Origin of the sequence: Phaeobacter italicus, assembly GCF_001258055.1 — a bacterium.
GTDB classification, from domain to species: domain Bacteria; phylum Pseudomonadota; class Alphaproteobacteria; order Rhodobacterales; family Rhodobacteraceae; genus Phaeobacter; species Phaeobacter italicus.
This window is the reverse complement of sequence record NZ_CVRM01000033.1, coordinates 226,299-279,528: the sequence shown is the minus strand read 5'-3', so window position 1 is coordinate 279,528 and position 53,230 is coordinate 226,299. Positions and strand designations below refer to the sequence as shown.

General features: G+C 60.1%; 46 protein-coding genes and 1 riboswitch (1 of these 47 running past the window's edge). Of the genes, 22 read left to right on the top strand and 24 right to left on the bottom strand.

Annotation, left to right across the window (positions count from 1 at the left end; all coding sequences use genetic code 11):
* Positions 1-278: 278 nt before the first annotated feature.
* The gene (locus NIT7645_RS16220; RefSeq protein WP_131724151.1) at positions 279-1,340 is read right to left on the bottom strand and encodes a hypothetical protein; all 1,062 of its coding nucleotides are present in this window, start codon (positions 1,338-1,340) and stop codon (positions 279-281) included.
* 701 nt (positions 1,341-2,041) lie between these two features.
* Here NIT7645_RS16220 and NIT7645_RS16215 point away from each other — a divergent pair.
* The gene (locus NIT7645_RS16215) at positions 2,042-2,842 is read left to right on the top strand and encodes a class I SAM-dependent methyltransferase (RefSeq protein ID WP_050687516.1); all 801 of its coding nucleotides are present in this window, start codon (positions 2,042-2,044) and stop codon (positions 2,840-2,842) included.
* Between the two features lie 640 nt (positions 2,843-3,482).
* Here NIT7645_RS16215 and NIT7645_RS16210 read toward each other — a convergent pair.
* The 5 genes from NIT7645_RS16210 to NIT7645_RS16190 are packed head-to-tail and all read right to left on the bottom strand — an operon-like array spanning position 3,483 to position 7,518.
* On the bottom strand, positions 3,483-3,974 hold the full coding sequence (locus NIT7645_RS16210; RefSeq protein WP_008562390.1) for a hypothetical protein: 492 nt from the start codon (positions 3,972-3,974) through the stop codon (positions 3,483-3,485).
* Between the two features lie 3 nt (positions 3,975-3,977).
* Positions 3,978-4,727: an ABC transporter ATP-binding protein gene (locus NIT7645_RS16205; protein ID WP_046211202.1), complete on the bottom strand. Its 750-nt coding sequence runs from the start codon at positions 4,725-4,727 to the stop codon at positions 3,978-3,980.
* Entirely contained in the window at positions 4,724-5,563 is an 840-nt protein-coding gene (locus tag NIT7645_RS16200; protein WP_050687514.1) for an ABC transporter ATP-binding protein, read from the bottom strand. Before NIT7645_RS16200 ends, NIT7645_RS16205 begins: the two co-directional genes overlap by 4 nt.
* A complete protein-coding gene (locus tag NIT7645_RS16195) occupies positions 5,560-6,465 on the bottom strand; it encodes an ABC transporter permease (RefSeq protein ID WP_008559450.1) in 906 nt (301 codons plus the stop codon). Before NIT7645_RS16195 ends, NIT7645_RS16200 begins: the two co-directional genes overlap by 4 nt.
* A gap of 9 nt (positions 6,466-6,474) precedes the next feature.
* On the bottom strand, positions 6,475-7,518 hold the full coding sequence (locus NIT7645_RS16190) for an ABC transporter permease (RefSeq protein ID WP_050687533.1): 1,044 nt from the start codon (positions 7,516-7,518) through the stop codon (positions 6,475-6,477).
* Between the two features lie 246 nt (positions 7,519-7,764).
* On the opposite strand from NIT7645_RS16190, the gene NIT7645_RS16185 reads away from it, so the two are divergent.
* From NIT7645_RS16185 to NIT7645_RS16175, 3 genes are all read left to right on the top strand, one after another.
* Positions 7,765-8,379 carry a helix-turn-helix domain-containing protein gene (locus tag NIT7645_RS16185; RefSeq protein ID WP_008558894.1) on the top strand — a complete coding sequence of 205 codons (615 nt, stop codon included), beginning with the start codon at positions 7,765-7,767 and terminating at the stop codon, positions 8,377-8,379.
* A gap of 41 nt (positions 8,380-8,420) precedes the next feature.
* Positions 8,421-10,010, top strand: a complete 1,590-nt coding sequence (locus NIT7645_RS16180) for an ABC transporter substrate-binding protein (RefSeq protein ID WP_050687512.1) — start codon at positions 8,421-8,423, stop codon at positions 10,008-10,010.
* A 90-nt stretch (positions 10,011-10,100) separates the two neighbouring features.
* Positions 10,101-11,207, top strand: coding sequence for a M24 family metallopeptidase (locus tag NIT7645_RS16175; protein ID WP_008561155.1), 1,107 nt, complete (start codon positions 10,101-10,103; stop codon positions 11,205-11,207).
* A 74-nt stretch (positions 11,208-11,281) separates the two neighbouring features.
* Here the strand turns inward: NIT7645_RS16175 and NIT7645_RS16170 are convergent, their stop codons facing one another.
* The 4 genes from NIT7645_RS16170 to NIT7645_RS16155 all read right to left on the bottom strand — a co-directional run bounded on the left by NIT7645_RS16170 (position 11,282) and on the right by NIT7645_RS16155 (position 15,529).
* Entirely contained in the window at positions 11,282-12,334 is a 1,053-nt protein-coding gene (locus tag NIT7645_RS16170) for a FecCD family ABC transporter permease (RefSeq protein ID WP_008561919.1), read from the bottom strand.
* Between the two features lie 27 nt (positions 12,335-12,361).
* Entirely contained in the window at positions 12,362-13,297 is a 936-nt protein-coding gene (locus tag NIT7645_RS16165) for an ABC transporter substrate-binding protein (RefSeq protein WP_008559782.1), read from the bottom strand.
* Positions 13,294-14,109, bottom strand: a complete 816-nt coding sequence (locus NIT7645_RS16160; RefSeq protein ID WP_008561666.1) for an ABC transporter ATP-binding protein — start codon at positions 14,107-14,109, stop codon at positions 13,294-13,296. The genes NIT7645_RS16165 and NIT7645_RS16160 overlap by 4 nt, the downstream gene beginning before the upstream one ends.
* Before the next feature lie 244 nt (positions 14,110-14,353).
* Positions 14,354-14,567, bottom strand: a riboswitch (cobalamin riboswitch).
* Positions 14,568-14,617: 50 nt separating this feature from the next.
* Entirely contained in the window at positions 14,618-15,529 is a 912-nt protein-coding gene (locus tag NIT7645_RS16155) for a sulfotransferase domain-containing protein (RefSeq protein ID WP_008561447.1), read from the bottom strand.
* Positions 15,530-15,794: 265 nt separating this feature from the next.
* Between NIT7645_RS16155 and NIT7645_RS19350 the strand changes: the two genes are divergently transcribed.
* On the top strand, positions 15,795-22,064 hold the full coding sequence (locus tag NIT7645_RS19350; RefSeq protein WP_082204891.1) for a DUF4347 domain-containing protein: 6,270 nt from the start codon (positions 15,795-15,797) through the stop codon (positions 22,062-22,064).
* Positions 22,065-22,127: 63 nt separating this feature from the next.
* Here NIT7645_RS19350 and NIT7645_RS16140 read toward each other — a convergent pair whose 3' ends face one another.
* The 4 genes from NIT7645_RS16140 to NIT7645_RS16125 form a co-directional block, all read right to left on the bottom strand.
* Positions 22,128-22,730: an acyl-homoserine-lactone synthase gene (locus NIT7645_RS16140; protein WP_008561147.1), complete on the bottom strand. Its 603-nt coding sequence runs from the start codon at positions 22,728-22,730 to the stop codon at positions 22,128-22,130.
* Between the two features lie 173 nt (positions 22,731-22,903).
* Entirely contained in the window at positions 22,904-24,649 is a 1,746-nt protein-coding gene (locus tag NIT7645_RS16135) for an ATP-binding protein (protein ID WP_008561902.1), read from the bottom strand.
* Between the two features lie 256 nt (positions 24,650-24,905).
* Complete coding sequence (locus tag NIT7645_RS16130; protein WP_008560985.1) at positions 24,906-27,557, bottom strand: PAS domain-containing hybrid sensor histidine kinase/response regulator; 2,652 nt, start codon at positions 27,555-27,557, stop codon at positions 24,906-24,908.
* A gap of 26 nt (positions 27,558-27,583) precedes the next feature.
* On the bottom strand, positions 27,584-28,099 hold the full coding sequence (locus NIT7645_RS16125) for a putative pterin-binding protein (protein WP_037302234.1): 516 nt from the start codon (positions 28,097-28,099) through the stop codon (positions 27,584-27,586).
* Positions 28,100-28,418: 319 nt separating this feature from the next.
* Here NIT7645_RS16125 and NIT7645_RS16120 point away from each other — a divergent pair, with 319 nt between their 5' ends.
* From NIT7645_RS16120 to NIT7645_RS16105, 4 genes are all read left to right on the top strand, one after another.
* The gene (locus tag NIT7645_RS16120; RefSeq protein ID WP_008562408.1) at positions 28,419-29,033 is read left to right on the top strand and encodes a response regulator transcription factor; all 615 of its coding nucleotides are present in this window, start codon (positions 28,419-28,421) and stop codon (positions 29,031-29,033) included.
* 158 nt (positions 29,034-29,191) lie between these two features.
* Positions 29,192-29,869: a Crp/Fnr family transcriptional regulator gene (locus NIT7645_RS16115; protein ID WP_008561748.1), complete on the top strand. Its 678-nt coding sequence runs from the start codon at positions 29,192-29,194 to the stop codon at positions 29,867-29,869.
* A 146-nt stretch (positions 29,870-30,015) separates the two neighbouring features.
* Positions 30,016-30,228, top strand: coding sequence for a YgaP family membrane protein (locus NIT7645_RS16110; protein ID WP_008561988.1), 213 nt, complete (start codon positions 30,016-30,018; stop codon positions 30,226-30,228).
* Positions 30,229-30,320: 92 nt separating this feature from the next.
* Positions 30,321-32,117, top strand: a complete 1,797-nt coding sequence (locus tag NIT7645_RS16105; RefSeq protein WP_008558810.1) for a SulP family inorganic anion transporter — start codon at positions 30,321-30,323, stop codon at positions 32,115-32,117.
* A 32-nt stretch (positions 32,118-32,149) separates the two neighbouring features.
* Here NIT7645_RS16105 and NIT7645_RS16100 read toward each other — a convergent pair whose 3' ends face one another.
* A complete protein-coding gene (locus NIT7645_RS16100) occupies positions 32,150-32,932 on the bottom strand; it encodes a hypothetical protein (RefSeq protein ID WP_050687510.1) in 783 nt (260 codons plus the stop codon).
* A gap of 223 nt (positions 32,933-33,155) precedes the next feature.
* On the opposite strand from NIT7645_RS16100, the gene NIT7645_RS16095 reads away from it, so the two are divergent.
* The 3 genes from NIT7645_RS16095 (at position 33,156) to NIT7645_RS16090 (ending at position 34,247) form a co-directional block, all read left to right on the top strand.
* Positions 33,156-33,485: a TfoX/Sxy family protein gene (locus NIT7645_RS16095; RefSeq protein WP_008562643.1), complete on the top strand. Its 330-nt coding sequence runs from the start codon at positions 33,156-33,158 to the stop codon at positions 33,483-33,485.
* A 68-nt stretch (positions 33,486-33,553) separates the two neighbouring features.
* Positions 33,554-33,724: a YqaE/Pmp3 family membrane protein gene (locus NIT7645_RS19345; RefSeq protein WP_008561339.1), complete on the top strand. Its 171-nt coding sequence runs from the start codon at positions 33,554-33,556 to the stop codon at positions 33,722-33,724.
* Positions 33,717-34,247 (top strand): DUF4112 domain-containing protein, encoded by a 531-nt coding sequence (locus NIT7645_RS16090; protein WP_008558933.1) that lies wholly within the window; start codon positions 33,717-33,719, stop codon positions 34,245-34,247. The genes NIT7645_RS19345 and NIT7645_RS16090 overlap by 8 nt, the downstream gene beginning before the upstream one ends.
* A gap of 66 nt (positions 34,248-34,313) precedes the next feature.
* Here the strand turns inward: NIT7645_RS16090 and ndk are convergent, their stop codons facing one another.
* A complete protein-coding gene (gene ndk / locus NIT7645_RS16085; protein ID WP_008563265.1) occupies positions 34,314-34,736 on the bottom strand; it encodes a nucleoside-diphosphate kinase in 423 nt (140 codons plus the stop codon).
* A gap of 136 nt (positions 34,737-34,872) precedes the next feature.
* The gene (locus NIT7645_RS16080; protein WP_008559746.1) at positions 34,873-36,075 is read right to left on the bottom strand and encodes a multidrug effflux MFS transporter; all 1,203 of its coding nucleotides are present in this window, start codon (positions 36,073-36,075) and stop codon (positions 34,873-34,875) included.
* Between the two features lie 139 nt (positions 36,076-36,214).
* Here NIT7645_RS16080 and NIT7645_RS16075 point away from each other — a divergent pair, with 139 nt between their 5' ends.
* The 3 genes from NIT7645_RS16075 to NIT7645_RS16065 all read left to right on the top strand — a co-directional run bounded on the left by NIT7645_RS16075 (position 36,215) and on the right by NIT7645_RS16065 (position 39,370).
* Positions 36,215-38,071: an ABC-F family ATP-binding cassette domain-containing protein gene (locus NIT7645_RS16075; RefSeq protein WP_008560200.1), complete on the top strand. Its 1,857-nt coding sequence runs from the start codon at positions 36,215-36,217 to the stop codon at positions 38,069-38,071.
* Entirely contained in the window at positions 38,068-38,688 is a 621-nt protein-coding gene (locus NIT7645_RS16070; protein WP_008562061.1) for a MarC family protein, read from the top strand. The genes NIT7645_RS16075 and NIT7645_RS16070 overlap by 4 nt, the downstream gene beginning before the upstream one ends.
* Positions 38,689-38,788: 100 nt before the next feature.
* A complete protein-coding gene (locus tag NIT7645_RS16065) occupies positions 38,789-39,370 on the top strand; it encodes a retropepsin-like aspartic protease family protein (protein WP_008562417.1) in 582 nt (193 codons plus the stop codon).
* Between the two features lie 68 nt (positions 39,371-39,438).
* Here the strand turns inward: NIT7645_RS16065 and NIT7645_RS16060 are convergent, their stop codons facing one another.
* Positions 39,439-39,903: a DNA polymerase III subunit chi gene (locus tag NIT7645_RS16060; RefSeq protein ID WP_008562701.1), complete on the bottom strand. Its 465-nt coding sequence runs from the start codon at positions 39,901-39,903 to the stop codon at positions 39,439-39,441.
* A gap of 8 nt (positions 39,904-39,911) precedes the next feature.
* Positions 39,912-41,387, bottom strand: coding sequence for a leucyl aminopeptidase (locus NIT7645_RS16055; RefSeq protein ID WP_008562224.1), 1,476 nt, complete (start codon positions 41,385-41,387; stop codon positions 39,912-39,914).
* Positions 41,388-41,660: 273 nt separating this feature from the next.
* Between NIT7645_RS16055 and lptF the strand changes: the two genes are divergently transcribed.
* From lptF to rsmA, 6 genes are all read left to right on the top strand, one after another.
* Positions 41,661-42,827 (top strand): LPS export ABC transporter permease LptF, encoded by a 1,167-nt coding sequence (gene lptF, locus NIT7645_RS16050; RefSeq protein WP_008562726.1) that lies wholly within the window; start codon positions 41,661-41,663, stop codon positions 42,825-42,827.
* Positions 42,824-43,927, top strand: a complete 1,104-nt coding sequence (lptG, locus tag NIT7645_RS16045; RefSeq protein WP_008563035.1) for an LPS export ABC transporter permease LptG — start codon at positions 42,824-42,826, stop codon at positions 43,925-43,927. The genes lptF and lptG overlap by 4 nt, the downstream gene beginning before the upstream one ends.
* A 1-nt stretch (position 43,928) precedes the next feature.
* Complete coding sequence (locus NIT7645_RS16040; protein WP_050687508.1) at positions 43,929-46,118, top strand: LPS-assembly protein LptD; 2,190 nt, start codon at positions 43,929-43,931, stop codon at positions 46,116-46,118.
* Entirely contained in the window at positions 46,103-47,368 is a 1,266-nt protein-coding gene (locus NIT7645_RS16035) for a peptidylprolyl isomerase (protein ID WP_050687506.1), read from the top strand. Before NIT7645_RS16040 ends, NIT7645_RS16035 begins: the two co-directional genes overlap by 16 nt.
* The gene (pdxA, locus tag NIT7645_RS16030; RefSeq protein WP_008561375.1) at positions 47,365-48,345 is read left to right on the top strand and encodes a 4-hydroxythreonine-4-phosphate dehydrogenase PdxA; all 981 of its coding nucleotides are present in this window, start codon (positions 47,365-47,367) and stop codon (positions 48,343-48,345) included. The genes NIT7645_RS16035 and pdxA overlap by 4 nt, the downstream gene beginning before the upstream one ends.
* Positions 48,346-48,430: 85 nt before the next feature.
* Entirely contained in the window at positions 48,431-49,279 is an 849-nt protein-coding gene (gene rsmA / locus NIT7645_RS16025; protein ID WP_008562432.1) for a 16S rRNA (adenine(1518)-N(6)/adenine(1519)-N(6))-dimethyltransferase RsmA, read from the top strand.
* A gap of 105 nt (positions 49,280-49,384) precedes the next feature.
* Here rsmA and NIT7645_RS16020 read toward each other — a convergent pair whose 3' ends face one another.
* The 3 genes from NIT7645_RS16020 to prfA form a co-directional block, all read right to left on the bottom strand.
* A complete protein-coding gene (locus tag NIT7645_RS16020; protein ID WP_008558746.1) occupies positions 49,385-50,047 on the bottom strand; it encodes a DUF4167 domain-containing protein in 663 nt (220 codons plus the stop codon).
* Between the two features lie 224 nt (positions 50,048-50,271).
* Positions 50,272-51,129 (bottom strand): peptide chain release factor N(5)-glutamine methyltransferase, encoded by an 858-nt coding sequence (gene prmC / locus NIT7645_RS16015; protein WP_008559160.1) that lies wholly within the window; start codon positions 51,127-51,129, stop codon positions 50,272-50,274.
* Complete coding sequence (gene prfA, locus NIT7645_RS16010) at positions 51,126-52,181, bottom strand: peptide chain release factor 1 (RefSeq protein ID WP_008562172.1); 1,056 nt, start codon at positions 52,179-52,181, stop codon at positions 51,126-51,128. Before prfA ends, prmC begins: the two co-directional genes overlap by 4 nt.
* Before the next feature lie 62 nt (positions 52,182-52,243).
* Between prfA and NIT7645_RS16005 the strand changes: the two genes are divergently transcribed.
* The gene (locus tag NIT7645_RS16005; RefSeq protein ID WP_224832955.1) at positions 52,244-52,609 is read left to right on the top strand and encodes a hypothetical protein; all 366 of its coding nucleotides are present in this window, start codon (positions 52,244-52,246) and stop codon (positions 52,607-52,609) included.
* 22 nt (positions 52,610-52,631) lie between these two features.
* On the opposite strand, the gene NIT7645_RS16000 is transcribed toward NIT7645_RS16005, so the two are convergent.
* Together NIT7645_RS16000 and speB are read right to left on the bottom strand one after the other, a co-directional pair.
* On the bottom strand, positions 52,632-53,054 hold the full coding sequence (locus tag NIT7645_RS16000) for a DUF1499 domain-containing protein (RefSeq protein ID WP_037302232.1): 423 nt from the start codon (positions 53,052-53,054) through the stop codon (positions 52,632-52,634).
* 43 nt (positions 53,055-53,097) lie between these two features.
* Positions 53,098-53,230: the 3' portion of an agmatinase gene (gene speB, locus NIT7645_RS15995; protein WP_050687504.1), read on the bottom strand. Its footprint extends 815 nt past the window's final position; the window shows 133 of its 948 coding nt (coding positions 816-948); its start codon lies off the right edge, out of view — the gene reads right to left on this strand; the stop codon is at positions 53,098-53,100.

Genomic DNA, 53,230 nt, shown 5'->3' with positions numbered 1-53,230 from the left:
ATTCTCAGTGACAATTTATAGGGCTACCGGGTCAGTTCTCAGTGACAATCAACACGCCGAGGACCGGTGGAGCGTTACCGACACTTGCATAAGACAGGCCCGCCTGCAGCGGGAACGGGTGATAGAGGTCATCCGGTTCCGGAATGATCTTCGCTTCAGGTAGACCTGGACTGTTGATAAGGGGCTTATTCCAAAGCCTTGAGTGGTGTGCGTACTCGCCCAAGCCATACACGCCCCCCTCAACGATGCATCCAAATGTCTTGGCGGCTGCTGCGAAGTTATCGAAACGCGTCAACAGATACCCATTGATTCATGGGGCAAGGGTCGTTTTCGCGTTTGTAGTTGGAGTTTGGTGTACCAATTCCGGCCTTGCGGTTGACGAAAATTTCGCCGCGCTCGTTTTCAAAAACGGTAATAAAGTAGATGCCTTGCTTGTATTCCCCCAACAAGCCGCCATACCCCATGAATATCTCTAGAGCTCGGTATTCGGCACCTGCCTCTTTAGCTTGGTTTCGCACCCGTTCCGGGTTCTGCGAATGCCTGCCTCGATTGCCCATATCATGGGTTATGTCGGTGACACGGATCACACCCCGTAGGCCTCTGGGTGCCATGCAATAGACAATTTTTTCGCCTAGTTTGAATAGATCTGTTTGAGAGAGTTCGGCCGATGGCTCTCCTGCGCTGAACCCGGAGCCGCCCGAGGCCACGACTTCCCATGTATTGATATTGGCTTGCACGGTTGCTCGACCCAAGTAGCCTTCTGCGGCGGGGTTAGTGAACGCCAACTGGACCGTGCCCCTGTGTTGTTTCGGGTCAACAATCTCGCCCAACGTTGCAACAGCCTGTACGGTGGTTTCCCCATCTTTGACAACATCTTCATATAGCGAGCTAAAGCGCACAGCTATGTCTTTCAGGTTGTATGTGCCAGCCTTCGGAGCGCTTTCATCGGCAACAGGGACGATTAACATCTCGTCGATATGTGTGCTGCCTGATTGCTGATCATTGGTGATTACGGATCCGCCTGGGATAACGGCTTCGTATCCATCCATGGACACTGTCGCGCCTGTTATCAAATCCCTGTCGATTAGCCGTTCTCCAGAGATGATTGGCTGCCCCGGACCACTAAAGTTAACCGTTAGTGACAAAGATTTTGTTGAGCCGGGCTCAAAAATGGCTTCGAAACCAGAGTTATCGACCGAGGGATCAACGGAGGATCTGATTTCATCTATCGACGCGGTCATACGTAGGGAGAACTCTTGCGCCGTGCTGGCAGTTCCGAGCGCCCAAAATAGGGTGGATGCAAATGCTACAACATATTTAGGTGTACTAAAACGATCCAAGGTAACCTCATGATTTGCAATAATAATTACACTCCGATTATCATGATTTTGGTCCAAAGTCGATAGTTGTAACGGATTGAGAGTAACGGCATTAAATCAGACTTTGGTTCATCACGCAGCATTGGTTAAACTGAGGTTCGTTCCAGACTTTCCCCGCACCGTAGGATGTGCCAAAATTAACCCTTTCTGTCACCGGCGGATTCGACCGTTTTTGACACAGCCGACGCGTCCAAAGTTGACGTTCGCACAGCCGCAGCGAAATGGCGCTATGTCCGCTTAGCCGACATCTAAAGGTGTTCGCGGCTGCACGTGCGGCGAAGGGCAGCTTTTCCCTTTGCGCCTGCGGCAGGGAGTGCTCGCCATGCCGCCAGATCCGAAGACTTTGCAAAGGTCGCTATCTGCGCTTCGCTGACGTTTGAGCGAGGCGCAGCATCGGCATGACAGATCGCGGAGCCTGGAATGTCCGCTTCCGGGAAATACTGCGAGATCTTTTGCCTTTGCGGCAGAGTTCCCGCTGCCCCCGGTTCGAATGTCTCGTTTGGGCTGGCTCGAGCCGATCACGGGTAGCCAGGAACGCTGTCACGGCAGACAGCCCGGCGCTGCGTCGCCGCAAGGCGGCAGCGAGCCCAACTGCATGATGCTGCGCCGATCACGAAGGTCTGCTATTATGATTTGATAGGATGAGAAGGAGTGTTTTTTGGATGTCCGATCCCTTTCAGAACGTAGATGCAGCGGGCGAAGAATTCATTGCAGCATTCGCCGACTCGATGGACGCACGACAATCGGATCCCCAAATGGAGAGCATCGTTGCAACGTATCTCTCAAAATTAAGATTTGCGGAAGGTAGCGTCACTGTCGAGGTCGGGGCTGGTGCCGGGGCCGTTACCCGGCGGATCGCAGCCCATGCCGAACCTGAACGGGTCATGGCCTTCGAACCATCCTCTGGCTTTGTCAAAGTGGCAAGAGGCCGAGCAAAGCAGTATGCCAACATCACCTTTGAAGTCGCGGACGGGACCGCATTGCCGCTTGATGACAATTCGGTTTGCAACCTCATTCTTCATACCGTCCTGACCCATGTTGTGGACCCCGCTCCACTTTTGAAAGAGGCGCGGCGTGTCCTGAAAGCTGATGGCAACCTTGTGGTTTGCGATGCGGACTTTTCAAAAGCCAGCCTGAGCAACAGCCCGAACGATCCGCTCAACGCTTGCGCACGCGCCTTCGTCGATGAGTTTGTGACTGACCCTCATATCGTCGCAAAAATGCGTTCTTTGATGATAGCGGCTGATTTCGAAGTGACCGAATTTGATGTTCAAAGTCGAACGATCGCGGATAACGATCAGATGCTGCCGTGGGTCGAAGAAACGGCAAAGCGGATGTTTGACAGGGGGGAGATCGGCCAAGAATTGTTTTCCGGCCTGGTAGCTGAATACAAGCGCCGGGCGATAGCCGGGACACTGTACGGGTATCAGGTTTTCGCCACCGCCATCGCCAAGCCCACATAGTGCGCCTCCAAGCCCCTGATATTTCGGGACCTAGGCTTTGCAAATTGTACAGGGGACATTGGGTCGAAGTCAGTGAAAGGCTACTCCGTCCCGCATCCCGTCCTTTCGATGATGATCGGTGGCTGCACTGGCAGCGAAGGTCAGCTCTTTCCAGTGCTGATGCAGCGTAGGATCGACACTTGGCTGTCAGATCTCGCGACTTTGCAAATTTCGCTATCTGCGCATAGCAGTCGAAAACAGGTGCCCCACCCTCAATTCTCAAGTGGTGGAGCACGAGGCGATAGTCGGTGCCGCAGTCAGTCACAAGCGTTGGACAACTCACGCCAGGCCCCGCAATCCTGTCCGCCCCAACACGGAACTCCAACACCTTGACGAATGCCGTGTAATAACTTGTAATTTAATACTTTTTCAAACCCTCCACCCCATCCATCATGGGTGCCACGCTCAGGCGGGCGGCGCGGGGGATGTTTTGTGTTGATGCTGTGTCAGCCATGTCTGCACCAGGTCCTTGAAACGCGTTGCGCGGATCCCTGCGTCCGGGCGGCGGCCCGGCAAGGATCATGAGGTCGGTCGGCTATCTCGCACAAATCGACCTGAAACGGAACGGCAAAAGATCTGCTGCGGGGAGGCGCGCGCCCTTTCAGCTGCCTGCAAAGGCGAGGACGGTCATGGCTGGCAGGCGCAGGATGTCCTGGGCCAGGGCAACACGCTCGGGTGTGTAATAGCCTTCCTCGTGGAGGATGTTCACCGTGGCAACCATCGACCCCCGCAGAATGACCGGCAGGTTGATGACGGACCCGCAGCCGAGCCGGCCGATCAGGTCTGCGTCGGGAAAGACCGTGTCGATATCGGCAAGGGTATTTGAGACAAATGTCTCGTGGCGGCCATGGACCTGTTCGAACCAGCGGTTCATCTCGATCTCTTTGGTGCCGGTTGTCGGGTAGTTTTGCGGATCATCGGTGTAGGTGCGGCAGGCAAGCATGGCATCCATGTCTGCGGTCATCACGGTAAACAGCTTGGCGCCGACCGTGGCCTTTGTCAGCGCACATAGCGCGTCATAGGCGGCGGTTGCATCCTGCGCCTCTGCCATGGCCTGCTCAAATGCCAGGCGGGCGGGTCGTGTATCAGTCATATCCTAGTCCTTGCGGTCAGGGTTGCCGCCTGATGCGGCGTAAAGGGATTGGGTGTAAGGGTCTTGGAACCGGCCGTCATGCAGCGCGCTGGCCGGGGCAATTTCAACGATACGCCCCTTGTGCATCACTGCCATGCGATCACACATGAAGCTGACGACAGGCAGGTTATGGGTAACCATCAGATAGGTCAGCCCCTGCTCGCGGCGCAGTTTCTTGAGCAGATTGAGGATCTCGGCCTGCACGGACACGTCGAGCGCCGATGTCGGCTCGTCCAGCAGCATGACCTTGGGCTCCAACATCAATGCACGCGCGATTGCGACCCGCTGGCGCTGCCCACCAGAGAGCTGATGCGGATAGCGAAAGCGGAACCGACGGTCGAGCCCCACAGCCGCCAGCATGTCCTCGACCCGCGCATCGCGGTTGGAAATGCCGTGGATCTTCAGTGGCTCACTCAGCACACGGTCGACGGATTTGCGCGGATGCAGCGAGCCATATGGATCCTGAAACACCATCTGGCACCGGCTGGCAAACCCATGATCGACACTATGCCCGCGCGGCTGCCCCAGGACGGTGATCTCTCCCGTCCAGTCGGGGGCAAGCCCGGCGATGGCCTTGAGGATGGTGGATTTTCCTGAGCCGCTTTCACCGACGAGGGCAAAGCTCTCTCCCTCGGCCACATCGAAACTTGCCGCCTCAACCACCTTGGTGGGCCCATATGAAATATCAAGGTTTTTCAGAGAGATCGCTGTCATGTGCCGCTCCATGCGCTGCGGTCGAGAACGGGGAGTTCCTCGCGGGTTTCTTCCATCCTGGGCACCGCCGCCAAGAGGCCGCGGGTATAGGGATGGGTGGCATTGTGCAGCTCGCTTGCGGCGCAGCTTTCGACCACCTGACCTGCATGCATCACCAAAATGTGATCGCAGTAGCGCGCCACCAGATTGAGATCATGAGAGATCAGGATCAGCCCCATGCCCTTGTCGCGCACCAATTCGTCGATCAGGTCCAGCACCTGGGCCTGTACAGAAACATCAAGCGCCGATGTCGGTTCGTCCGCAATCAGCAGATCAGGGCGCGGGATCAACATCATTGCGATCATGATCCGCTGCCCCATGCCGCCCGATACCTCATGCGGATAAAGCGCCATCACCCGCTTGGGATCATTGATGCGAACCGCTTCCAGCATTTGCAGCACCCGCGCCTGAACGTCGCGACGGGCAAGCCGTTCGTGCGTCCGCAGCGCCTCTGCGATCTGTTCGCCAATGGTCATCACAGGGTTCAGCGAGAATTTGGGATCCTGCATGATCATGGAAATCCGCGCCCCGCGCAGATCCCGCATCCGCCGCTCAGACAGGCGGCGCAGATCGATCCCGTCAAAGGTCATCTTGTCCGCGTCCTGCTGGCCGGGTCTGCGCACCAGGCGCAGGATGGCACGGCCGGTCATGGATTTGCCCGATCCGCTTTCTCCGACGATGCCGAGACGTTCGCGTCCAAGGGTGAAGGACAGCCCCTTGACCACCTCAACCCGCCCCTTGGGGGTTGGAAAGCTGACCCGCAGGTTTTCAAGTTCCAGCAAAGGCGATTGGCTCATGATTTGCCTCCCTGTTTGGGGTCCAGCACATCGCGCAGCCCATCCCCCAAGAAACAGAAGCCAAGGGATACCACGATGATGGCAAAACCCGGCATGGTGGCCACCCACCATTGATCAAGGATGAACGCGCGCCCACGCGAGATCATGGCGCCCCATTCCGGCAACGGCGGCTGGGCCCCCAGACCAAGAAAGCCAAGGCCCGCGGCGGTCAGGATGATCCCGGCCATATCCAGTGTGACGCGCACGATCATTGATGAGGTACAAAGCGGCAGCACATGGCCGGTGATGATGCGCGCATGGCTTGCGCCCAGCAGACGCATGGCCGAGATGAATTCGGCGTTGCGAAAGGTCAGCGTCTCGGCCCGTGCGATACGTGCGTAGGCAGGCCAGGAGGTGATTGCGATTGCGATGATTGCATTCTCGATCCCGGGCCCCAGCGCCGCCACAAAGGCCAGCGCAAGGATGAGCTTGGGCATCGACAGGAACACATCCGTGACACCCATCAGAACCTTGTCCGTCCACCCCCCGAAATATCCCGAAACCGCCCCGATCAGCAGGCCAAGTGGCGCCGCGATCACCGCCACCAGCGCAACGATCATCAAGGTGATCCGCGCGCCGTAAATCACACGGCTGAAGATATCGCGCCCCAATTCATCCGTGCCCATCCAGTGGGTCGAGGACGGCGGCAAAAGACGTTGAGACAGGTTCTGACCCAACGGGCTGTGCGGCGCGATCCACGGTGCAAAAACCGCAGCAAAGATCAGGGTCAGCAGGATCACCGCGCCAATCACCGCAAGCGGGTTGCGCATCAACAGGCGTATCATCCTGTAGCCGCGCCCCAGCGACGCCTGCACACGCGATGTGGGAGAGTCGTCAAGCAACCAATCTGTCATCGTGGTCATCGCCCCCTCCTATCGGCTGCGCGGGTCGAGCATGCGATAGAGCACATCCGACAGTTTATTGATGAGAATGAACACCGCACCGATGACCAGCGTCGCCCCGAGGACCGCGTTCATGTCGGCATTGAGCAGCGCAACAGTCAGGTAGTTGCCGATACCTGGCCAGCTGAAGACGGTTTCGATCATCACAGAACCTTCAAGCAGCGCCGCATAAGACAGCCCGATCACCGTGATCAGCGGTACGCGAATAGGCCGGAAGCCATGGGTCCAGATCACTCGCCACTCTGCCACGCCCTTGACGCGGGCAGTCGTAATGTACTCCTGCCCCAGCTGATCAAGCATGAAACTGCGGGTCATGCGGGCGATGTAGGCCAGAGAGAAAAACCCCAAAATGGTGGCAGGCAGGATGAGGTGATCAAGGGCGTTCCAGAACACGTCCCAGTCGCCAGCCAAAGCGGAATCGACCAGCATCAGACCGCTGCGCGGCTCTACCACACCCTCATAAAAGATATCGACACGCCCCGGCCCGGACACCCAGCCAAGGCCCGCGTAAAACACCACCAAACCCACAAGGCCAAGCCAGAAGGCAGGCACGGAATATCCCAGCAGCGCAAAGACCCGGATCAGGTGGTCGATCCATGTGCCCTGCCGAGCAGCAGCCCACACCCCAAGCGGCACCCCCATGCCCACCCCGATGATGATGCCGAGCGTCGCCATTTCCAGCGTCGCGGGAAACACCCGCGCCAGATCTTCGGCGACCGGGCGGTTGGTGGAAACGGAATGCCCAAGGTTGCCCTGAAAGACGTCACCGACATAGGCCAGAAATTGCACCGCAAGCGGACGGTCCAGCCCCATCGCGACGCGGGCGGCATCGTATTGCTCCTGCGTTGCCCGGTCTCCGACCACGGATAATACCGGGTCAATCGGGATGACCCGGCCAATGAAAAACGTGATCGCCATCAGCCCGACAAAGGTCAAAAGCGTGACGATCGCAAACCCTCCCAGCGCGCCAACAGAGCCGCGAAGGGCGGCGGGGGAAGACTGGATCCTGCTCAAGCTCTCTCCCTTTCCGTTTTGGCCAAACAATTGAAAATCAAACGCTTAGCGCGGTTTATCACCAGCGCCGAACCGGCTGGCGGGCGCATCTCTCGGCTTCAGGCATAGAGGAATTTTGATAAGTTGCAAAAAATATTTTTTGCGTCACAAAAATTTTTTTTGTAGCGTGAGACGGAGAGACCCACCCGAACCCCGCCAAAGCCACTACTTTGGCCAGGCTGGGAAATCCAAGAGTAAAGAGCGAGAATGCCACAGGAAAAAACGATCCAGGAGCCCAAGGTCGGACCCACGATTCGCAAGCGCCGCAAGCAGCTGAACATGACGCTTCAGGCGCTTTGTGATGCGTCCGGTGTGTCGGTTGGCTACCTCAGCCAGGTCGAACGCGACAATGCCACCCCGTCCCTTGGCACCCTTGCGCAGATCGCGGCGGCGCTGGAGGTTGGTCTGGATTATTTCATCTCGGCTTCAAAGCCCTCTGACGGGCTGACCCGCGCAGGGTCTCGCCCCCTGTTTGCGCTCGACAATTCCTCGCTGCGCTACGAAGCGCTGGGGGCAGAGTTTCCCGGCTCTGAAATGTCGAGCTACGTGCTGCATATTCCTGCGGGATACACGTCCGAAACCGTGAGCCACGAGGGTGAAGAGATCATCTATGTGCTTGACGGGGAAATCGAGCAGACGCTGGGCGATCAGACATTTCGCATGACGGTTGGGGACTGCCTGCATTATCGCGGCGACACCCCTCACGCCTGGCGCAACCCCACCGACCAGACGGCCCGCATCCTGTGGACGGGCACCCTGACTGTGCTGAACCGCGCGGGCGCAATTGATCTGCCGGAGCTTTCCCAAAAACCCGAGGCGTGACCCGCCCGGCATAACACCATTTCCAACAAGGAGACGATTTGATGAAACATCTGAAGACAGCGCTTTTGGCCAGCGCGATGATGCTGCCAATGGCGGCCCCTGCGGTCTTTGCCAAGAGCCCGGACAACGTGCTGGTTGTTGCCCAGAACATCGACGATATCGTCGCCATCGATCCCGCCCAGGCCTATGAGTTCACCTCGGGCGAGTTGGTGACCAACCTCTATGACCGTCTGGTCCAATATGATGCCGAAGACACCACCGTTCTGGCGCCGGGCCTTGCGTCGGAATGGTCCACGGATGAAGCGGCAAAGACCATCACCTTCACCCTGCGCGATGGGGCGACCTTTGCCTCTGGCAACCAGGTCACGGCAGAGGATGTGGTCTATTCCTTCTCGCGCGTTGTGAAGCTGAACCTGACCCCGGCGTTCATTCTGACCCAGCTTGGCTGGAACGCCGACAATATTGCTGAGATGGTAAAGGCCGATGGCAACACCGTCACCGTCACATATGCAGGTGATTTTTCCCCCGCCTTTGTTCTGAACGTGCTCGCAGCACGGCCCGCCTCTATCGTGGACAGCGTTCTGGTGCGCGAAAACGAAGTTGACGGTGACATGGGCAATGCGTGGCTGAATGCCAATGCAGCGGGCTCTGGCCCCTTTACCCTGAAACGCTATACCGCCGGTCAGATGGTCCGCATGGAAGCCAACCCGACCTATTTCAACGGCGCCCCCGAGGTGGACAGCGTGATCATCCGCCATGTGGCGGAAAGCGCGACCCAGCAGCTGCTGCTGGAACAGGGCGATGTGGATCTTGCCCGCAACATGACGCCCGATCAGATTGCATCGCTCAGCAGCGATGAAATCAAGGTTGAAACCTTCCCGCAGGCGGCGGTCCATTTCCTGTCCTTTAACCAAAAGACAGACAGCCTGACCAACCCGGCGGTTTGGGAAGCCGCGCGGTATCTGGTGGACTACAAAGGCATGACCGAGACCATCATCAAAGGTCAGATGGATGTGCATCAGGCCTTTTGGCCCAAGGGGTTTCCCGGCTCATATGATGAGACGCCATTCTCTTACGATCCGGAAAAAGCCAAAAGCATCCTGACAGAGGCCGGCATCAACAGCCCGATCACCGTGTCGCTTGATGTGATCAACGCCGCCCCCTTCACCGATATGGCGCAATCGCTTCAGGCGAGTTTTGCCGATGCGGGCATCAACTTTGAAATCCTGCCCGGCACCGGCAGCCAGGTCATCACCAAGTACCGCGAGCGCAGCCATGAGGCGATGCTGCTTTATTGGGGTCCGGACTTCATGGATCCGCACTCCAACGCCAAGGCGTTTGCCTATAATTCCGACAATTCGGACGACAGCTATGCCGCGACCACCACATGGCGCAATGCCTGGGCTGTTCCGGCGGAGATGAACGAAAAGACGATGGCGGCCCTGTCAGAGGGCGACGCAGAGACCCGCCTGCAGATGTACCGCGAGTTGCAGCAGGAGGTGCAGGCCAGCTCTCCCATCGTGATCATGTTCCAGGCCGCCTATCAGGTTGCAATGGACAAGGGTGTCACCGGCTATGTGAACGGCGCGACCTCTGATTTCGTGTTCTACCGTCTGGTCGACAAAGACTGATCCGGAACCTGAGCCGGGCTGCCTGCGATGGTGGCCCGGCCTCCCCCTTGACTGAAGCCACTTCCCCTTTTCCAACATCCGGAGCCCTAGATGAGCGCCTATCCCCTCACCGATACCCGCCTGGCCGCGTTGCGCGCCCGCATGGAGCAGACAGGCACCGATCTTGTCGCGCTTGGCCCGTCGAGCCACATGGCCTGGCTCACCGGCGTGCACCCCCACGGCGACGAACGGCCCGTCATGCTGATGGTGAGCGCGGATTACGCGGGATTTCTGATGCCTGCGTTGAATGCCGCCGCGGCGCGCCAGGATACCGATCTGCCCTTTCACTGCTGGAGCGACGATCAGGGCCCGGAGGCTGCGCTGGAAGAGGTTCTGGCGGCATGTGGGGCCACGCGCGCGGATCTGTCGGTGGTTCTGGATGAAACCATGCGCTCGGATTTCTCGCTGCGTCTTCTGGCGGCGCTTGAAACCCCGCGCCATCGTTTTACCGAGGACACTGTCGGCCTGTTGCGCACCCGCAAGGACGATCAGGAGGCCGCTGCCATCAAGGCAGCGCATCTGGCCAATGATACGGCGGTCAAGGCCGCCTTCAACGCCCTGGCCGAAGGTGTGAAGGAGCGCGACATCGTCGAAATCATCAAGGCGGAATATGCCGCCCTCGGCGCGACGCTGGAATTCTGCTCGGTCTGTTTTGGTGCCTCCAGCGCATTTCCGCATCACACCCCCGGCGAGACGCGGCTAGAGCGCGAGATGGCAGTGCTGATAGACACCGGCTGCCGTCTGGATGGCTACCCGTCCGACATGACACGCTGCGGCTATTTCGGCACGCCAACCGGTGCCTACGAAGAGGTCTTTGCCGTGGTGGAACAGGCGGTTCAGGCCGCTCTTGCCGCGGCCAAGCCGGGTGCGCGGGCCAGTGACGTGGACAAGGCCGCGCGCGACGTCATCACAGCCGCAGGTTATGGCGACCGGTTCCTGCACCGCACCGGGCACGGGCTTGGGGTTGATATCCATGAACCCCCTTACATCGCCGCCAATTCGGACCGCGTGCTGGAGGTCGGCAACGTCTTTTCCATTGAGCCCGGCATCTATCTGGATGGCGCATTCGGTGTGCGCCTTGAAGAGATCGTCATTCTGCACGACAGCGGCGCTGAGGTGTTTTCGCAGATGCCGCGAGACATGCAGCGGCTGAGCTGACCCTATCGGGCGGGGCCACGCTGCGGCCCTGCCCTTTGTCATGTCATTGGTTTTTGAAGATGTTTCGCCGCGCCTCAACCCACGCGGCGCAGCAGCCAGATAAAGAACCCACCCCCGACAAAGCCCGTGACAACACCGATGGGCATGTCCTCTGGTGCCATGATCGTGCGGGCGGCAATGTCTGCCCAGATCAGAAACAACGCCCCCAAAAGCGCCGAAAGTGGCAGCACCCGGCGATTATCACCGCCCACCATCAGCCGGGCGATATGGGGGATCATCAGCCCGACAAATCCGATCAGTCCCGAAAATGCGACCATCGTCCCGGTAACGAGCGCGCCCAACACAAAGATCTCCAGTCGGAAGCGGCGCACCGCAATGCCAAGGGTCGCGGCGGTTTCATCCCCAATTGTCATCGCATTGAGATCGGAACTGCGCAGCCAGAACCACAGCCCGCAGGGGATAAGCACCGCTGCCGGGTAGATCAGATGCGACCACTGCGCCAGCCCAAGCCCGCCCAGCATCCAAAAGACGACAGTGTGCGATGCGCGCGGGTCCCCCAGAAAGATCAGGAGGTTGGCCCCTGCCATGATGACAAAGGAAACAGCCACCCCCACCAGGATCAGCCGATCAGCGCTGGTCGCGGCTGCAAATCGGACAACCGCCAGAACCAGAACCGTGGCCCCAAGGGCCCCGACAAACGCCATCAGCGGCACGGTCAAAAGCCCCAGAAACAGGCCCGTGTGCAGCAAAGCAAGGATTGCGCCAAAGGCGGCTCCGGAGGAGATCCCCAAAAGATGGGGATCAGCGATCGGATTGCGGGTGACAGCCTGCAAAGCCGCCCCCACAATCGCAAGCCCTGCCCCCACAAGCGCCGCCAAAAGCGCACGAGGAAAGCGGATATCCCAGACGATGGCAGCGCGCCCCTTGGACCAGCTCGGCTCCACCAACCCCGGTGCAACCGCATCAACCAGCACACCCCAGACCGTGGCCAGCGGGATCGATACCGCCCCGACCGATACAGCGAGACAGATGGACAGCACCAGCACCAAGGTGCCGCAGACACCCCAAGGCAGCGCGGCCCCGCGTCGCCGCATTGCCAGCGGACGGTGTGTTGTGCTGTCACTCATGTCTCAACCCTCCTGAGGGATGCGCTGTCACTGCGGCCAAAAGGCAGCCGCGAGTTTCTTGATCGCCTTGATATTGCGTGGACCCGGCGTGGCCTCGACATATTCAAGCGTGACGAACCGGTCGTTTTTGACTGCGTCGATTTCGGCAAAGGCGGGATTGTTCATCATGAATGCGCGTTTTTCTTCGGCGGTGACATTGCCGTAGTTCACGATGACCACGATTTCCGGGTTGCGCTCCACGACCTCTTCCCAGGTCACGGTTGCCCAGCTCTTTTCAAAGTCGTCCATGATGTTTGTGCCTCCCGCCGCCTCGATCAGGGCGGTGGGCATGGCATAGCGTCCGGCGGTGAACGGGCTTTCTTCACCGCTGTCGTAGACAAAGACACGCGGTGGTTTCTGATCGCCCGCGCGATCTGGCGCAAAGGCTGCCAGTTCGGCGCGATAGCCTTCGATCAGGGCCGTGGCCTTGTCTTCAACGCCAAAGATCTTGCCGAGATTTTCAATGTCGGCGTACATGTCTTCCATCGACACTTTGGGTTTCTCGCCGATGTGGATACAGCTCTCTGTCAGTTCATAAACGGCGATCCCAAAGGGCTGCAGCGTCTGCGGTGTCACCTCGCCGCCCACCTTCATGCCGTAGTTCCACCCGGCAAAATAGAAATCCGCCTCTGCCCCCAATAGCACCTCTTTCGTGGGGTATTTCGCGCTCAGCTCTGGCAGTTGCTCGACCCCTGCGCGCATCTCCTCATCCAGGGTTTTCCAGCCGGAGATGCCGGTGTAGCCGACCATCCGATCCGCAAGCCCCAGAACCAGCATCATTTCGGTCAGGTTCACATCATTCGACACTGCTGCTGTTGGCGGGGCCTCAAATGTCACCTGACGGTTGCAGCTATCGACTGTGGTTTGGGCGGAAACAGGGCCTGCAATTGCCAGGGCCGCGATGATCGGGAGGGTCAGTTTCATTTCAGATAGCCTGTGTCTGTGTTTGCAAGATGGTAGGTGAGATGCTGCCGCCCGCTGAGCGACAGATGTTCGGCGTGCACACCGACGTCAAAAGCAGCCGACACCCGCGCAGGTGTGAGCACATCGCCCGGCGCGCCAAAGGCAATCGCCTGCCCCTGACGCAGCAACAGAATGTCGTCGCAGAGCTCTGCCGCGAGATTGAGATCATGCAGCGAGGTGACGATGGTCACATCGAGATCGCGAATAAGAGCAATCACTTCAAGCTGATGGCGGATATCCAGGTGGTTGGTCGGTTCGTCCAGGACCAGGATCTGCGGCTCTTGCGCCAAGGCACGCGCAACCATGCAGCGCTGTCGCTCTCCGCCGGACAATGTTCCAAAGGCGCGCTGTTCCAGATGCGCAAGATCAAGCCGCAAAAGCGCCTGATCGATCTGTGCGTTGCAGCGCTGTCCGGGGCGCGCAAACCCCTGCCGGTGCGGGATGCGGCCCAATGCGACAATCTCCCTTACGGTGAGGGCGAAATCGGTCGGCTGCTCTTGCAGGACCGCCGCAACCCGCCGCGCCGCGGCACGTGCGGGCATCTGCCAGATGTCCTGCCCATCAATCATGATCCGCCCCCCAAGAGGACGCGCCCACCTGTAAAGAAGCCGCAGCAACGTGGTCTTGCCTGCGCCATTGGCACCAACGACCCCCAGCACCCGCCCCGCAGCCAGCTGAAAAGACACCGGCTGCAGGATCATTGGCTGCGTCGCGCTTGGCCCCCAGCACACGGTGTCGACGGTCAGACTTGCCGCCCGCAGATCAACCACCATCAGTGACCACCTTGCTGGCCGCGCGCTGCGCGCACCGCGTGCAGGGGCACCGCCCACCGCAGGATTTCAGGACGGGCAAAGCCGCGGTCGCAGCCAATATCGCCCCCTGCGCAGATCAAATGTCTGCACGTCCTCTCACATAGCATTCTGCCCTCCGCAGAAACGCGTGACATCAGACGAAAACGTGATGCTGTGGCAGCGCAAGCGCAGCACACCAAGCTATTTCGTCCGGACGCCCCGCCCGGGAAAAAATATCTTGATGGCAGGTCTACTGACTTGCGGATCAACGCGCCCTGCCCCTTCCCGGCCCGGTGGGCCAGTGGTTTCGGCAGAGAGCTCCTCGCTCACAGTTGCGGGGGCAGTCACGGATTTGGTCCCTTTTGGGTACGCCGCACCGTGTTCCCTTTTCATCCCGGATTGCCTGAGGCGTCGCGAGAACCATCTTTCGCTGGTCTGGCGATCACCGACGTTTCTGTCAAGGGGGTTTCAGTTGCCAGCCTTGACTGGTTCAGCTGGGCTGGGTGTCACCACCGGCAAAGACCTCAGCCAAGAGCCCGCCACCGTTTTCCAGCCAGCGCTGCTCGGGGGGGCGCAGCAATGTGGACATGCGCTTGCGGTAGGCTGTCATGTCAGCCTCGGATAGAATGCCCCGCCATTTCTGTGAACTGGCACTGTGGAAAAACCCACGATCCTTGCGCCAGAACCCCTCTCCTGCGGACAGGGCAAAGCGGTCGGCATTGGCTTTCATGTTGTCAAAGCGGGCCGCCGCGATCAGATCTGACATCACCGCGGGCGGATGAGCGATGGACAGGTGATCCGCGATGTGCCCCACGGCCCATGCAAGATCGCGCATCATATCGGCATAATGCAGCGAAAGGTGATTGGGCGCATGGCGCCGCGCGATTGCGCTGTGGAAATGATCCACGATCGAAACCAGACTGGCGCCATCGCGATGGTCTCCCTCCAGAAAGATCGCAAACCCCTCGCGTGGGTCCGGCGGGAAGATGTCGCTCAGCACCGGTTCGCGCATGTTGGCCACATGGTTGCGAAAGGAAAAATGCACGTCGATCGGATGGCGAAACACCGTGATATAACGCAGGTCAGGCCAGTATGGGATCCCGTCTAGCGGCGTGTGCGTCTTGACCTGCCGCCTGCCAGGCTGCGCGTTGAGCCCGGCAACAAGGGCATCCTGTTCGGCAGAGGTTACATCCAGCCAGGGCGCCTTGCGTGAGAGCGCCGCATCCACGCCCGGATCTCCCGACATCAGCAACGCAAGAATGCCCTGCGTCCAGGTCGTGCCGGACTTGGGCGGTGTGGACACCACCACATCGCCCGCGCGGGGCTCGAAACTCTGCCAGCGGCTCGGATCAGCGATCTTGCCGCCATAACGACGGGAGGGTGGACTGGCTGGGCGTATCATTCCAAAATCAGACCACAAAAACAACCAAAGCGCGAGTCACATTCTGGGTGGCCAAACCGCATGCCGCAGCAACACCTGATGCCCAGCGCGCAATACGCACCAAAACTGGCAAACTGGCGATGGCGCGGCAGGGACCGCTCGGCAAGACCAAGAAATCAACGTGAAATGCGGCGGAAGGTCGTCACCCACAGCCAGCGTTTACCAATTGACAACAAACACACCCAATAGTTGAATTAATTCCGATCCACCCTTGTTTGATACTGTAATGATGAACCTCCAGATCGCTTTTATTGACAGTTCCGTAGCGGATTTTCACACACTTCTTGCCAATCTCCCCCAGGATATGGAGGCCATCCCGCTTGATCCTCGCCGCCCCGGCCTGTCCCAGATCGCGCAGGCGCTGGATGGCCGTGATGGGATCACCGCGGTTCATATTCTCTCTCACGGGGCTGATGGGACGTTGTTTTTGGGCAATGACTGCCTGACGGCCAGAACGCTGAAACAGGCACCGGATGCCTGTGCAACAATCAACCGGGCGCTCGCTGCGGATGCGGACATTCTGATTTACGGTTGCGAGGTTGCCGCGTCCGAACGTGGAGAGGCGTTTGTCGCGGCCCTCGCAGAGGCCACGGGCGCCAATATCGCCGCATCACGCACCCTGACCGGGGCGGCACGGCTGGGCGGGGATTGGCAGCTTGATCTGCAGATCGGTGCAATCACAACACCTGTCGCAATCTCTGCCGCTGGCCAAGCCGCGTTTCAAGGGGTGCTCTCGACCACGATCAACTATGCATCAAACACTGGAGGAGCAGTTAAAGCAGAGTGGGTCGACGGGACATCTGGTGTCACCGATGCCCCCGGAATTACCCTAACACTTGACTACGGCTACGGCGATGAAGCCGACGGACTGTTTACCAACCTGTCGCTGGCAGGGCTCCCCGGACAAGGCGTGGTAGCTTCAAACGGCATTTCAAACTTCAATGGATTCAGCAACGGCTTCCAATTGGCCGGATCTGCGAATTTCAGCTTCGAAGGCTTCGAGGTCGTCGGCCGGGGCCAAGCACTTACTGACCAGACATTTACAATCCGGGGATATGATGATTCCGGAAATGCGGTTGTCTCGCAGGTTTTGACATGGACCGCAGCTGGCCCGAGCACATACCAAACGTATTCCTACGGGTCTGGTGGCTGGACAACCAATACAGCATGGCAAGATGTGCGCAGGATTGCCGTCGACTACACCAATGATCCCGATTTCCAGGAATTTGCGGTCATTAATATCACGGTTGGCGATGCCGTCGGCCCGGTCAACACGGCTCCTGCACTCGGCGGCACCCCGGCCGATGACACGGCGACAGAGGACGTGGCAACCGCGATTGACCTGTCCGCCTATAACCTTTCGGACGCAGATGGTGATGACATCACCCTGACCCTTGCGGTTGACCGTGGCACGATCAGTTCGGTTGAAGGCAACGGAATCTTTGCCGGGGTGACGATTGCAACCTCTGGCACCACGTCGATGACACTACAGGGCACAGCAGCAGCCCTGAATGCGTATCTGGACGACACCAGCAAGATCACCTTTACCACCGGGGCAAATGACGTAACCACAGCCGTTCTGACCGTAACCCCCAATGACGGCACCAGTGACGGTGCGGCCGATACGGTGAACATTTCCATCCAGCCAGCAAACGACGCGCCGGTTCTGGACACGACGGCCAGCCCCACACTTGCGGCGATCGATGAGGACGCCGGCAATGACAATGGCAGCGGCGCCGACGGGGATGATGATGCCACGGACAATGCCAACAACCCCGGAACAACTGTCGCCGCTCTGGTGGTTGATGGAAGCATCTCAGATGTCGATGGCAGCGCGGTAGAGGCAATTGCCGTCAGCCAGGTCGATAACACCAACGGTGTGTGGCAGTTTTCCACCAATGCAGGCGCCAGCTGGAGCGACTTTAGCGCGACGACGGGCCAGGTGGTGTCGCTCACTGGTGCGGCGCGGTTGCTGGATGGCACGGCTGGTGGTGCAGGCACGAACCTGGTTCGCTTTGTTCCTGATCAGAACTACGTCGGCCAGGCCACGCTGACGATGCACGCCTGGGACAAAACCACCGGATCGGCTGGCGGTATCGCGGATCTGTCATCACCCGGTGGAACAACTGCATTTTCCACCGCAAGTGACAGCGTCACAATCACGGTCAATGCAGTCAATGACGCCCCCGTTTTCAATGGTTTGGACGCAACCCCCACCTATTCTGAGGGCGGCAGCGCTGTTGTTCTGGACAATAATGTCACCCTTGGCGACGCCGAACTCTCCGCTCTTACTGGCGGTCTTGGTGATTTCAATGGCGCAGTCCTCACCATCTCCCGCAATGGCGGCGCCAATGCGACTGACAGCTTTGGCTTTGAGCTGTCCACTGCGGGGTTCACTGTTGTTGCCAATCAACTGCAATGGAGTGCCGCGCCAATTGCCACCTTTACCGAAGGGGGGGGCCAGCTGCAGATCACCTTCCTTTCGACGGCAACCTCGGCCCAGGTGAACAACGTCCTGCAGCACATCACATATGCCAACACCAGCGATGACCCGAACACCAGCGCCGAACTGAACTGGATGTTTTCTGATGGCAATTCAGGCACCCAGGGCAGCGGTGGCGCCCAGACGGTAACGGCCACGCAGACCGTCGCGATTGGCGGGATAAATGATGCCCCAACCCTAAGTGCGACTGGCCAAAATCCAATCCATGTAGAGGGTGCCGGTGGACAGGATCTGTTCAGCTCTGTCACCTTCAGCCTTGTTGAACAGGTTGACCGGCTGGACGGGCTGACACTTACCGTCACAAATGTTGCAGATGGCGCGGCTGAGATCCTGTCCCTTGACGGCACGGATATTGCGCTCTCCGACGGGACGACCGCCACAACAGCAACAAACGGATTGGGAGTGAGCGTCTCTGTCAGCGGCAGCACAGCCACGCTCAGCTTTTCTGGTGCAACGCTGACGGCGGCGCAGGTGCAGACCTTGATTGACGGGCTGACCTACCGCAACACCTCTGACGCGCCGACCACGGTTGCCAATCGGGTCGTTACCATCACCCAGCTTGTAGACACCGGAGGCACAGCGGGAGGCGGCAGCGACACATCCGCCCCCAGCCTCACCAGCACTGTCAGCCTCACCGCCGTGAATGACGCCCCGACCTTGCAGAACCTGCAGGGGGATGACAGCGCCGTGGAACCCGGCCAGCACGCGGCCATTGATAGCGGCGGCGACGTCCTGCTCGGCAATCCTGATACCAGCGACTACTCAGGCGGCGTTCTGACGATCGCCGACAGCGGTGCTGCAAACTCTGCCAGCGGCAGTTTCTCGGTCAATGGCACAACTGTGACCTCAGGCGGGGATGCCACGCTTTCCGCAGGAGAGACGATCGCCGTGGGTGGCACCACCATTGGCACCGTACATGCAGCCAACGACGGGCAGGACGGGCGCATGTTGCAGATTGATTTCACAACCGCTGATGCCTCCAACGCCAATGTGCAGGCGCTGATCCGGGCGCTGACTTGGGGGGCGGCCTCCGGGACCGGCCAGCAGACATTCACGCTGACCCTGAACGACGGGGACGGCACCGCAAACGGCGGCGCTGAAGAGACCACGGCCGATTTCACCATGTCGCTCGGCAATCGGCCGGTCATCGCCAATCTGTCGGGGGATAGCGTCGCCTTTGTCGAAGATGGCGGTGCGGTCCTGCTGGATGCCAATGCGGATGCAGCCCTTAGCGATGCGGATTCAGCCAACCTCGGCGGTGGGAGCCTGTCGCTGGCCTATGTCAGCGGTCAAAGCGCGGACGACCGCCTTGTGATCGACACATCCGGCGCGGTCAGCCTGTCTGCCGCGCAGGCCGCGAATGTGACGGTATCCGTCGGCGGCACTGTTATCGGCACCCTGCGGGCGGGCGCTGCTGGCGGCGCGAGCGAGGCGCTCGTCATTGACCTGACGGCGGATGCCACCCCTGCCCGCCTGCAGCAGCTGATCTCAGCCTTGAGCTACACCAACATCAGCGAGGACCCCGACACCAGCGACCGGGTGCTCTCTCTCACGGTGGTGGATGACGCAGGCCTCACGTCTGATGTCGCGGCGCTCACCGTCAGCGTTGCGGCACAAGATGACGCCCCGACCCTCACGGCAACGTCGGAAAACCCCGGCTATAGCGAAGGCGCAACCGCAAGCGATCTGTTCTCCTCGGTCGCAGCCGATGCAATCGAGAACGGGCAGACATTTACCGGGCTCACGCTGACCATCGACAATCTTGCAGACGGCGCGGCCGAGGTGCTCCAGATCGACGGCAGCACACTGACCCTCACCCACGGCGCCACGCTGATGACAGCAACCAACAGCCTGAGCGCCTCTGTGACCGTCAGCGGAACCACCGCAACGGTCACCATCAGCGGGGCAACCCTCTCAGCGGCGGATCTGCAAACGCTGATCGACGGGCTAGCCTATGAGAACACATCCGACAGCCCTCAGGATAGCAGCACAAGGACCGTGACCATCACCGGGCTGACCGACAGCGGCAGCGCCACGGGCGGCAACAGCAACGCAGCCACGCTTTCGCTGACGTCAGTCGTAACCCTGACGGCGGTAAATGATGCCCCGGATATTGCCAATATCACCGCCCCTATCGCGGGCCAGGTGGTGGCGGGCAGCGGGGCACAGGCCGTGTCGGGGTTGGCTGGCGTCACGGTCTCTGATGTCGACTCGCCCGAATTCAACGGTGGCACCCTGGTGTTGCAGCAGACCAGCGGCACCAGCAACGGCAGCTGGGGCGTCGACGGAACCGTGGTCACAGCCTCCGGAGGCGCAACGCTCAGCGCTGGGGCAAGCCTTGCCATCAACGGCACGGTGATTGGCACGGTAGACGCAGTGAGCGATGGCCAATCCGGAAGCGCGCTGTCGATCTCATTCACCACGACGGATGCCACCCCCGCTGCCGTCCAGCTTCTGTTGCAGAACCTGACTTATGCTGCGCCCACCGGGGTTGAAACGCGCAGCTTCTCCCTGACCCTGACAGATGGGGACGGTACGGCAAACGGCGGTGATGCGGATGTGACTGTTCCCTTCTCGCTTCAGGTGACAAGCCAGCCACCCGAAATCAGCAATCTGAACGGCGACACCGTTACCTTTGTGAGGGGGCAGACAGCCGTGCAGCTTGATGCCGGCAGCGATCTGAGCGTGAGCGACCCGGACAATGCGGATCTGGGGCACGCCACCCTCACCGTTTCGCTGGAAAGTGGCGCGCAGGGTGGCGATCTTCTGCTGGTTGACACCACCGGCACCGTCACGCTGTCGTCGGGCCAGACCGATGGCTCGGTCATAGCCGTGGGCGGAACCGACATCGGCACCATCAGCGCAACGGGCACTGGGGGCGATGGCGAGGATCTGGTGATTGTCCTCATGGCGGGAGTGGCCTTTTCCCAGGTCGAAACCCTGTTGGACGCACTGAGATTTGACAATTCCACCGGCAGCGCCGCCCCGCTTGGCAGCCGGAGCGTCGGTGTCCGGTTTGACGCGGCGGATGGCGCCACATCCGATATGTCCCTGATCACGGTCACTGTCACCGCGCCGCCATCCCCTGGCGGAGGGGGCAGCACACCCCAGGCGCCGGTCGATGTGACCGGTGGCAGCGATGGCGAGACGTTCGATGGCACCAACCTCAACGATACAATCAATGGCGACGGTGGTGACGACCTGATCCGTGGTGGGCTTGGCCAGGATTCTCTGATGGGCGGCATCGGCAACGACACCATCCGCGGCAATGCCGGCGAGGATGAGCTGTTCCTTGGATCCGGCAATGACAGCGGCTTCGGGGGCGACGGCAATGATCTGGTGCTTGCGGGGCCGGGGCAGGATCTTGTGCGCGGCCACCAGGGCAACGATACCCTGCACGGGGGCAGCAACGCCGACACCATCTTTGGCGGTCGCGGGAACGACAGCGTCTTTGCGGGCAAAGGCAATGACAATGTCTATGGGCGTGCGGATGATGACCACCTTCGCGGTGGCTGGGGGGATGACACGATCCACGGCGGGACAGGCAGCGACACCATCCTTGCAGGCCAGGGCCACGACACGGTCTTTGGCGGTGAAGGATCGGACCGGGTGCGCGCGGGCTGGGGCGACGACAAGGTGTTTCTCGGCCTTGCGGATGATCACGTCTTTGGTGGCAAGGGCAATGATACGCTAATTGGCGGCATGGGACGGGACACGCTAAACGGCGGCGCTGGAAATGACCGGCTGCGCGGAGGCGCCGACAGCGACACATTCATTTTTGCCAAAGGGCGCGGCATGGATACGATTGCCGACTTCGACGCCACGATGGATGTGTTGGAACTCAGGAACTTTGGGTTTTCCTCGCCGCAGGAGGCGTTGTCGTTTGGGGCGCAGCAGGGCGATGATTTCGTCTTTAGCTTCGATGATGGCAGCGGCCTTATCCTGCGCGACGTATCCGAGGCAGAGCTGAGCTCTGTCATGATAATTCTCTAAGGGATAAAACCGCAGGGCCGCCGATCTGGCGACCCTGCTTTGTTCTGTGCGCTTTGCCCCGGTTCAGGCAACGCGAAGCTGTTTTTCCGCCGGACGCATTTCAAGGCGGTAGGCCTGACAGGTTTCGCCCGCGACCTCAAACCGAGGTCCCGCGGGGGAAAGATCGAACCCGACCTTGAGCGTCAGCAAGGCTGCGGTGACAGAGGTGAGGCACAGGAAAGAACGTACCTGCCACGTGCGGGACAGCCGAGCGAGGTTCAAGGCCATTTCCCGCCGCACGACGCGCCGTTCCCGGCTCGGGATGTCTTCGGACACAAAGACACGGGTGATTTCCCAGATCCCCGGATCCCGTGGGGCTGGTTCATCCAGGATATTTTCTGGCAGACCCGGCAAAAGACCAAGCTGGGCATCCCGCAGCATGTAGCTGGCATTGATGCTTTGCGCGGTTGTTGGCGTCAGACGAAAACCTGCCTTGATGCCCTCACTGTCATGGATCGCACAATAGACGCTTTCCGGCGTATCATATTGATCAAACTCCATGCCGCGGGTCTGCGGCAGGTGCCAGTCGTGGCGCTCAATGAAATGATGATGGCGGGCACGCAAAAGCCCGGTGAACAAGCCACCGGTCTGATCAAGGTTATCAAATGTAATATGTGTGGACTGCATCGCGTTACGGTCACTTTCAAATCAACACTGGGATTTAAAACCCCCTAAAGTTGACTAAAAAATTTCCATAAAACGGTGAAAGAATGGTAAATAAGACAAGAAAAAGGCGCCACAGGGGCGCCTTTGCGCGTTTTCAGCGCAAATTTAAGTTTTGAAGTATCGTAGCTTCGTGCCTAAACCGCCTTCTGCATCTCGCCTTCTGATTGCTGAATGACCCGCTGAATTTCTGCCAAAAGCACGGCTTTTCTCACTGGTTTTGCGATATAACCCACAGCGCCCAGCCCCAGATAGGTTTCGCGGTCTTCGGTGGCGGCATTCGCCGTCAGCATGACAACAGGCGTATTTGCGATGCGCGGCTCGCTCTTGGCCATCTGGATCAGCGTTTCCTTGCCGTCCATGACCGGCATCCGCATATCCAGAAGAACAAGATCAACCTCTGTCTCGGCAAGACAGGCCAGCGCCTCTGCGCCGTTTTCCGCTTCCAGAATTTCAACATCACTGCCCTGCAAGAAGGCGCGCACAACGCGACGGTTCGAGGCGGTGTCATCGACCACTAGCACACGGCATTTGCCCAACTCAGCCTCTGCCCCATTGGGCGCTGCCGGCTGCGGCGTGATCTTGGTCGGCGGCTCGACAGCGCGGATATCGCAGGTCAGCGTGAAGCGGCTGCCCTCTCCCAGCTGGCTGGACACCACCAGATCGCCGCCCATGTTCCGGGCCAGGCGGCGCGCAATCGACAGGCCAAGACCGGTACCAGGCACGCTGGGCGCGTCCTTGTTTTCGGCGCGGAAGAAATCGGAAAAGAGCTGCGTCAGATCCTGTTCGGACATGCCGCGCCCGGTGTCGTTCACATTGACGACCAGCCGCGTGCTGCCCTCGCCCGGCCGGGCCGCCACATCAACTTTGACTGCGCCCTGTTCGGTGTATTTCACCGCATTGGACACAAGGTTGGAGATGATCTGGCGCAGCCGCAGAATATCACATTCCGCATATTTCGGCACGCTGTCAGCAACATGCAGGCTAAGATCCAGCGCCTTTTCCTCGGCGCTGAAACGAAACACTTCAACCGCCGAGGCAATTTCAGCATGGAGATCGGCAATGGTGGGTGTCAGCACCATGTGACCGGATTCGATCTTGGCATGATCGAGAATATCATCGAGCAGATCCGTGAGCGCCTGCGATGACGTGGTCAGCAAGCGGCCATGTTGCATCAAGTCAGCCGGATCTGCGCGCCCCTCGGCGATCAACTCGGACATGCCACAAATCGCATTAAGGGGCGTTCTGATCTCATGGCTCATCGATGCAAGGAAACGGCTCTTGGCCTCGCTTGCAGCCTTGGCATCGGCCAGTGCCTTGCGCAGATCATTGGCCATCCTGTGCTGGCTCCAGATCGCGAACAACGTGTAGGCAGACCCGATCGCCAGGATCACGACGGCAAAAATGATCTCAGCGCGATTGCCGACAGACAGCAGGGTTTCGCCAACGAGAAATCCCAAGACCCCGATGATGGGCAGCGCCGTCAGCAGGCCAAAGAACATCCATTGCGAGCGCGCCACAACACAGTGATTGAGCGCGATCACAAGGAGCATCGCCCCCATCAGTTTCGCAAATCCGTCAGGTTCCAGAAACAGCAGAAGCGGGATGGTGTTGAAGGTCCAGACCCCGATAAAGGCCGAAATCACGAACAACGCGATCCCCGCCAGGGTCACCTTGCGGCTGAGTTGATGATACACACGAATGCCGATCAGTTCGATAATGATGTAAACAAAATAGACAGCTGCAACCTGGGCAAATGACAGGTAGTACAGGGAAATAAGCGACACGATTGTAATCGAGGCAAAGCGTGATGGCAGGTCCTCCTTGACCAGCTGGTTCTGGGCGGACACATCACGACGCAAGCTGGGCGTAATCGTCAGCATTGCCAATTTTCCGTAATGATCAGCACCTAAAACACCCCATCTTTGCTCCGGACCTGTCAGCGCGGTCACCGGATCACATAGATATGCACCTTGGAAGTCTGTTGCATCAAATCATATGTAAAATTCAATTCAATTGACCAGTCTGCGATTTAACTCTACCGCAGTTTTGCCCAGAAATCACGTGATCGTCATCGCAATGGTGCGGACTGTCTCCTCTTGGCGTCATGTCTGCGGCCCCATCGCAGGCAGCTGCGCATCATGCGGCCAGATGCGAGGTGATTTCTCCCTGGGCCTCATCCCATTCGGCCTGCAATCGCATCAGGTCCGTCCCGCCATTGCCATCTGCGTTTTCTATATCCAACAGCGCATGACGGAGCGCGCCAAATCCCAACACCGCTGCCGAACCTGCCAGCCTGTGGGCCTCGGCCCTGAGCGGATCGGACAGATCTTCACAGCTGTGCAGATCCGCGAGCAGCTGCTCCATGTCGCCTTTGTATTCCGCCAGAAATTCGACGCCACGGTCGCGGCCAAGTGCATCAAAGAACTGTTCGATATCAGAGAGTTCTCGGGCAGCTGCGGGTGCTGGCTCTGGCGTCTGGGCAGCGGTCGTCAGCTTGGTCGTTGGCAGGGCCTTTGCCACTGGCCGCCTGCTGCGCACCAGCGGCAGGGTTGCGCGGCGATCAATCACATCTGCCAATGTCGATTTGTGGACCGGCTTGGTGACAACCTCGGCCATGCCTGCTGCAAGGATACGGGCATGATCCTGCGGCGCCACATGTGCCGTCAGCGCAACGATGTCGACCCCATCAGCCAGGTGCCCGCTGCGGATCTGGCGAGTTGCCTCGATCCCGTCGACCCCTGGCATGGAAATATCCATGAAAATCAGATTGAAATCCTTGGCGCGCGCAGCGGCAACCCCCTCTGCCCCGCCGGGGGCCAAGGTGACGCGATGACCAAGGTTGCGCAACATCTTCTCAACCAGGATGCGGTTGATCTCATTGTCTTCAACCACAAGAATATCAAGCGCTTGCGGGTCTTGTTGCTCAGCCACAGAGGCGGCGACCTGCGGCTCTTTCTGCACAGCGTCATGCGTATCTGCGGCTACCGCAGGAGCGGCCGACGCGGTTGTGTTCGATACGCTCTGACCAGAGGCCGGCAGTGGTAGGGAAATCGTGAAGAGGCTGCCTTCGCCCAGCTCGCTCTCGCAGCTGATGTCCCCGCCCATTGCCTCGACCGTCCGGCGGGTGATCGCAAGCCCCAGCCCCGTTCCTTCGCTGCTGCGGGAATAGCTGGCATCCAGGCGGATGAAATCCTCAAAAATGCGGTCCAGATCATCCTCCGCGATGCCCTTTCCGGTATCGGCGATGCTGATTTCCACCCGGTCGCTGCTGCCAAGGCGCTGGACCTCAACGGCGACCGCCCCGTCCCGCGTGAAATCAACGGCGTTTTGCAGGATTTTCTGCAACACCCGCTGCACAGCAAGCGGTCGGCCCAAGACGTTGTTGGTGGGGCCCAGGTTGCAACTCCAGCTGAGCTCGTTCCCCGCCTGGCGGGCCGCAGTCTGCTGTGATTTGACCAGTTCACCAACGAGTTTGGCGAGATCAAATATCCGGCGGTTTTCATTGTCGACGCTGCTTTCGAGATTGGAGAGCTGCAGGACATCATTTACATGCCCCATCAGCCGGTCACCGGATTGACGGATCATGGTCACATAGCCGGATTGTTCGGCGCTCAGGCCGCTGTCAGACAGCAAATCAACCGCGCCCAGCACACCGGTCAGCGGCGTGCGCATCTCGTGGCTCATGACGGTCAGCAGCTCTGCCTTTGCCCGCTCTCCGGCGAGGGCCTTGTCACGGGCATTGCGCAACTCCCGCTCTGCCGCGATCCGGTCGGAAATGTCACGCAGATAGCTGACAAAGACAGTCTCGCCCTCTTCTCCATCCTCGGCGGGCTTGCTCGCGGTGATGGACAGCTCAACCGGAAAGACCTCTCCTGATTTTCGCTTTGCTTCCAGTTGGATACGGCCCTTTCCGATGACGGTTTCCTGGCCGGATGTGCGAAAACGCTCCATTCCTTCGGCATGCGCCTCGCGCAGGTGGTCGGGCACGATGAGGTCGGCCATGTTGGCGCCGGTTGCTTCGGCCCTGGAATAGCCAAAGATGGCTTCGGCGGCGCCATTGAATTCCTGGATTTTTCCGTCGCTGTCGACGACGAGGATCGCGTCAAGCGATGAGGTGACCATCGCGCGCATGCGCGCCACGGCCTCGCGGGTCCGCTCTGCCAGGCGCTTGCCCCGCTGGTAAAGCCGCCCCATCATCAATGTTGTCATCGTCAACGCCACAAGAAGCGCCAGAACCACAATCGCAAGGCGTGACAGAAGATCAAAGAAATTCAATCGTTTCTCTTCGCTCGCGCGGGCGTGTTCCGTCAGCCCCGCAAGCGCGAGATTGCGCAAATCGGTCCTGTTTTCCTCAAGTATTTCGCTGACCCTGGGCAGGCCAAACAAAAGCGCCTCATCCGGGCCGTCGATGTAGGTGATGAGATAGTCGATCCGCTGCTGCACGCGCGGCATGATCCCGGCGTTGTCAGGCGCGTTGCGGACCGGCGCGAATGTCCGGCTTTCACGGATGGTCATGATCCGGCTGAACAGAATATCGAATTTGCGCCGAACCTGCGCCAGATCCTCCACAGTTTCAGCTGCAAGCACCGCATTCTCGAGCTTCAGATGTTCGATTTCCGCTTGCGACAAGGTCCATTGCAGGCTGTCCGTTGCGGCCGTCGACAGACCATCAAGACGAAAAAGGACCTCTCGTCCCAGCCGCACCGACTGCACGGCCAGCAGCGCGACGACCACCGCAATGGCAATCAGCACGCCGCGCGAAAAAAAGGAGTTGCTGCGCAGTTTCACCTAACTCTCAACCTCGGCCAAGGGTTTCATTTGGTTACAGTAATCTCCTCCAACTGCCAAATGCTACGGGAATAAATCGCCTCTGTCTGGTAGGCTGGATCACTGTCGAACGGATAGACGATCCAAAGTGGCCCCTTATCCCTGAGCGACATGACCGCGCCGTTACGCTCATAGGCGACGATTGGGCCACCCTCCACCGCGTCAGCCAGCGGAATTTCGACGGAATAATCATTGATCGCGCGGGCTGTCAGCACACCATCGCCGTCGGTCGGCAGCTCCAGCGTCGTCAGAAGATGCACAAGGCTGACCCCGGCAAATTGCTGCACGCCCGAGGTCCAGATGGTGGCGGTGTCAAAACCGACCCGCGGCATTTGCTGCAGGTCTTCCATGGTAAAGTGGTGCTGGGCCGTGATCTGGCCATCACCCCCCTTTTCAGTGACCGTCAGCGCAGCCTCGGACGCAACGGCAGACGCGGCGCCAAATGCCATTGAAACGCCAAACGCAAACAGCAGTGCGGCCAACCTCTTGTAGAGGGTTTTCATATCAATCAATCCTTTTGCCACTGTCGTTGCAGGCACATTGGTTCAACCAACGCGACGCAACGGGTAGGTTTCATATAAAAGACAGAGACTTATCGTCGTCTGCCCTAGTTCCGATCTTGCAAAAGTTTCCGTGGTATTGATGTATGTTTTGTAACTTTAGCCACAAATTGGCCCCCGCCTAGGGGAATAATACACGAAATTTACATTCAACTCTACCGGGTTTCGTGCTACAGGCACTCCCGCCAGTGATATTGACAACTCGTAAACGAATGTCAGGATAGAGTTGCGGGGGTTAGCCCGACCTGAGCCAGGAGCTTACATGCGCATTTTATTGGCGGACGACCATGATATGGTCCGCGAAACCATTTCAGCCTATCTGCAATCCGAAGGTGGCGCGACGGTCACATCAGCTGTCGATCTTCCCGGGGCGCTCGGGGAAATCGCGGACAATGGCCCCTATGATCTGGTCTTGCTTGACTACAACATGCCTGGAATGAACGGGCTGGCTGGCTTGGGCACCGCGCTTGAGGCCAATGGCGGCAAGGGCGTCGCCATCTTGTCGGGCAGCGCACCCGCACGCACCGCAAAAGAGGCGCTGGATGCCGGGGCTATCGGTTTCATCCCCAAGACAATGGGGGCGCAATCGCTTTTGAACGCGGTGCGCTTCATGAGCGCCGGGGAAATTTATGTCCCTGTCGAATTGATGCGCAAGGAGGCAGAGGCACCGTCCCACCCGCTGGCAGACAAGTTGAGCCCACGGGAAATCGAGGTGCTGGATGGCCTGTGCCGTGGTCTCTCCAACAAGGAGATCGCCCGGGAACTGGAGCTGCAGGAAGTCACCATCAAGCTGCATGTGCGCACGCTGTGCCGCAAGCTGGATGCAAAAAACCGCACCCAGGCGGCGCTGACCGCCAAAGAGGCCGGCCTGTTCTGAAAACCAGAATATTAACAGATACCTAAGGCGCACAGCTCATGTAACTCACTGGGCCTGCGGCGGCACGTCTGCTTGGCCGTGACACTCGGCCATGCTAGGCCGATGCCGTGCTCCGCCACCAGTGGGCACGCAGGATCAGATCACGCGGGACCGAGGACATGCGCCAGCCAACAGCAGACACCGCCAATTGGATCAGTCGCTTTCAGGGGCTGATGCAACTGGATCAGGACACCCGCGAGCAACTCTTGCGCAAAAGCCAGATCATCAGCGCACCAAAGGGCGCAGTCATCTTTGGGCCCGGAAAATCGCCTGAAAACATGCTTTTCCTGCTGGATGGTACGGTTCGGGTGCAACAGGTGTCAGAGACGGGTCGCGAAATCCTGCTGTACCGGATCACGGCAGGCGAGAGCTGTGTGCTCACCACTGCGTGCCTGTTGGCCTACGAGGACTACGCTGCCGAAGGAATTGCCGAAACGGCGGTGCGCGCAGCCGCCCTGCCACGGGCGATCTTTGACGAGTTGGTGGCCAGCTCACCAACCTTTCGCAACTTTGTTTTTACCGCTTTTTCCAAACGGATAACCGATCTTTTTCATGTAATCGACGAGGTCGCGTTTCAGCGTATTGACGTCCGCCTGGCACAAGGACTGCTGGATCTGGCCGGACAGGGCGACCATCTTGCCATAACGCACCAGCAGCTGGCTGTTGATCTGGGCACTGCGCGCGAGGTGATTACACGGCAGATGCAGGAATTTCAGCGCCGTGGCTGGGTGCGACTGGCGCGCGGTACCGTCGACATCCTGGACCGTGACGCCCTGCGCCACCTGAGCGGACGTTGAAGGCGCATCACGAGACTGCGACGCGGCCACCTGCCCCGGTGTGCAGGCGTTGGTGACAAAGTCACAGACAGTGGTCGGCCCCCTCTGCGATGCTGGACCTGTGGCGCCAATCGCGCCATGTCCACCGGATTTGAGGAGACCACCCCATGCCACGCAATGTCGGATCCATTGACCGCCTCTTGCGCGCCCTCTTGGGCATTTTTCTGATTGCCGCGCCGTTTGTCACCGGCTGGCCCCTGTTCGAGGCCACCTGGGCCACCGTGGTGGCATGTCTGGCAGGTGGCGTGATGCTGGCTGTCGCCGCGAGCCGCTTTTGCCCGATCTACAGTCTGATCGGCATCAAGACCTGCAAGGCCTGATCCGAACCGGCTGAGACAGTCCAAACCCAATGGCACGGCCCGGCGTGACAGTACGGACCGGGCCACCCCCAAAAGAACTGAAAGTCACTCCGATGCACGCAGGCCTTCTTCGCTATTTTCCCATTTTGGACTGGGGGCGCAGCTATGGGCGCGTGACATTTGCAAATGATCTGATGGCGGCCGTCATCGTGACCATCATGCTGATCCCCCAATCGCTGGCCTATGCATTGCTTGCGGGGCTACCGGCTGAGGCTGGCCTCTATGCGTCCATCGTGCCGATCCTTCTTTATGCTGTTTTTGGCACCAGCCGCGCGTTGGCTGTCGGTCCGGTTGCCGTGGTGTCGCTGATGACCGCCGCAAGCCTGAGCCACATCGCGGATCAGGGCACAATGGGCTACGCCGTGGCGGCCCTGTCGCTTGCAGCGCTTTCTGGGGTGATGCTCCTTGCGATGGGGCTCATGCGGCTGGGGTTTCTGGCCAATTTTCTGTCCCATCCGGTGATTGCGGGGTTTATCACCGCCTCTGGCCTGCTGATCGCGGCCAGCCAGCTAAAGCACGTCTTTGGCATCCCCGCCGCAGGGCACAACCTGCCTGAAATCATTGGCAGCCTGGTTTCTGGCCTGCCGCAAACCAATCCCGCGACCCTTGCGATTGGTGTCTCTGCAACTGGCTTTCTGTTCTGGGTGCGCAAAGGTCTGAAACCTGCCTTGCGCGGGATCGGAGTCGGGCCACGGGCTGCGGATGTGCTGACCAAGGCCGGGCCGGTTGCCGCGGTGGTTGTGACAACGCTTCTGGTGTGGGGGCTGGATCTGGGCAATGGCGATCTGCAGGCAAATCCCGTGCAAATCGTGGGCCATGTGCCTGCCAGCCTGCCGCCCTTCACCCTGCCTGATCTCTCACTGGATCTGCTATCGCAACTGCTGCTGCCCGCCGCTCTGATTTCTGTCATCGGGTTTGTGGAGTCGATTTCCGTGGCCCAGACCCTGGCTGCCAAACGGCGCCAGCGTGTCGACCCGGATCAGGAGCTCATTGGATTGGGCGCTGCAAACCTTGGCGCGGCCTTTACCGGTGGTTTTCCGGTCACGGGCGGGTTTTCCCGATCTGTCGTCAATTTTGATGCAGGTGCCGCAACCCCCGCTGCCGGGGCCTTTACTGCAATCGGGCTGGCTGTTGCCGCGCTTGCGTTCACACCGCTCATTCATGATTTGCCCAAGGCGACGCTGGCGGCAACCATCATTGTTGCGGTTCTGGGGCTGGTCGATGTCTCAATCCTGCGACGCAGCTGGGCCTATTCCAAGGCAGATTTTGCCGCCGTGCTGGGAACCATTTTGCTGACACTTGGCCTTGGCGTAGAGGTGGGCGTTTCTGCCGGGGTTGGCCTGTCGATCCTGCTGCATCTTTACAAGACATCGCGCCCCCATGTGGCAGAGGTCGGCCGCGTGCCGGGGACGGAACACTTTCGCAATATCCTTCGGCACCGGGTGGAAACTGTCCCTTCGATCCTGACACTGCGCATTGACGAAAGCCTCTATTTTGCCAACGCCCGCTACCTGGAGGATATCATCCAGACCCGCGTGGCGCAGGACAAGGCGATTGATCACGTGATTCTGCAGTGCAGTGCCATCAATGACATCGACCTCAGCGCATTGGAATCCCTCGAGGAAATCATGCACCGTCTGAGTGAGATGAAGGTGCAGCTGCATCTGAGCGAGGTCAAGGGACCGGTGATGGACAGGTTGGAGCGCGGTGACTTCCTCGACCAGCTGACCGGGCGGGTATTCCTGAGCCAACATGAGGCGATGATGGCCCTTACCCCCCGCCCCGACCCGCAGGAGCCACAAAAGCCCAACGCACGTCCCCTGCAGATCGTGGGCGGAACAGAGCCCTGACAGGCGGCCATCGCCTGGCAGTCTCAGTGGGTCTAGACCTTTACGACTTGTACCCGCCCCGCCAACACCAGCGGTCGCAGCAGGGCCGTTTCAAAGGACGTGGGCGGTGCTGTGCGGTAGTCTGCAACGTTCAGCAGGGCCTTTCCGGCGCCACGAATGGCATCTGCCGCCGCCCGATCAACCGCGTGGAGAATGCGGCTGGCATAGGCCATGTAGGCCTCTCTCAATACATCGTGGCGCACCAGATAGGCACCCGTTGGCCGAAGAGCCCCCACCGCCTCTGCCGCGCCGGAATAGCGAAATCCGATTGCCGAGTGATGGTCTGGGCAGGCCACATCGGCGGATGCACATTCCAAGCGACCATAAAGCGATGTGCCCTCCCCTGCCTCGGTTGCGAGGGCCACCAACGCCCGTCCTTTTGCCACACCCTCGGCCTGTGCAATGGCCTGCTGCAAAGCCCCAAGGCAGCGCCGCGGAAACTGGGCAGGCACCAGCAGCACCAGCCCGTCATCCGCCGCGCCCCCCAGGGCCAGCCCGGCTGCAACCGCAGCAGCCGTTCCCCCGCGTGTTGGCTCCAGAATAAGTTGCCCGCAAAAAGAAATGTCGCGCACCTGCGCCGCGCAAAGACGGGCATCAAGATGGGGCACCACCACTGAGGCCGCGCCCAGGTTGGCCAATTGACCCAAGACGTCCTGAAACGGACTGAGCCCAGAAGGGCCCGCCAGAAAATGGGATGGCACATCCGAGGCACGATGCTGTGCAGCCACCGAGGGGTCAATCGGATTGGAGCCAGCCAGAACGATCGGGAAAATCATCGCGCCCCCTTTTCAAAAAACTTAATTGGTGAAGTGAGCCTAGATAAATCAATCAAACCAATCTCCTATCCGTGCGGAGACTGATTGCGCGCAAAAGTATAGTCGCGCATATACTTTTCCGCGCGATAAACGCACGTTTTGCCGCCAAGGAGGCTGCGTAAAAACCTCTGCCGGGTGCGGGTTTCACCGTGACAGCCGCGCTGCCCGACGATATGTTCGCGTTATGTCCACACCCATTTCATCAATCCGCAACCTTGGCCCAGCCTATGAGACCGCCTGTGCAAAGGCAGGAATCCACTCTGCCGAGGCGCTGCGCGAGTTGGGCGCTGATGCGGCATATGCGCGACTGCTGGAGCATGGAACCAAGCCCCATTTCATCGGCTACTATGTTCTGGTGATGGGCTTGCAGGGCCGTCCCTGGAATGACTGCAAGGGTGAGGAGAAGAAGGCGCTGCGCGTCCGGTTTGACGCGCTGAAGGCCCGCAGTTTTGATGAAAACAAATCCGCATTCGAACGCATCCTGAATGAGATCGGTGTCATCGACCGGCGCTGAGCGACGGAACCCAAATCGCCCTCAGGACGTTGTACCAACAACTGCAACCGCACAGAGAGGGCCACGACATGGATCTGATCCGTATCATTCTTTCCGTTATTCTTCCACCGCTTGGCGTCTTTCTGCAGGTCGGCCTTGGCAAGCATTTCTGGCTGAACATCCTGCTGACCCTGCTGGGTTACATCCCCGGTATCGTGCACGCCGTCTGGGTCATTGCACGGGAGCCGAAACATGCCTGAAGGCCTAAGCGATCATGAACCGCGCCTACAGGAGCTGGAACGCCTTGCGCACCGAATGGACAAGGCGTTTCACCTGCCCATCATAAATGTGCGCGTCGGTTGGGACAGCATTCTGGGTCTTGTTCCCGGGGTGGGCGATGCACTGGCTTTGGCGCCTGCGAGCTATATTCTGTTCTCTGGCTATCGCATGGGCGCCTCTGCGCCGACCCTCGCCCGAATGGCGGCCAATGTGGGGATCGACGCAGTGATCGGTTCTGTGCCTCTTGTGGGTGATCTGTTTGACGTTGGCTGGAAGGCCAATCTGCGCAATGTCGCCCTTTTGCGGAGGCACCTTGAAAAAAAGGCAATGGCGGGAGAGCCCTTGGCCAAACGGCTCGCCCGCCGCGGATTCGACCACATCAACGCACCGGGGCCGGACGCCCTGAACGTGGCGGGCAAGGCCAGACACCGCTGGGCTGACACCAGCTGGCCCCGCAAGCGGCGGGCGGCGCGCAGCTTGCGTCTGCGCCCTGTCTCCAGCTGACAAAACAAAAAACCGCGCCGGATTGCTCCGACGCGGTTTTTTTTGTCTCGTGACGGAAGCGGTGGCTTAGCCGACCAGCTCCAGACCGGAGAAGAAGTATGCGATTTCAACCGCTGCGGTTTCCGGAGCGTCGGAACCGTGAACGGAGTTTTCGCCAACGGATTCTGCGAACTCGGCACGGATGGTGCCTGCAGCTGCATCTGCCGGGTTGGTTGCGCCCATGACTTCGCGGTTTTTCGCGATAGCGTTTTCGCCTTCCAGAACCTGAGCAACGATCGGCGCGGATGCCATGAACTCGCACAGTTCGTCGTAGAACGGACGCTCGGCGTGCACTTTGTAGAACTCACCCGCCTGAGCTTTGGTCAGGTGGATGCGCTTTTGAGCAACGATGCGCAGGCCAGCTTCTTCGAACTTGGCGTTGATTTTGCCGGTCAGGTTGCGGCGGGTTGCATCGGGCTTGATGATCGAGAAGGTGCGTTCCAGTGCCATCGGGCGATCTCCTAATAGAAGTGTTAGATATTTCTGCGCCATCGACGGGTTGTCCCGGCGCTGGCGTTCTCGCGCCGCCTAACATGGCTGCGCCCTTATGGGAAGGGGGTTGTTGAGCTGCGGCGCCCGGCCTTTGCTATTCTGCGGCGGTCAGCGGCTCGCGCTGATCCACCCAGCGCACATAAAGCGCCGAAGCCAGCGCCAGCAGGCTACAGCCCAGGATCAGACCAAGGACGGCAAATGGCGCATTCTCCGCGTTGACGACACTGCCCGTGACCGTGGTCAGGATCGCCCCAACCGCTACGCCCAGCGCACCAGACAGCCCGGCAGCGCTGCCTGCCAACTCTGGGCGAACCGACATCAGACCCGTGCTGGCATTTGCAATGGTCAATCCGTTTCCAAATCCGACCAGAACTGCAGAGGCAAAGAACAGATAAGCGCCCCCTTGGCCGGTCAGGAACACGCTGAGCCCCAAAGATGGGCCCAGAACGGCACTGATCCGCCCGCTGAGGATCAGTGTCAGGAGCGGGACACGCCGGATCAATCGGGCAGAGACAAAGTTGCCGACCATGAAACCGCCGGTGATGATACCGATGCCCAGCCCCACCTGCGCACTGTTCATGTCAAACCACGCAGTCGCCACCATGGGCGCTCCGGTGATGAAGCAATAAAACCCGCCGAGTGAAAATGCGATGCAGGCGCTGTAGCCCCAGAAGCGTCGAGAAGAAAACAACAGCGGATAGCGGCGCATCTGCGCCATGAAAGTATCTGACTTGCGCGCGTTGGTTTCGCCGAAATCCCCCCAGACCATCAGCAGCACAATGGCCCCCAGAAGCGTATAAAGCCAAAAGGATGCCCGCCACCCAAAGGCGATATCCAGAAGCCCGCCAAACATCGGCCCCAGCATCGGCGCCAGCGCCATCGCCATCGTCACATAGCCCAGCGTGCGGGCGGCCTCCTCGGTGTCGAACATATCCCTGACAGCAGCCCGTGGCACCACGGTGCCTACGACGATGACGCTTTGAAGGAGGCGAAAGGCGAGAAAACTGGTGATATCCTGCGCCAGCGCCGCCCCGACAGATGCAAGCGTGAACAGCGAAACCGCAACCAGCAGGACCGGGCGCCGCCCAAATCGGTCTGACAGCGGGCCGATCACGATCTGCATCACCGCCGAAATCGACAGGAACCCCGCGATGGACAGGTTGGCATAGGCATAATCCACGCCGTATTCCGCCGCGATATTGGCCAAGGACGGCAAAAACATGTTGAGCGCGAGCACCGACAGCGCGGTGCACATGATCAGCGTGATGAGATGCGGATGGCTTTGGCCGGGGCGCATGAAAACGGCTTTCAGATAAAAGGTCTCCCTGACCTATCACGCCACCGACGCTTGTCCAGCGCTGCTGATCGGGCTGCGGACACGTCAGCTGATGCAATAGCCATTGACCCCTGCCCCGGTTTGGACAACAGAAGGTGCCATGCTACGGATCAAAGATATCTCCTATTCGGTCGAAGGCCGCCCGCTGATCGACCACGCGTCTGCCACCATCCCTGATGGGCACAAGGTCGGCATTGTCGGCCGCAATGGCACCGGCAAATCCACCCTGTTTCGCCTGATCCGCGGAGAGCTGACGCTGGACACCGGCGAAATCTCTTTGCCGTCGCAGGCCCGCATTGGCGGCGTCGCTCAGGAGGTCCCCTCCTCCGAGGTGACAATCCTCGATACGGTGCTTGCAGCCGATCTGGAGCGCGCCGCGCTGCTGGAAGAGGCCGAGACGGCAACAGATCCCGCCCGCATTGCCGAGGTTCAGACCCGCCTTGCCGACATTGACGCCTGGTCCGCACCAGCGCGTGCTGCGGCCATTCTCAAGGGGCTTGGTTTTGACGACGAAGAACACAGCCGTCCCTGTTCCGCCTATTCCGGCGGCTGGCGGATGCGCGTTGCGCTGGCCGGAGTTCTCTTTGCGCAGCCCGATCTGCTGCTTTTGGACGAACCGACCAACTATCTTGATCTGGAGGGGGCCCTCTGGCTGGAGAGCTATCTGGCCTCGTATCCCCATACTGTTCTGGTGATCTCGCATGACCGCGGTCTGCTCAACCGGGCGGTGGGGTCGATCCTGCACCTCGAAGACCGCAAGCTGACGCTTTATCAGGGCACCTACGACACCTTTGCCGAAACGCGCGCCGCTCGCATCGCCGCCGCCCTGTCGGAGGCGAGAAAACAGGACGCCCGCCGCGCCCATCTGCAGAGCTTTGTCGACCGTTTCCGCGCCAAGGCAACAAAGGCGAAACAAGCGCAGTCTCGCCTGAAGATGATCGAAAAGATGAAGCCGATCTCTACGCCGCAGGAAGCCGCGATGCGGGCCTTTACCTTTCCAGAGCCCGAAGAGATGTCACCCCCGATCATCCATATCGAGGGCGGCACCACCGGCTACGGCGAGGTGGAGGTGCTGAAACGGCTGAACCTGCGCATCGATCAGGACGACCGGATTGCGCTATTGGGCAAGAACGGTCAGGGCAAATCCACGCTGTCCAAACTGCTGTCGGACCGGCTGCCTTTGATGGCGGGCAAGATGACCCGGTCCTCCAAGCTGCGGATTGGCTATTTTGCGCAGCATCAGGTGGATGAGCTGTATGTCGACGAAACCCCGCTCGACCACCTGCGCCGTCTGCGCCCCGAGGAAACCCCAACACGCTGGCGGACCCGTCTGGCAGGTTTCGGCCTTGGTGCTGAACAGGCAGAAACCGCTGTGGGCCGCCTGTCAGGTGGGCAAAAGGCGCGTCTGTCCCTGCTGATTGCGACCATTGATGCGCCGCATATGCTGATCCTTGATGAACCGACCAACCACCTGGACATCGAAAGCCGCGAGGCGCTGGTGGAGGCGCTGACCGCCTATAGCGGCGCTGTCATTCTGGTCAGCCACGACATGCATCTGCTGTCGCTGGTCGCCGACCGTCTGTGGCTGGTGTCGGACGGGACGGTCAAACCATACGAGGGCGATCTGGACAGCTACCGCGATATGCTGCTGGCGCGTGAAAAGCCCGTTGAAAAACCCGCACCCAAAGCTGCCGCCAAACCAAAACGCGCCAGCCGGGACGAACTGCTCGCCCTGCGCTCTGAGGTCCGCAAATCCGAGGCGCGGGTCGAAAAACTGAGCGAAATGCGCGAAAAGCTGGACGAGAAGCTCGCCGATCCGGCCCTTTACGAAAGTGGCAAGTCGTCGGATATTGAGGTCTGGCAGAAGAAACATGCCGAGTGCATCGAAGCGCTTGGCCGGGCCGAAGGGCTCTGGATGGACGCATTGGAAAAACTGGAACAGGCCGAAGCGCAATGATCGACACTGCTTTTCTGATCACCTCCTTTGTGACACTGTTTGTCATTATCGACCCGATTGGCCTGACCCCGATCTTCATCGCCATGACCCAGGGCATGAGCGCGCAGCAGAAACGCAGCATTGCCCTGCGGGCCACGCTGACGGCGGTTGGCTTGCTGGCCCTTTTTGCCGCCCTGGGCGAAGCGGTGCTGGGCTTTGTCGGCATTTCCATGCCCGCCTTTCGCATCGCAGGCGGCGTGCTGCTTTTCCTGACCGCTCTCGACATGCTGTTTGAGCGACGCAACAAGCGGCGCGAAGATCGCAGTGAGGAAGATGACTTTGACGATCCGTCCGTCTTTCCGCTCGCCATTCCGCTGATTGCCGGACCCGGCTCCATTGCCACGGTGATCCTCTTGACCGGCCAGCAGCCGGGCATTTCGGGGTTTTTCATGGTCATGGGCGTGGTGTTTGCCGTTCTGGGCATCCTGCTTGTGATGTGCCTGTTCTCGGGCATGTTGGAACGCCTTCTGGGCAAAACCGGGATCACCGTTGTCACCCGGCTTTTGGGGATGCTGCTTGCCGCGCTTTCGGTGCAATTTGTGCTGGATGGTCTGCAGGCATTCGGCTTTGCCGGCTGATCCGGGCTCTGCCTCATCTCGAAATCCAGTGTCCCTGCCCCCATATTCACCGTAACAGGCCGCGCTACCTGCGCAGGCCGGACATGTGAGGAGAGCCCAGTTGAACGGTGACGATTATGGACGCCTGATCTATCTTGGCCTGCTGCTGGTTGCGGTGGGGTCCTGGGTTTTTGTGCAAAACCGTCAGGGTATCGGCAAGACCCTGCAGCAACTGGCGATCTGGGCGTTCATTTTTCTGGGCGTGATTGCAGGTTATGGGCTGTGGGATGACATCCGCACGACCGTCAGCCCCCAGCAAAGCGTCTTGCAGGACGAAGGCCGGGTGGATGTGCCGCGGTCACGGGATGGGCACTACTACCTCACGCTGGAGGTCAACGATGTTCCGGTGCAGTTTCTCGTCGACACCGGTGCAAGCGCTGTTGTGCTGAACGCGGCGGACGCCCGCCGTGTTGGCATTGATCTTGACGATCTTGCCTATCTCGGTCGAGCCCGCACCGCAAACGGAGAGGTCCGCACAGCCCGCACCCGCGTCGACAGCATGTCACTGGGTGGTATTACCGACCGCAATGTCAGCGTCGCGGTGAACGAAGGCCAGATGGATCAGTCCCTATTGGGCATGGACTATCTGCAGCGCTGGTCCAGCATCGAAATCCGCGAGGGCGCAATGGTGCTCACCCGGTAAGGCTGGTTGTCCGCAGCTTGCCTTGGCGGGGATCCTGCAAGCCACCGACTGCCCCAAGAGCGGCGGTGTCAGCCCTTGCTCTCGGCCTTCTTTTCCCATTTGCCGCTTTCCTCGGACCAGTATTGCGCGGCGCAGCCTGCATCAGTCAGGGTTTTCCACTGCGTCCGCGCCCGCGCCACGGCCGCCTGGTCGGTGCCATCAAACAGAATGCACACCCGTTCCAGCGATGCCACTTCGGCTGGCGTGACATCAGCGCCATCAACTGCCATCAGACAATGGGTGCCCTCTGCCAGTTCTGGCTGGGTTGTCAGCAACACAGGTTGAAGATGATCGCGGGGGCCACCCGCAACACCATGCGGAAGGAACCGGTCCTCTGGCCCCTGCCACAGACGATCATCCAGCCAGGTGATCCGCTCCTGATCCTGCCCGCGCACAACGATGCGCCAACCAGCGCCCATCGCCTTTTCGAGCAGGACCGGAAGCGTCTCGGCCAGCGGACGCCGTGTCAGATGGTAAAAATAGACAGCCCCCATGAGTGCGCTTAATCCGTCTCAAGCATATCCTGAACCATCCGGCTCAGGGCCATGACGCCCCAGCCGGTTGCCCCCTTCGGCGCATAGGCGGTGGGGCTGCTGACAGAGGCAACACCGGCGATGTCCAGGTGAATCCAGGGGGTTCCTTCCTGCACGAACCGCTGCAGGAACTGCGCTGCGGTGATGGAGCCTGCGGGGCGGCCGCCGACATTTTTCATATCGGCGATGCGGGATTTCAGCTGATCATCATAAGCCTTGCCCAGTGGCATCCGCCAGGCGCCTTCACCCTCGGCCTCTGCCGCCTTGAGGAACGCATTGCAGAAGGCATCGTCGTTGGAGAAGACCCCCGCGTTTTCATGACCAAGACCGATGATGATCGCCCCGGTCAGTGTGGCCAGATCAATCATGCCAACGGGTTTGAACCGCTCTTGCGCGTACCACATAACGTCACACAGGACGAGCCGACCTTCGGCGTCGGTGTTGATGATTTCGACGGTATCGCCCTTCATCGATTTCACGACGTCACCAGGCCGCGTGGCATTTCCTGAGGGCATGTTTTCCACCAGCCCCACGAGCCCCACAACATTGGCTTTGGCCTTGCGCTTGGCCAGCGCGCGCATGGTGCCCGCAACAACGCCCGCGCCGCCCATGTCCATTGTCATTTCTTCCATGCCCGCAGCAGGTTTGAGAGAGATACCACCGGTATCGAACACAACACCCTTACCAACCAGAGCCAGCGGCGCAGCATCTGCATCGCCACCTTTCCAATGCATCACAACAACCTTGGACGGGCTGTCAGACCCCTGACCAACCGACAAAAGGGTCCGCATGCCCAGTTCGGCCAGCTTGTCCTCATCGAGCACTTCAACCTCGAGGCCAAGCGCCTCCATCTCGGCCAGACGGTTGGCAAATTCCGTCGTGGTCAGAACGTTTGCCGGTTCATTGACCAGATCGCGTGTCATATGCACGCCTTCGGCAACGGCTGCCATCGGGGCAAAGGCGTCTTCCATCTCGGACGGGTTTTTGTGCGCAATGATCACCTCGCCTGCGCCGTCCTCTTCCTGTTTGCTCTTGTGGTTGTCGAACCGGTAATCGCGCAGCGCCATTCCCAGCGCGAGATCTGCCGCCCGCTGCATCGAGCCAGCCATAACAGTGACTGTCTTGCCGCTGCCAAGTGCCGCCAGCTTTGCCCCGGCCTTGCGCGCCTCGATTGGGGTGATCTTGCGCGGGGTGATCAGCACGTCCAGCGCCTCTGCCTTCATGCCCGCAGGCCATGCCAGCGAAATCACCTCACCGGCTTTTGCTTTTTCAAAAGACGCCGCTTCCACCAAACGTGCAATCGCGCCTTTGGTCAGCCGGTTGGCGGTCCGCGCCGCCTGCCCCAGCGTTCCCTCTGGCGTGATTTGAACCACAACACGTCCTTCCAGATCCGAGAGGGTCTTGGGGTCAAATTCGACAAAGCGGGTCGGGGTCAGCGGACGCATGTGCGGATGTTCCTTTTGCAAATGAAAATCGAATTGCCCAACAGGTAGCTTGCCCACAGAGCAATGGCTAGGGTCAAACATCCGCAGCCCGACGCTGGCGATGTCATCTCCCCTTGTAATGGGCAGAGGCACCGCATGATTTACCGCGCCGTGAACCGGTCTGCAGGCCAAGGATCGCCAACGCATAAATTGCTGGCAGATTGCAGTTTTCCCCGGCAAACAAATCCTCTAAGGTCGCGGGAAAACAAAGACAGTTAGGTCTGGGGGGATCGAGTGTCACGATACGACAGATATGTGCTGTCCCAATACCTGCTGTTTTTCGGGTTCTTCGCCCTGATTCTGGTGGCCGTTTTCTGGATCAACCGCGCCGTGGTGCTGTTTGATCGACTGATTGGCGATGGTCAGTCAGCCCTCGTTTTCTTTGAGTTCACAGCCCTGTCTCTGCCCAACCTGATCCGCATGGTTTTGCCTGTGGCGGCTTTTGCGTCCTCTGTCTGGGTGACAAACCGGCTCAACAGCGAGAGCGAACTGACCGTTTTGCGCGCCACTGGCACCAGCCCCTGGCAAATGGCGAAACCTGCGCTGGCCTTTGGGATCATCACGGCAATCATGATGTCGATCCTGACCCATTTCCTGCTGCCCACCTCTATCGCGACCCTCGAGCAGCGAGAGACGGAAATATCCCGTAACGTCACCGCAAAATTGCTGAGCGAAGGCGACTTTCTCCATCCAACGCGCGGCGTCACCTTTTACATCGGACGTATCGACCCCGATGGCACGTTGAATGATGTCTTCCTGTCGGATCGGCGCAACCCGGATCAGGTGGTCACATATACCGGAGGCAAGGCTTATCTGGTGCGCGATGAAGACCGGACGCATCTGGTCATGGTCGACGGGATGTCCCAGCGGATCGACATGCAGACCCGGCGCCTGTCCTCTACGATCTTTTCCGATTTTTCCTATGATATCAGCAGTCTTGCCAACAAGGCCGAGGAAAAGACCCGCAACATCCGCGCCATCCCGAGTCTTGAGCTGCTGCAGGACCGGGCCAGGCTGATCGCCGAAGGACCATACAGCGCTGGCGCTTTGGCAGAGGAATTGCATCTGCGGTTTGCCCGCGCGCTGGTCTGTGTCGCTGTGGCTTTGATCGGTTTCTCGGCCCTCATGGTTGGGGGCTTTTCACGATTTGGCGTCTGGCGCCAAGCGCTGGTTGCCTTTGTGCTGCTGATCTTTGTCGAAGGGCTGCGGGGTGTCGTTTCCGAACCGGTGCTGGAAAACGCCGACATGTGGCCGCTGATCTACCTGCCCACCGCCGTCGGCCTGGCGGCTGCATTGATTTTCCTCCAGCTCGCGTCCAAGCCACTGGGACCGATTTGGGCACGCCATCGCCATGGCCGTCGCTCGCAGAATGGCGACGAAACAGAGGGAGGCATGGCATGACGCTGGATTTCTACTATGCGCGCCGCTTCCTGCAGTGGTTTGCCGTTATCTGCGCTGTGCTGCTGACGCTGGTGATGCTCATTGATCTCAACGAGCAGATCCGGAGGTTTGATGCGCAGGATCTGAGCTTTGGCCAACTGTTCGGGTTGACCCTGCTCAACGCTCCCGCCGCATTGAGCGAGTTTCTCCCGCTCATCATGATCCTGACAACCATCGTGCTGTTTGTGGGTCTGGCCCGCAGCAGCGAACTGGTCGTGACCCGCGCCATTGGCCGCTCTGGCATCAGGGCGCTGGCTGCGCCTGTGGTGCTGGCGGCCTTTATCGGGCTTCTTGCGGTCAGCACGCTGAACCCGATCGTCGCCGCCACCTCCAACCACTACCGCGATCTCGCGGAAACCTATCGCAATGGTGGCCCGGCCGCGTTGTCGCTGACCGGCGAAGGCCTGTGGCTGCGGCAAGGCGGTGCGCAGGGCCAATCGGTCATCCACGCCAAAGGCTATAGCGGTGACGTCGAAGATGTCACGCTTCTCGGTGTGACCATCCTGTCCTATGGCCCGGAGGGTCGCCCGATCCGTCAGACCGTCGCTCGCAGCGCAACGCTGGATGGCAGCGACTGGGTTTTGACGAATGCAAAGGTCTGGCCGTTGGTCACCGGCGTCAATCCCGAGACCAACGCAACCGAACACGCCAGTTTGCGCCTGTCGACCACGCTGACATCTGAACGGATCCGCGACACGCTGGGGACCGCGACGGGGATCTCTGTCTATGATCTCCCCGCCACCATCAGAGAGCTGGCAGAGGCCGGATTTTCCACCAAACGCTACGAAGTCTGGCTGCAGGTTGAACTGGCCCGCCCGCTGTTCCTGATTGCCATGGTTCTGGTTGGCGCTGCCTTCACCATGCGCCATGCGCGTTTTGGTGGCACTGGGCTGGCCGTTCTGATGGCGGTCCTGCTTGGTTTTGGGCTTTATTTTCTTAGAAATTTCGCACAGATTCTTGGTGAGAACGGCCAGATCCCGGTGGCTCTGGCTGGCTGGGCGCCGCCGGTTGCCGCGATCCTGCTGACCATGGGTCTGCTACTACATGCCGAGGACGGATAACATGCGCCGCGCCCTGCTTTTATCGACTGTCCTGCCGTTTCTCGCGGTCGCACCGATGTCACTGCCGGCCCCCGCCGATGCCCAAGGTCGCCCCTTTGGCAGTCAGACGGCCGGGACAACGCAGACCCCTGCAATTCTGGTGGCAGATCAACTGTTCATCACACCAGAGCGCACGTTGGTTGCGCAGGGCAATGTCGAGGCGTTCCAGGGCAACACCCGCCTCAGCGCCAAGAAAATCACCTTTGATCAGACCGAAGGCTCTTTGCAGATCGAAGGCCCCATTCGCATTGACGAGGGCGAAGACGTCACCATTCTGGCGGATGCTGCGGAACTGGACCGCGATATGCGCAACGGGCTGTTGGTTGGTGCGCGCATGGTCTTCCAGCAACAGCTGCAGCTTGCATCGCTGCAGATGACCCGCGTCGGGGGCCGTTACACCCAGCTGTACAAAACGGCCGTGACCTCCTGCCATGTCTGCAATGACGGGCGTCCGCCGCTTTGGCAGATCAGGGCGGAACGGATCACGCACGACCAGCAGGAAAAGCAGCTTTATCTCGAAAGCGCGCAGCTGCGGGTGATGGATGTGCCCGTGTTCTACTTCCCGGCCATTCGCCTGCCAGACCCGACGCTGGAGCGCGCAAGCGGCTTTCTGATCCCTTCGCTGCGGACCACATCGAACCTCGGCACCGGGGTCAAGGTGCCGTATTTCCTCACGCTTGGGCCGCACCGGGATCTGACCATTGCCCCCTATGTGTCCTCGCGGACGCGGACGCTCGATTTGCGCTATCGTCAGGCGTTTCGCCGCGGCGAGATCGAAATCAACGGTGCCTATACCCGCGATGATCTCTATCCCGGCGAGGGGCGCGGGTATGTGTTTGCGGATGGCACATTTGATCTGCCCCGCGATTTCAAGCTGCGCTTTGACGTGAAAAGCGTCTCGGACGATGCGTATCTGGTGGACTACGGACTGGATGATCTGGACCGTTTGCGCTCTGAGGTGGTGCTGTCACGAGTGAAACGCGACAGCCTGCTGCGGGCCAGCGCGATTTCGTACAAGACATTGCGGGACAGTGAAAATCAGGATCTGATCCCCTCCTCCATCGGCAATATCTACTACGAGCGCCGCTTCTTTCCGGACCGCATAGGCGGGGAAATGCGGCTGTCGGTCGAAACACATGGCCACAACCGGACCTCTGATCTTGAAGGCAATCTGACGGATGCGGCCGGGCGCGATGTGGGGCGCGCAACCCTGGATCTGGACTGGCGGCGCAGCTGGCGGTTCAACAGCGGGCTTGTAACCGAAGTCTCGCTTGGCGCGGCCGCTGATATCTTTGAGGTCTTTGATGACAGCGTCTTTGACAGCACGAGCACCCGTTTCAGCCCCAGCAGCGCCCTGACCTTCCGCCTGCCGATGACCCGGCGGGAAGGCAGCGGCGCAACGCAATACCTTGAACCCATTCTGCAAATTGGCTGGACAGATATTGGCGACACCGCCGTGCCAAACGACGAAAGCAACTTTGTCGAGTTTGATCGCGGCAACCTGCTGGAGCTGTCCCGCTTTCCCGCGACAGACGCCCGCGAGGAAGGTGTGACCGTTGCCTATGGCCTGAACTGGGCGCGGTATTCCCCCAGCGGCTGGCAGGCCTCTGCAACCATCGGCCAGGTGTTCCGCGATACCAACGAAACGCGCTTCACCAAAAGCTCCGGTCTGGGCGGCACCTCTTCGGACTTGTTGCTGGCCGCGCAACTCAAACTCAATGACGAGCTGGCGATTTCCACGCGCGGACTGCTTAACGGGTCGCTGAACTTCTCCAAGGCGGAAGTGCGCGGCGATTGGATGACCGACCGGGCCAGCCTGACCGGCACCTATCTGTGGTTGGGCACGGATCCCGCTGAAGGACGGTCCGAGGAAACCTCTGAACTGTGGTTTGACGGCTCCTACGAGGTCTCGCCCGGCTGGACCGCAAGTGCCAATTTGCGATACGACATTTCTGACGCCCGTGCGACACGCGCAGGTGTCGGGCTCGTTTATTCCAACGAATGTGTAAAGGTCGATCTTTCGGTCAACCGACGCTATACATCGACAACAAGTGTTGAGCCGACAACGGATTTCGGCTTTACCATCGCGTTAAACGGTTTCTCCGTGGACGGCGGCAGCAAGAGTTACAGGCGATCATGCAAAAACACCTGAGTACCCGGCCCTATTTCGCGGCCCCCTTCATTTCCCGGCTGACACGCACCGCATCGGCGGTTGCCCTTGCTGCTGCGCTTTTGTTTCAGCCAGCCGTCGGCTCGGCACAGGGATTGTTTTCACCGGCCGTAACGGTGAATGACTCGGTTGTGACGAATTACGAACTGCAACAACGGGCCCGCTTCCTCGCCCTTTTGCGCGAGCCGGGCGATCCGCTGGAAAAAGCCCGCGAAGACCTGATCGAAGACCGGTTGAAGCTGGAAGTGCTGGCGCAGGCGGGGATTGACCCCACCGATGAGGAAGTCACCGCAGGGATGACGGAACTCGCCGGTCGCGCAAATCTCAGCCTGCAAGAGTTCCTGAACGTGCTGCGCGAAAACGGTGTTGATCCGCAAACCCTGCGTGATTTCAGCCGCGTTGGCATCGCATGGCGCGGCTATGTCGGATCGCGCTACATCGGTCAGGCCCGCCCCTCGGAAGAAGAGATCGACCGCGCGATGGGCCTGTCTGGCTCTGGTGGTGTTGAGGTGCTGCTGTCGGAACTCATCATGCCGATCAACGCCCAGAACGCCCCCCAAGTCGAGGAAGTCGCCCAGCAGGTTGCGCAGATGAACACCACCGCCGCCTTCTCTCTGGCAGCGACACAGTTCTCGGCCGCTCGCACCCGTGAAAATGGCGGCCGCCTGCCGTGGATGCCGCTCACCAATCTGCCGCCGCAGTTGCAGCAGGTGGTGCTGGAGCTGAGCCCAGGCGAAGTCACCGCCCCCATTCCGCTCGACAATGCGGTTGCGCTGTTCCAGATGCGTGATCTGCGGGAAAGCGCAGGCAGCGCGCCGCGCTACGCCGCTATCGAATATGCGGCCTACTATATCCCCGGCGGTCGGGCCCCCGAAGCACTTGCCGCCGCGCAAAAGCTGACTGGTCAGATCGACACCTGCGATGACCTGTATGGCGTGGCACTTGGGCAGGATCCATCCGTGCTGGATCGCGTCACCCTTGCGCCCTCTGAAATTCCGCAGGATATCGCGATCGAACTGGCCAAGCTGGATCCCGGCGAAACCTCTACCGCGCTGACCCGTAACAACGGTCAGACGCTGGTCGTCCTGATGATGTGTGGCCGCACCGCCGAGGTCAACGCCGAAGCCAGCCGCGAGGCCGTGGCCAATGCGCTGACACAGCAACGCCTTGGTGCCTTTGCAGACAGCCTTTTGGAACAGCTGAAGGCAGACGCCCGGATTGACATCAAATGACCACCACTGCCCGACCTCTCCCCATTGCGCTCAGCTGTGGGGAACCGGCGGGCATTGGCCCGGAACTCGCCGTAAAGGCCTGGGAAACGCTGAAAGACAGCTGCCCGTTCGTCTGGCTTGGCGATCCTCGGCATCTGCCAGCGACAGCCATCTGGCAAGAGGTTCGCACCCCGGCTGAGGCAGTGGACGTCAGCGCGACCGCCATGCCTGTCCTGCCTGTTGAATTTGCAGCCGACAATGAGCCCGGACGGATCAATCCTGACAATGCCCAAGGTGTGATCACGGCGATCGAAACCGGTGTCGCATTGGTGACCTCCGGGCAGGCTTGCGCTCTGTGCACCGCGCCGATCCACAAGAAGGCGCTGATTGACGGGGCGGGCTTTGCCTATCCTGGCCATACTGAATTCCTTGCACACCTTGGCGGTGACACGCAGGTGGTCATGATGCTGGCAAGCCCTGCCCTGCGGGTTGTGCCAGCCACCATTCACATTGCCCTGTCCGAAGTACCCCGCAAGCTGACCCCGGAGGGGCTGCGTGCGACCATCGAAATCACCGCACAAGGGTTGAGGGATCAGTTTGGCATCTCCCATCCGCGCATTGCTGTTGCCGGGCTGAACCCACATGCAGGCGAAGATGGCGCAATGGGTGCGGAAGAGCTGGACTGGATTCAGGATCTCATTGCCGACATGCAGGGGGGCGCCTATGTGCTGTCCGGCCCGCATCCGGCGGATACGATGTTTCATGCGGCGGCACGGGCACGCTATGATGCGGCCGTGTGCATGTATCACGATCAGGCGCTGATCCCGATCAAGACGCTCGATTTCGACCGCGGCGTCAATGTTACCCTTGGTCTGCCGTTCATCCGCACCTCGCCCGATCATGGCACGGCGTTTGACATTGCCGGTCAGGGGATCGCCAACCCCTCCAGCCTCATTGAGGCGCTGCGGCTGGCGCAGAGCATGGCCGCCAGCACTTGAAACTTCCTCTTGCTGGAAATATCCCCGCCGGAGGCATGAAACCTGAAGGCGCAGCCGCTGCGCCCTGTCGCAAGGTACCGATACTATGAGCGCTATCGACTCTCTCCCCCCGCTGCGCGAGGTGATCGAGACCCATCAGCTGTTGGCGCGCAAGTCGCTTGGCCAGAACTTCCTGCTGGATCTGAACCTGACAGCCAAGATCGCCCGACAGGCGGGCGATCTCACGGACTGTGACGTGCTGGAAATCGGCCCCGGCCCCGGTGGCCTGACCCGTGGCCTGCTGGCCGAAGGCGCGCGCAAGGTTCTGGCGGTGGAGAAAGACAGCCGCTGCATCCCGGCCCTTGCCGAGGTCGCGGCCGCCTATCCCGGCAAGCTGGAAGTCATTGAGGGCGACGCGCTGGAGGTAAACCCCCTCACCCATCTCACTCCGCCGATCCGCATTGCAGCAAACCTGCCCTATAATGTCGGCACAGAGCTGCTGGTGCGTTGGCTCACCCCAAAGGCATGGCCGCCGTTCTGGCAAAGCCTGACCCTGATGTTCCAGCGTGAAGTGGCTGAACGGATCGTGGCCCAGCCCGGCACCAAAGCCTATGGACGTCTGGCGCTTTTGGCCCAGTGGCGAGCGGATGCCCGCATCGTTCTGTCCCTGCCCCCCGAAGCCTTCAGCCCGCCCCCAAAGGTCCATAGTGCGGTTGTCCATCTGACGGCATTGGAAGAGCCCCGTTTCCCCGCTGATCCGGGCACGCTGAACAAGGTTGTCGCTGCCGCCTTCAATCAACGGCGCAAGATGCTGCGCGCCAGCCTCAAGAGCGTGAGCCCCGATATCGAAGACCACCTGAACGCGGCAGGCATCCCGCCCACCGAACGCGCAGAGCAGGTGAGCCTGGAAGCCTTCTGTGCGCTTGCCCGCAGCGTCAAGGCCGCCGAAAGTTGATCGCAATCCAGACCGTTTTATAGGGCACGCTAGCCCAGACAGAAAAAACCCGGCGCCCAGCAGACTGCTGGGGCCGGGTTTTCACATTTCAAATAGGCCGGTGGCTTATTCAGCGGCCTCTGGCGCGTCCTCTGCCGGGGGCTTTGCCTTGGGCTTGCTGGCGCGTTTTGCAGCAGGTTTGCGCTCTGCCGCCGGGCTGTCACCTTCACCGCCTTCAGCCTTTGCAGCCGCATCTGCCTTGGGCTTGCGCGGTGCGCGTGGCTTGCGGCTCGGGGCCTTTTGCGGCTTGGCTTCGCCCTGATCTGCTGACGGCTGCTCTGCAGCGGCCTGCTCCGGTGTATCCACCAGACCGCTGTCATCATCGCTGTCGCGCGGATCAACGACGTCAGGCTGCGGCGCATCTTCGCCCCGGCTGGCCGCTTCGCGTTCCTGGCGTTCCAGCCGCTCCTGGCGCTCGCGATCCCGCTCTGCCTGGCGTTCACGGTTCTGGCGTTCCTGCTCCTCGCGGCGCGCCTCGATCTCGCGTTGGGCTTCGTTCAGCATCCGCAGATAATGCTCGGCATGCTGTTGGAAATTTTCTGTGGCAACACGGTCATTGCTCAGCTGAGCATCGCGGGCCAGCTGGTTGTATTTATCAATGATCTGTTGCGGCGTTCCGCGCACCTTGCCCTCAGGACCGGAGCTGTCGAAGACGCGGTTGACAACATTGGCCCCCTGGGGGCGGTTCCGGTTCGACTTGGAACGCGAACGTGATTTTGACGATCTCATATGTCTAACGTCAGCCTTGATTGTATTTGTCGTTGGACCCAATTGGCGCGTCTTAGCGCCGGATCATCGACTATTTTGGGCTTGGCGTCGCCGGGAGGTATTCTGCACCTCGCTCAAAAGCGACACCTCTGAGTAATCATGTTCAGCCCCATCAGACAAGAGGCTGGGTTGAGTTTTCCGTGTTTTTTCTTTCAAAACTACGAATTCGGCGGCGTTTTCATGCCTTAGGCGGTGTTTTCGCCACAGTTGCGGCCGAAAACCACCCTGTCGCGCCCATCCAGATCTGGCAGGACACGTACATCCACCAACCCTGCGGTGCGCAACATTTCCGCAACCTGCGCGCCCTGAGTTGGCCCGATTTCCAAAAGCACCCGCCCACCCGGAGCGAGATATTCAGCGACCTGCTGCGAAATCGCGCGATAGGCGCTGAGCCCGTCAGCCCCGTCGGTCAGGGCCATTTCCGGTTCATGGCCCCGCACTTCGGCGGACAGGCCTTCCATTTCATCTAGCGCGATATAGGGCGGGTTCGAGACTATGAGGTCAAACTGCCCTTCGACCTGCGCAAACCAATCCGATTGGCGCACATCGGCGCGTGGCTCAACCCGGTGCAATACCGCATTGGCACTGGCCTGCAGGCAGGCTGCTTCGCTCAGATCGACGCCCAGCCCGGTCGCTTTGGGCTGTTCGGCAAGGAGGGTGACCAGGATGCAGCCCGATCCCAGGCCAAGATCAAGAACCCGGGCGAACGGTTCCGCCAGCGCGGCCTCGATCAGGCATTCGGTTTCCGGGCGCGGGTCCAGCACATCGCTTGAGACCTTGAAGCGGCGGCCATAGAACTCGCGCTCTCCCACCAGATGGGACACTGGCACGCGGATCGCGCGGAGCGAAATCAGCTGTTCATAGCGCTCGGCTACATCGGGATCGAGATCCTCGGGTGCGATCAGCGTTACCCTGCTCGCCTCGATCCGCGCTGCATGGGCCAGTAGAACCCGCGCGTCACGGGCGGGGTCAGGCACCCCTGCCGCCCGCAGCCGCGCGGCTGCTGCGGCCATTGCCTGTGCGGCTGTCTGCGGCGCGTTCATTGGCCCATCTCGGCCAGACGCCGCGCCTGATCGTCGGCTGTGAGCGCATCGATGATTTCATCCAGATCGCCCTGCATGATCTGATCGAGCTTATAGAGCGTCAGATTGATCCGATGGTCCGACATGCGGCCCTGCGGGAAATTATATGTCCGGATCCGTTCGGAACGATCCCCCGAACCCACCTGACTGGCCCGATCGGCGGAGCGTTCGCTGTCGATCCTCTGGCGTTCCAGATCATATAGCCGGGTGCGCAGAACCTGCATTGCGATCTCTCGGTTCCGGTGTTGGGATTTTTCCGAACTGACGACGATGATGCCCGTTGGAATATGGGTGATCCGCACGGCCGAGTCGGTGGTGTTCACGTGCTGACCGCCCGCGCCGGATGCGCGCATCGTGTCGATCCGCAGGTCTGCCGGGTCAATGCGCAGATCGACCTCTTCCGCTTCGGGCAAAACAGCAACCGTCGCGGCCGAGGTATGGATACGGCCACCAGACTCGGTCACGGGGACACGCTGGACCCGATGAACACCGGATTCATATTTCAGTCGGGCAAACACGTTGTTGCCTTTGACATGGGCAACCACCTCTTTCAGGCCGCCAAGTTCGGTGGACTGCTCTTCGATGATCTCAAACGTCCACCCCTGCGCCTCTGCGTAGCGTTGGTACATGCGCAGCAGATCCCCGGCAAACAACGCCGCCTCATCCCCGCCGGTACCGGGACGGATTTCCAGCATCGCAGGTTTGCTATCGGCTGCATCCCGCGGCAACAGGGCCAGCTGCAGCGCCTGTTCTGCCTCTGGCAGCGCCGCACGCAGACCCGGCAGCTCTTCCTCGGCCAAAGCCGCCATATCGGGATCTGCCAGCATCTGCTCGGCTTCATCAAGATCCGCAAGCAACCGACGATAGGAAATGATCTGCTCCGCGACCGGGCGCAGGTCGGAATACTCCTTGGCGAGGGCTGCAATATCCTCGCCGCTTGCCCCATCGGACATCGCAGCCTCAAGGTATTGAAACCTTTGCAGGATCTGTTCAAGGCGGTCTTCGGGGATCATGCTTGGGGTATCCGTTTAGATCTGACTTTGGCGGAGGGCCTGCCATGTGATATGCTAGGCCCATGCAACATGCCAGTCCCGATATCGCCAATCACCGGCCAGGCGCAGCAGCGAAACCCTGCGGAGGGGTCCTTGCAGCCGTGGTTTTGGTCACATCGCTGACATGTGGCGTGGCACAAGCTGATGTAAAAACACCGGACGGGCGCACCATCGACTGCTATTGCACCGACAGTAGTGGCAGCCGCATAGAGCTGGGGGAATTCATCTGCCTGCAGGTCGACGGGCGCATGTTTACCGCGCAGTGCCAGATGTCACTGAATGTTCCCATGTGGAGAGAGGTGCAGAACGGCTGCCTGTCGGCCGAAGGCGCTGATGCGGTCTCTGATCTGCCCCATACCACGTCAAGCACGGCGTGGCCGCAGATCTGAACCGCCGCCCATGCACCCGCGCCTATTGTGCGCCACCTTCCATCTGGGCAATCCAGCCACTGATGCGGTCGTTGTTGCTGCCGAGGTCAGAGCGCCCGAAACGCAGACGCGCATAGACCTTCAGCAGATCACCATCCTGACGTGCGGTGGTGTAATCGGGAAAGCCGATAAACCGCGTGCGCGTCACATAGGTGATCATCTGATCCTCGACCGAACCGGCAAGAACACGTGTACGCGGCGCGTTTGCGGCCACGGCATGGAAACGTTCAAGCCCGCTTTCGCCGGTCCGCATCACCCGAAAGACACCCCCGCGAAAGGTTCTGTCCTCCGAAAATTCCGGCTGGGTGTTCCAGTCCAGCGGATCACTGGGCGCGAGACGAATAAAACCGAGCACCACAACAACTGCTGCGATGCTCAGCCAGACAAATATCATCACGCGCCCCATATGCTATCAACTCTCTCCTGGCGCATGCCAGAAGCGATGCGCGTTACTTGGTTTCAACGCCCGGCAGCACACAGAGCAGCTCATAAAGCAGGTTTGCTGCAGTCAGCGCCGTATTGCCCGATGTGTCGTAAGGCGGCGACACCTCAACCATGTCACACCCTACAATATTCAGCCCC

Coding starts and splice junctions, on each gene's coding strand:
- NIT7645_RS16160 (WP_008561666.1), bottom strand. CDS start 14,109: ATGGTGGTTGATCTGCGGGCGGCAAGTCTGACCGTCGACACCGTGTGC.
- NIT7645_RS16205 (WP_046211202.1), bottom strand. CDS start 4,727: ATGACAGCGATCTCTCTGAAAAACCTTGATATTTCATATGGGCCCACC.
- NIT7645_RS16095 (WP_008562643.1), top strand. CDS start 33,156: ATGTCCACACCCATTTCATCAATCCGCAACCTTGGCCCAGCCTATGAG.
- NIT7645_RS16105 (WP_008558810.1), top strand. CDS start 30,321: ATGCACGCAGGCCTTCTTCGCTATTTTCCCATTTTGGACTGGGGGCGC.
- NIT7645_RS16215 (WP_050687516.1), top strand. CDS start 2,042: ATGTCCGATCCCTTTCAGAACGTAGATGCAGCGGGCGAAGAATTCATT.
- NIT7645_RS16070 (WP_008562061.1), top strand. CDS start 38,068: ATGATCGACACTGCTTTTCTGATCACCTCCTTTGTGACACTGTTTGTC.
- NIT7645_RS16020 (WP_008558746.1), bottom strand. CDS start 50,047: ATGAGATCGTCAAAATCACGTTCGCGTTCCAAGTCGAACCGGAACCGC.
- ndk (WP_008563265.1), bottom strand. CDS start 34,736: ATGGCACTGGAACGCACCTTCTCGATCATCAAGCCCGATGCAACCCGC.
- NIT7645_RS16060 (WP_008562701.1), bottom strand. CDS start 39,903: ATGGGGGCTGTCTATTTTTACCATCTGACACGGCGTCCGCTGGCCGAG.
- NIT7645_RS16200 (WP_050687514.1), bottom strand. CDS start 5,563: ATGAGCCAATCGCCTTTGCTGGAACTTGAAAACCTGCGGGTCAGCTTT.
- NIT7645_RS16115 (WP_008561748.1), top strand. CDS start 29,192: ATGCGCCAGCCAACAGCAGACACCGCCAATTGGATCAGTCGCTTTCAG.
- NIT7645_RS16210 (WP_008562390.1), bottom strand. CDS start 3,974: ATGACTGATACACGACCCGCCCGCCTGGCATTTGAGCAGGCCATGGCA.
- prmC (WP_008559160.1), bottom strand. CDS start 51,129: ATGAACGCGCCGCAGACAGCCGCACAGGCAATGGCCGCAGCAGCCGCG.
- NIT7645_RS16135 (WP_008561902.1), bottom strand. CDS start 24,649: ATGCTGACGATTACGCCCAGCTTGCGTCGTGATGTGTCCGCCCAGAAC.
- rsmA (WP_008562432.1), top strand. CDS start 48,431: ATGAGCGCTATCGACTCTCTCCCCCCGCTGCGCGAGGTGATCGAGACC.
- NIT7645_RS19345 (WP_008561339.1), top strand. CDS start 33,554: ATGGATCTGATCCGTATCATTCTTTCCGTTATTCTTCCACCGCTTGGC.
- NIT7645_RS16195 (WP_008559450.1), bottom strand. CDS start 6,465: ATGACCACGATGACAGATTGGTTGCTTGACGACTCTCCCACATCGCGT.
- NIT7645_RS16035 (WP_050687506.1), top strand. CDS start 46,103: ATGCAAAAACACCTGAGTACCCGGCCCTATTTCGCGGCCCCCTTCATT.
- NIT7645_RS16005 (WP_224832955.1), top strand. CDS start 52,244: ATGCAACATGCCAGTCCCGATATCGCCAATCACCGGCCAGGCGCAGCA.
- NIT7645_RS16080 (WP_008559746.1), bottom strand. CDS start 36,075: ATGCGCCCCGGCCAAAGCCATCCGCATCTCATCACGCTGATCATGTGC.
- NIT7645_RS16000 (WP_037302232.1), bottom strand. CDS start 53,054: ATGGGGCGCGTGATGATATTTGTCTGGCTGAGCATCGCAGCAGTTGTT.
- pdxA (WP_008561375.1), top strand. CDS start 47,365: ATGACCACCACTGCCCGACCTCTCCCCATTGCGCTCAGCTGTGGGGAA.
- NIT7645_RS19350 (WP_082204891.1), top strand. CDS start 15,795: ATGATGAACCTCCAGATCGCTTTTATTGACAGTTCCGTAGCGGATTTT.
- NIT7645_RS16140 (WP_008561147.1), bottom strand. CDS start 22,730: ATGCAGTCCACACATATTACATTTGATAACCTTGATCAGACCGGTGGC.
- NIT7645_RS16075 (WP_008560200.1), top strand. CDS start 36,215: ATGCTACGGATCAAAGATATCTCCTATTCGGTCGAAGGCCGCCCGCTG.
- NIT7645_RS16170 (WP_008561919.1), bottom strand. CDS start 12,334: ATGAGTGACAGCACAACACACCGTCCGCTGGCAATGCGGCGACGCGGG.
- NIT7645_RS16120 (WP_008562408.1), top strand. CDS start 28,419: ATGCGCATTTTATTGGCGGACGACCATGATATGGTCCGCGAAACCATT.
- NIT7645_RS16175 (WP_008561155.1), top strand. CDS start 10,101: ATGAGCGCCTATCCCCTCACCGATACCCGCCTGGCCGCGTTGCGCGCC.
- lptG (WP_008563035.1), top strand. CDS start 42,824: ATGACGCTGGATTTCTACTATGCGCGCCGCTTCCTGCAGTGGTTTGCC.
- NIT7645_RS16165 (WP_008559782.1), bottom strand. CDS start 13,297: ATGAAACTGACCCTCCCGATCATCGCGGCCCTGGCAATTGCAGGCCCT.
- NIT7645_RS16040 (WP_050687508.1), top strand. CDS start 43,929: ATGCGCCGCGCCCTGCTTTTATCGACTGTCCTGCCGTTTCTCGCGGTC.
- NIT7645_RS16110 (WP_008561988.1), top strand. CDS start 30,016: ATGCCACGCAATGTCGGATCCATTGACCGCCTCTTGCGCGCCCTCTTG.
- NIT7645_RS16100 (WP_050687510.1), bottom strand. CDS start 32,932: ATGATTTTCCCGATCGTTCTGGCTGGCTCCAATCCGATTGACCCCTCG.
- NIT7645_RS16155 (WP_008561447.1), bottom strand. CDS start 15,529: ATGATACGCCCAGCCAGTCCACCCTCCCGTCGTTATGGCGGCAAGATC.
- NIT7645_RS16185 (WP_008558894.1), top strand. CDS start 7,765: ATGCCACAGGAAAAAACGATCCAGGAGCCCAAGGTCGGACCCACGATT.
- prfA (WP_008562172.1), bottom strand. CDS start 52,181: ATGATCCCCGAAGACCGCCTTGAACAGATCCTGCAAAGGTTTCAATAC.
- NIT7645_RS16090 (WP_008558933.1), top strand. CDS start 33,717: ATGCCTGAAGGCCTAAGCGATCATGAACCGCGCCTACAGGAGCTGGAA.
- NIT7645_RS16125 (WP_037302234.1), bottom strand. CDS start 28,099: ATGAAAACCCTCTACAAGAGGTTGGCCGCACTGCTGTTTGCGTTTGGC.
- NIT7645_RS16055 (WP_008562224.1), bottom strand. CDS start 41,387: ATGCGTCCGCTGACCCCGACCCGCTTTGTCGAATTTGACCCCAAGACC.
- NIT7645_RS16180 (WP_050687512.1), top strand. CDS start 8,421: ATGAAACATCTGAAGACAGCGCTTTTGGCCAGCGCGATGATGCTGCCA.